Annotated in this window: 29 protein-coding genes, 1 tRNA gene, 1 rRNA gene and 2 pseudogenes (1 of these 33 running past the window's edge); 21 read left to right on the top strand and 12 right to left on the bottom strand. The window is 71.5% G+C overall.

Annotated elements, in window-relative coordinates:
- The first annotated feature begins 165 nt into the window (after nucleotides 1-165).
- The 3 genes from rrf (at nucleotide 166) to ACFYMP_RS03120 (ending at nucleotide 1229) form a co-directional block, all read left to right on the top strand.
- Nucleotides 166-282, top strand: a 5S ribosomal RNA gene (rrf, locus tag ACFYMP_RS03130).
- A gap of 99 nt (nucleotides 283-381) precedes the next feature.
- On the top strand, nucleotides 382-1062 hold the full coding sequence (locus ACFYMP_RS03125; RefSeq protein WP_388849477.1) for a DegT/DnrJ/EryC1/StrS family aminotransferase: 681 nt from the start codon (nucleotides 382-384) through the stop codon (nucleotides 1060-1062).
- 94 nt (nucleotides 1063-1156) lie between these two features.
- A tRNA-Thr gene (locus ACFYMP_RS03120) sits at nucleotides 1157-1229 on the top strand.
- Nucleotides 1230-1317: 88 nt separating this feature from the next.
- On the opposite strand, the gene ACFYMP_RS03115 is transcribed toward ACFYMP_RS03120, so the two are convergent.
- Complete coding sequence (locus tag ACFYMP_RS03115) at nucleotides 1318-3942, bottom strand: SpoIIE family protein phosphatase (protein WP_388849615.1); 2625 nt, start codon at nucleotides 3940-3942, stop codon at nucleotides 1318-1320.
- Between the two features lie 509 nt (nucleotides 3943-4451).
- Between ACFYMP_RS03115 and ACFYMP_RS03110 the strand changes: the two genes are divergently transcribed.
- The 9 genes and pseudogenes from ACFYMP_RS03110 to ACFYMP_RS03070 all read left to right on the top strand — a co-directional run bounded on the left by ACFYMP_RS03110 (nucleotide 4452) and on the right by ACFYMP_RS03070 (nucleotide 20073).
- Entirely contained in the window at nucleotides 4452-9848 is a 5397-nt protein-coding gene (locus ACFYMP_RS03110; protein WP_388849474.1) for a HAMP domain-containing protein, read from the top strand.
- A 628-nt stretch (nucleotides 9849-10476) separates the two neighbouring features.
- A complete protein-coding gene (locus tag ACFYMP_RS03105) occupies nucleotides 10477-11160 on the top strand; it encodes a two-component system response regulator (protein WP_388849471.1) in 684 nt (227 codons plus the stop codon).
- Between the two features lie 516 nt (nucleotides 11161-11676).
- Nucleotides 11677-14496, top strand: a complete 2820-nt coding sequence (locus tag ACFYMP_RS03100; RefSeq protein ID WP_388849468.1) for a DNA translocase FtsK — start codon at nucleotides 11677-11679, stop codon at nucleotides 14494-14496.
- A 271-nt stretch (nucleotides 14497-14767) separates the two neighbouring features.
- On the top strand, nucleotides 14768-15574 hold the full coding sequence (locus tag ACFYMP_RS03095; RefSeq protein ID WP_388849612.1) for a helix-turn-helix domain-containing protein: 807 nt from the start codon (nucleotides 14768-14770) through the stop codon (nucleotides 15572-15574).
- 59 nt (nucleotides 15575-15633) lie between these two features.
- Nucleotides 15634-17154 (top strand): 30S ribosomal protein S12 methylthiotransferase RimO, encoded by a 1521-nt coding sequence (gene rimO, locus ACFYMP_RS03090; protein WP_388849465.1) that lies wholly within the window; start codon nucleotides 15634-15636, stop codon nucleotides 17152-17154.
- Nucleotides 17151-17825, top strand: a pseudogene (pgsA, locus tag ACFYMP_RS03085) (CDP-diacylglycerol--glycerol-3-phosphate 3-phosphatidyltransferase); the annotation flags it as partial. The gene rimO and the pseudogene pgsA, both read left to right, overlap by 4 nt.
- 377 nt (nucleotides 17826-18202) lie before the next feature.
- Nucleotides 18203-18811 (top strand): CinA family protein, encoded by a 609-nt coding sequence (locus ACFYMP_RS03080; protein ID WP_388849462.1) that lies wholly within the window; start codon nucleotides 18203-18205, stop codon nucleotides 18809-18811.
- A 109-nt stretch (nucleotides 18812-18920) separates the two neighbouring features.
- On the top strand, nucleotides 18921-19295 hold the full coding sequence (locus tag ACFYMP_RS03075) for a helix-turn-helix domain-containing protein (RefSeq protein ID WP_388849459.1): 375 nt from the start codon (nucleotides 18921-18923) through the stop codon (nucleotides 19293-19295).
- A 304-nt stretch (nucleotides 19296-19599) separates the two neighbouring features.
- Entirely contained in the window at nucleotides 19600-20073 is a 474-nt protein-coding gene (locus tag ACFYMP_RS03070; protein ID WP_363146273.1) for a DNA starvation/stationary phase protection protein, read from the top strand.
- 174 nt (nucleotides 20074-20247) lie between these two features.
- Here the strand turns inward: ACFYMP_RS03070 and ACFYMP_RS03065 are convergent, their stop codons facing one another.
- Nucleotides 20248-21039 (bottom strand): Fpg/Nei family DNA glycosylase, encoded by a 792-nt coding sequence (locus tag ACFYMP_RS03065; RefSeq protein ID WP_388849456.1) that lies wholly within the window; start codon nucleotides 21037-21039, stop codon nucleotides 20248-20250.
- Nucleotides 21040-21217: 178 nt separating this feature from the next.
- Nucleotides 21218-25870 carry an ATP-dependent helicase gene (locus ACFYMP_RS03060; RefSeq protein ID WP_388849453.1) on the bottom strand — a complete coding sequence of 1551 codons (4653 nt, stop codon included), beginning with the start codon at nucleotides 25868-25870 and terminating at the stop codon, nucleotides 21218-21220.
- A 332-nt stretch (nucleotides 25871-26202) separates the two neighbouring features.
- On the opposite strand from ACFYMP_RS03060, the gene ACFYMP_RS03055 reads away from it, so the two are divergent.
- The 7 genes and pseudogenes from ACFYMP_RS03055 (at nucleotide 26203) to recX (ending at nucleotide 33000) form a co-directional block, all read left to right on the top strand.
- The gene (locus tag ACFYMP_RS03055) at nucleotides 26203-27063 is read left to right on the top strand and encodes an AraC family transcriptional regulator (RefSeq protein ID WP_388849450.1); all 861 of its coding nucleotides are present in this window, start codon (nucleotides 26203-26205) and stop codon (nucleotides 27061-27063) included.
- A 180-nt stretch (nucleotides 27064-27243) separates the two neighbouring features.
- Nucleotides 27244-28113 (top strand): annotated as a pseudogene (locus tag ACFYMP_RS03050) (AzlC family ABC transporter permease); the annotation flags it as partial.
- 353 nt (nucleotides 28114-28466) lie between these two features.
- Nucleotides 28467-28775 (top strand): AzlD domain-containing protein, encoded by a 309-nt coding sequence (locus tag ACFYMP_RS03045; protein WP_388849447.1) that lies wholly within the window; start codon nucleotides 28467-28469, stop codon nucleotides 28773-28775.
- Between the two features lie 281 nt (nucleotides 28776-29056).
- Nucleotides 29057-29251 carry a DUF3046 domain-containing protein gene (locus ACFYMP_RS03040; protein ID WP_388849444.1) on the top strand — a complete coding sequence of 65 codons (195 nt, stop codon included), beginning with the start codon at nucleotides 29057-29059 and terminating at the stop codon, nucleotides 29249-29251.
- Between the two features lie 278 nt (nucleotides 29252-29529).
- Nucleotides 29530-30828, top strand: coding sequence for an AI-2E family transporter (locus ACFYMP_RS03035; protein WP_388849441.1), 1299 nt, complete (start codon nucleotides 29530-29532; stop codon nucleotides 30826-30828).
- 402 nt (nucleotides 30829-31230) lie between these two features.
- The gene (gene recA, locus ACFYMP_RS03030; RefSeq protein WP_388849438.1) at nucleotides 31231-32376 is read left to right on the top strand and encodes a recombinase RecA; all 1146 of its coding nucleotides are present in this window, start codon (nucleotides 31231-31233) and stop codon (nucleotides 32374-32376) included.
- A gap of 3 nt (nucleotides 32377-32379) precedes the next feature.
- Nucleotides 32380-33000, top strand: coding sequence for a recombination regulator RecX (gene recX / locus ACFYMP_RS03025; RefSeq protein ID WP_388849435.1), 621 nt, complete (start codon nucleotides 32380-32382; stop codon nucleotides 32998-33000).
- 643 nt (nucleotides 33001-33643) lie between these two features.
- On the opposite strand, the gene ACFYMP_RS03020 is transcribed toward recX, so the two are convergent.
- The 8 genes from ACFYMP_RS03020 to ACFYMP_RS02985 all read right to left on the bottom strand — a co-directional run bounded on the left by ACFYMP_RS03020 (nucleotide 33644) and on the right by ACFYMP_RS02985 (nucleotide 40878).
- Entirely contained in the window at nucleotides 33644-34093 is a 450-nt protein-coding gene (locus ACFYMP_RS03020; protein ID WP_388849432.1) for a rhodanese-like domain-containing protein, read from the bottom strand.
- Entirely contained in the window at nucleotides 34090-34647 is a 558-nt protein-coding gene (locus tag ACFYMP_RS03015) for a cysteine dioxygenase (protein WP_388849429.1), read from the bottom strand. Before ACFYMP_RS03015 ends, ACFYMP_RS03020 begins: the two co-directional genes overlap by 4 nt.
- Before the next feature lie 96 nt (nucleotides 34648-34743).
- A complete protein-coding gene (locus ACFYMP_RS03010) occupies nucleotides 34744-34830 on the bottom strand; it encodes a putative leader peptide (protein ID WP_324603596.1) in 87 nt (28 codons plus the stop codon).
- A gap of 272 nt (nucleotides 34831-35102) precedes the next feature.
- A complete protein-coding gene (locus ACFYMP_RS03005) occupies nucleotides 35103-37043 on the bottom strand; it encodes an FAD-dependent monooxygenase (RefSeq protein ID WP_388849425.1) in 1941 nt (646 codons plus the stop codon).
- A 429-nt stretch (nucleotides 37044-37472) separates the two neighbouring features.
- Entirely contained in the window at nucleotides 37473-38360 is an 888-nt protein-coding gene (locus tag ACFYMP_RS03000) for an amino acid ABC transporter permease (protein WP_388849422.1), read from the bottom strand.
- Nucleotides 38357-39022: an amino acid ABC transporter permease gene (locus tag ACFYMP_RS02995; protein ID WP_388849419.1), complete on the bottom strand. Its 666-nt coding sequence runs from the start codon at nucleotides 39020-39022 to the stop codon at nucleotides 38357-38359. Before ACFYMP_RS02995 ends, ACFYMP_RS03000 begins: the two co-directional genes overlap by 4 nt.
- Before the next feature lie 144 nt (nucleotides 39023-39166).
- Nucleotides 39167-40015 (bottom strand): glutamate ABC transporter substrate-binding protein, encoded by an 849-nt coding sequence (locus tag ACFYMP_RS02990; RefSeq protein WP_388849417.1) that lies wholly within the window; start codon nucleotides 40013-40015, stop codon nucleotides 39167-39169.
- A gap of 86 nt (nucleotides 40016-40101) precedes the next feature.
- A complete protein-coding gene (locus tag ACFYMP_RS02985) occupies nucleotides 40102-40878 on the bottom strand; it encodes an amino acid ABC transporter ATP-binding protein (RefSeq protein ID WP_388849414.1) in 777 nt (258 codons plus the stop codon).
- A 354-nt stretch (nucleotides 40879-41232) separates the two neighbouring features.
- Here ACFYMP_RS02985 and ACFYMP_RS02980 point away from each other — a divergent pair, with 354 nt between their 5' ends.
- Nucleotides 41233-41925, top strand: coding sequence for a response regulator transcription factor (locus ACFYMP_RS02980; protein WP_388849412.1), 693 nt, complete (start codon nucleotides 41233-41235; stop codon nucleotides 41923-41925).
- Between the two features lie 9 nt (nucleotides 41926-41934).
- Complete coding sequence (locus tag ACFYMP_RS02975) at nucleotides 41935-43575, top strand: sensor histidine kinase (RefSeq protein WP_388849409.1); 1641 nt, start codon at nucleotides 41935-41937, stop codon at nucleotides 43573-43575.
- Nucleotides 43576-43644: 69 nt separating this feature from the next.
- Here ACFYMP_RS02975 and ACFYMP_RS02970 read toward each other — a convergent pair whose 3' ends face one another.
- Nucleotides 43645-44272, bottom strand: the 3' portion of a protein-coding gene (locus ACFYMP_RS02970; RefSeq protein WP_388849407.1) for a TAXI family TRAP transporter solute-binding subunit. Its footprint extends 368 nt past the window's final position; the window shows 628 of its 996 coding nt (coding positions 369-996); the start codon falls outside the window, past its right edge; its stop codon occupies nucleotides 43645-43647.

Genomic DNA, 44272 nt, shown 5'->3' with positions numbered 1-44272 from the left:
GTTGATAGGCCGGATATGGAAGCCCTGTGAGGGGTGGAGTTGACCGGTACTAATAGGCCGAGGGCTTGTCCTCAGTTGCTCGCGTCCACTGTGTTGGTTCTGAAACCACGAACAACCCCACCCGGTTTGGTCACGGGGTGGTGCGGTTGATGTGTTTCATAGTGTTTCGGTGGTTATAGCGCGTGGGAAACGCCCGGTTACATTCCGAACCCGGAAGCTAAGCCTCGTAGCGCCGATGGTACTGCAGGGGGGACCCTGTGGGAGAGTAGGACGCCGCCGAACAATTATTCAAAAAGGCTGGTCCCCGAGCTTAGGCTCGGGGACCAGCCTTTTTCTTTTGTGCGTCATCTTCCGTTCACGCGGCCCGGCCACCATGCAGGCATGAAGACAGCACTCATGCTGCGAGCCGCAGGGATCGGTGCCGGCGACGAGGTGGTCGTCCCCGCCTTCGGAAACGTCGAAGTAGCCCAGGCCGTCGCGGAACTCGGGGCCCGGCCCGTGTTCGCCGACATCGACCCCGCCACGTACTGTCTCGACCCGGCGTCCGTCGAATCCGTCCTGACCCCCGATTCGGCCGCCGTCGTCGTGGTCCACCGCTTCGGGCGGACCCCCCAGCTCGCCCCGCTGACGGAACTCGGTGCGCGCAGAGGGCTGCTCGTCCTCGAACACCAGGAGAGCGAGGGGCCGTCCGCCGCGGAGAGCCGGCGCGTCCAGTGCGCCCAGTACCTCGACAGCCGCCTCAAGGGAGTGGGCACGCCGGACGCGGGGACGCGGCACACCTACCAGCAGTACGTCGTCCGCGTACGGGGCAACGGCCGGCCCGACAGGGACGCGTTCGTGCGTGCCGCCCGCGGCAAGGGGATCGACTGCCGCGTGCCGGTACCGACCCCCGTGCACCGGCTGCCCCGGTTTCGCCGGGACGTCCGGCTCCCGGCCACCGAGCAGGCCGCGGAGGAGACGCTCTCCCTGCCGATAGGGGAGCGGTTGACCAAGCGCGAATTGCAGCGCACCGTGGCGGCCTGCAACGCGCTCGGCGGCATCCTGCACGCCGCCGTTCTCTGAGGGACGGGAACAGGCCGGCCGATGGTGCAAAGCGGCCCCAGGTTCGGGGTATGATTTCCTTCGTCGCAACGCGGGAAACCCCGTTGAAGGGCAGGCCCCAATAGCTCAGTCGGCAGAGCGTCTCCATGGTAAGGAGAAGGTCAACGGTTCGATTCCGTTTTGGGGCTCAGCGAATTCAGTTGGACCACACAGGGGAAAGGCCCCCGCCGATACGGCGGGGGCCTTTCCCCTGTGTGGTCCCGGGACCGTCAGGGCTCAGTCGGTCTGCGGACCCGGGAGGCGCATCGACAGGATCGCCATGTCGTCCGACGGAGCGTCCGCGGCGAAGCGCTCCACGGCGCGCATGATGCGGGCCGCCACGGCGCCCGCCGTCAGGCCCGTGCACGTCTTCAGGACATCGGCGAGGCCGTCGTCCCCGAGCATGCGCGTGCCCTCACGGCGCTCCGTGACTCCGTCCGTCACGCACAGCAGGACGTCGCCCGGGTCGAGCGTCACCGACTGCTCGTACAGCTCCAGGTCGTCCATGACGCCCAGCAGCGGCTGCGGGTCCGCCGCCGGCTCCACCGTGCCGTCCTGGCGCAGCCGCAAGGGCAGAGGATGGCCCGCGCACACGACCTTCAGCGCGGCGCTCCCGTCGCCCTGTGGCACCATCTCGCCGTACAGGAGCGTCAGGAAGCGGCTGCGGGCGCCCTCGTCGAGGATGGCCGCGTTCAGGCGCTCCAGGACCGCCGGGCCCGTGAACCCCTCCCTCGCGAGCAGGCGCAGCGCGTGCCGGGCCAGCCCCGTCACAGCCGCCGCCTCCGGCCCCGTACCGCACACGTCGCCGATGGCGAAGCCGTAGACGCCCTCGCGGATGGGGAAGAGATCGTAGAAGTCGCCTCCCACCTCGTTGCCCTCGCCGGCCGCTCGGTAGATGACCTCCACCTCGACGCCGGGGACCTTCGGCAGCTCCGGAGGCAGCAGGCTGCGCTGGAGGGACTGGCTGTTGGACACGCGCTCCGAGTAGAGGCGCGCGTTGTCCAGCGCGAGCGCGGCACGGCGCGACAGGTCCTCGGCCAGCTCCAGGTTCTCCTGGCGGAAGTGCTCGTCGGAGGGCTTGCCGAGGACGAGCATGCCGATGACACGGTTGCGGGCCACGAGCGGCAGGACGACGGTGTCGCCGCCGACCGCCGCGGCCGTCGCCAGCGTCGTCCCGATACCGGAGCCCACCAGCGTCGGCTCGCCGAGGCCCAGATTGCGCATGGAGGTGCGCAGCGCCGCCTGGTGCGCCGCCTCCGACGGGGCGGTCCACGCGCGTGCGCCCGGCGTCGTCACCGGCTCCGGCGGGGCGAGGCGGGACAGCAGCGCCTTGAGACCGTCGATGCGGTCCTCGTCCTCGTGCAGCACGTAGGAGAGGTAGGGGTCGGAAGCCTGGTCGCCGATCGTGTAGACCGCGCACCACGTCGCGAGGGTCGGCACCGTCATCTGTGCCATCAGGGCGAGCGTCTGGTCCCGGTCGAGCGTCCCGGCCAGCAGGTCCGAGGCTTCCACGAGGAAGGACAGGGAGCCACGGCGCAGCTTCTCCAGCTCGCCCAGGCGCGCCGACTCCACCGCCAGCGCGATACGGTCCGCGGCGAACTGGAGGCGCAGGGCCTCCTCGTTCGAATAACGCTCCGGGGCCTCCGCTGCGACGCCCAGCGAACCGGTCAGCCGGCCCTCGACCTTCAGCGGCACCGTCACCACCGAGCGCATCCCGGTCCCCGAGAGGAGCGGGACGGCGCCCGGCACGTCGGTGAGGTCCTCGTGCACGGCGGGCATCCGGGCCGAGCCGTAGCGCCCCGGACCGGCCTCGACCTGGACGCGGGCGAAACGCTGCCGCGCCGAGGGGAGCCCGGTGGAGGCGCGGACTTCGAGTTCCGTCTCGTCGTCGGTGGCCAGCAGGAGGAAGGCGGCGTCCCCGTCGAGCATGTCCCTGGCACGTTCCACGGTGCGCTGCAGGAGCCCGTCGAGGTCCTCGGGGGCCGGGGTGCCGATGAAGGTCTCGAAGGCGTCGAGGGGAGGCGTGTCACCGCCCAGGGCACCGGGTTCGGGGCCGGGGCCGCGCAGCGGCGTCTGCAGGACGGCGCGCTCCTCGTCGCGGACCAGGAGGCAGACGGTGGACGCCGCCCCGTCGCTGTCGCGTACGCGCAGGTGCGAGGCGTAGACGGGGACGACGTGGCCGTCGGCGGCGCGCAGTCCGTAGCTGCCCTCCCAGCGCGACAGCCGCAGCGCCTCGGCGACGCCCGTGCTCGTGCCCGGTGTGTGCGGCCAGGCCGCGAGGTCGGTGAGGAGCTTGCCCGTGACCTGGGAGGCGGTGTAGCCGAACACGGCTTCCGCGTCCTCGTTCCACGCGCTGATGGTGCCGCCCTCGTCGATCTGGACGACGGCGACCCGCACGCGGCCGTCGGTCAGCGGCAGCAGCGCGTCGGGCAGCAGCGGGCCGGCGCTGCGGGTGCCGACGGCGCGGTCGGGCAGGTCGAGCTGGAACCAGACCCGCTTCTGCCTCGGGGTGTACTCGACGCCCCAGCGGGAGGCGAGCGCCCCGCACAGCTGGAGGCCGCGACCGCCCTCCCGGTCCAGGTTGCCGAAGGAGGGCTCGCCGTTCTGGAGCGGCACCTCGCGCTCCGGGTACTGGTCGGCGACCTCGATGCGGACCCCGGACTCGGTGCGCAGGCAGTGGACCTCGGCGGCGGTGCCGGCGTGGACGACGGCGTTGGTGACGAGTTCGCTGGTCAGTACGGTGGCGTCGTCGATGATGTCCGAGAAGCCCCAGCCCTGGAGGGTGTCGCGGACGAAGGAACGGGCCGTCGCGACGGAACGCCCGACGGGCTCGAAGATGGCGGACGCCCGCGCGGTGATCACAGCACTCCCTGTCACGGTCTCGGCGGCCCGGGGCACGACGGGCGGGTTCGGCCGGTCCTGATGGTTCCCGGGCCCGGATTCCGGGGAGACGTCCCCGGCGAAACGCAGTCCCATATGTCGGCCGCCCCTTTGCCGCCCGCTCGATTCGTGCCACCGCCCGGGTCGGGCGGACCTGGACGGTGGGACAGCCGTAGGCCAGGTTACTTACCTTCGGGGACCCTATGGAGGCCGGTTGCGGGTGTTTCCGCCCTTGCGGGGGTCAGGGAGCGCCCGAGAGGGGTGCGGAGCGTGTACGAAGCCGCCGAACTGTTCTGACTGGTTCAGCCGGGGTGAAACACTGGGCAGGCTGTCAGAAGACAGTCGGGTGTCCGTATGTGATGTCCGGCACGAGGTCGAATCCCCGCGGGAGGGACACGGTGGAGTCTGGCGCAGCGACGCGAAGCACCGGCACGCGCGCGAAAGGCGGACAGCCGTCTCGGAACAGGTCCCGGGGCGGTGGTACGACCGAAGTGGACACAGCGGCCCTGAACCGGCTGCTGGGGGCCCTGGAGTCGATGCGGGACGGCAACTTCCGCAAACGGCTCACGGTCTCCGGCGACGGGGTCATGGCGGAGATCGCGGCCGTCTTCAACGAAGTCGCCGACCGCAACCTGCACCTCACCGGCGAGCTCTCCCGGGTGCGGCGCGTCGTGGGACGTGAGGGAAAACTCACGGAACGACTGGAGACCGGGGTACTGGAGGGCGCGTGGGCCTCGGCCATCACCGCCTCCAACGCGCTGGTCGACGATCTCGTACGCCCCGTCTCGGAAGTCGGGCGGGTGCTGTCGGCGGTCTCCGACGGGGATCTGGAACAGCGCATGGAGGTGCGGTCGCAGACCCCCGAGGGGGCCTGGTATCCGCTGCGCGGGGAGTTCCTCAAGGTCGGCCGGACGGTCAACAATCTGGTCGACATGCTCTCGACGTTCACCGACGAGGTGACGCGGGTGGCCAGCGAGGTCGGCACCGAGGGGAAGCTCGGCGGGCAGGCCAAGGTGCGCGGCATGTCGGGTTCGTGGAAGGACCTCACGGACTCCGTCAACACGATGGCGTACCGGCTGACCGCGCAAGTCAGGGACATCGCGCTGGTGACGACGGCGGTCGCGAAGGGCGATCTGTCGCGCAAGGTGACGGTGCACGTCGCCGGTGAGATGGCGGAGCTGAAGAACACCGTCAACACCATGGTCGACCAGCTGTCCTCGTTCTCCTCGGAGGTCACCCGGGTCGCCCGGGAGGTCGGCACCGAGGGCGAGCTGGGGGGCCAGGCCCAGGTGCCCGGTGTCGCGGGGGTCTGGAAGGACCTCACGGACTCCGTGAACCTCATGGCGGGCAACCTCACGGCCCAGGTGCGCGGGATCGCCACGGTCACGACGGCGGTGGCCAACGGTGACCTGTCGCAGAAAGTCCAGGTGAGCGCGCGCGGCGAGGTCGCCCAGCTCGCCGAGACGATCAACCAGATGACCGAGACGCTGCGGACCTTCGCGGACGAGGTCACGCGGGTGGCGCGCGAGGTCGGGTTCGAGGGGCAGCTCGGCGGCCAGGCCAACGTGCCGGGCGCGGCCGGCACGTGGAAGGACCTGACGGACTCGGTCAACACCGTGTTCCGCAACCTGACGACGCAGGTCCGCGACATCGCGACCGTGACGACGGCGGTGGCCAGTGGCGACCTGTCGCAGAAGGTCACGGTGGACGTCGCGGGCGAGATGCTCGAACTCAAGAACACCGTCAACACGATGGTGGACCAGCTCCAGGCCTTCGGCTCCGAGGTCACGCGCGTGGCCCGCGAGGTCGGGGTCGAGGGCGAACTCGGCGGACAGGCGGCCGTGCCCGGGGCGGCCGGGACGTGGAAGGACCTCACGGACTCCGTGAACACGGCCTTCCGCAACCTCACCGGCCAGGTGCGCAACATCGCGCAGGTGACGACGGCGGTCGCCAACGGCGACCTGTCGCAGAAGGTGACGGTCGACGTCTCCGGCGAGATGCTCGAACTGAAGAACACCGTGAACACCATGGTCGACCAGCTCTCCTCGTTCGCCGATCAGGTGACGCGGATGGCGCGCGACGTGGGCACCGAGGGCCGTCTCGGCGGTCAGGCGAAGGTGGACGGGGTCTCGGGCACCTGGCGGGAGCTGACCGACTCGGTCAACTTCATGGCCGGCAACCTGACCTCGCAGGTACGGCAGATCGCCCAGGTCACGACCGCGGTGGCCCGCGGTGACCTGTCGCAGAAGATCGACGTGGACGCGCGCGGCGAGATCCTGGAGCTCAAGAACACCATCAACACGATGGTGGACCAGCTCTCGGCCTTCGCCGATCAGGTGACGCGGGTCGCGCGCGAGGTCGGGACCGACGGACGGCTCGGCGGGCAGGCCCAGGTCCCCGGTGTCGCCGGGGTGTGGCGGGACCTGACCGACTCGGTGAACGGCATGGCCGGGAACCTGACGGCGCAGGTGCGTAACATCGCGCAGGTCGCCACGGCGGTCGCCCGGGGCGACCTGTCGCAGAAGATCGACGTGGACGCCCGGGGCGAGATCCTGGAGCTGAAGGACGTCCTCAACACGATGGTCGACCAGCTCTCCAGCTTCGCGGAGCAGGTCACCCGGGTCGCCCAGGAGGTCGGCACCGACGGGATGCTCGGCGGTCAGGCAGAGGTCCAGGGGGTGTCGGGCACCTGGAAGGACCTGACGCAGTCCGTCAACGGCATGGCCAACAACCTGACGCTCCAGGTCCGCAACATCGCCGAGGTCACGACGGCCGTCGCGCGCGGCGACCTGTCGAAGAAGATCACGGTGGACGCGAAGGGCGAGATCCTCGAACTCGTCACGACCGTCAACACGATGGTGGACCAGCTGTCCGCGTTCGCCGACGAGGTGACGCGGGTGGCGCGTGAGGTGGGCACCGAGGGCAACCTCGGCGGCCAGGCGCGGGTGCCGGGCGTGACGGGCATCTGGAAGGACCTCAGCGACAACGTCAACCTGATGGCCAACAACCTGACCTCGCAGGTGCGCAACATCTCGCAGGTCTCGGCGGCCGTCGCCAACGGGGACCTCACCAAGAAGGTCACCGTCGAGGCGCGCGGAGAGGTCGCTCAGCTCGCCGACACCGTCAACACGATGGTCACGACGCTGTCCGCCTTCGCGGAGCAGGTGACGCGGGTGGCCCGTGAGGTGGGCACCGACGGCATCCTCGGGGGCCAGGCGCGGGTGCCGGGCGTCTCGGGGACCTGGAAGGACCTCACCGAGTCGGTGAACTCGATGGCCTCGAACCTGACCGGCCAGGTCCGCAACATCGCGATGGTCACGACCGCCATCGCCAAGGGCGATCTGACCAAGAAGATCGACATCGACGCGCGAGGCGAGATCCTGGAGCTGAAGACGACCATCAACACGATGGTCGACCAGCTCTCCAGCTTCGCCGAGCAGGTCACCCGGGTCGCGCGCGAGGTCGGCACGGACGGCATTCTGGGCGGTCTTGCGCGGGTGCGCGACGTGGACGGCACCTGGCGCGAACTGACCGAGTCCGTCAACGAGATGGGGCAGAACCTCACGCGGCAGGTACGCGCGATGTCCTCCGTGGCCACCGCGGTGACCGCGGGCGACCTCAACGTCAAGGTCGACGTGGACGCGGCGGGCGAGATCCTCGCGCTCCAGGACAACATCAACACGATGATCGTCAACCTGCGCGACACCACGCTCGCCAACGAGGAGCAGGACTGGCTCAAGGGCAACCTCGCCCGGATCTCCGGCCTCATGCAGGGCCGTCGCGACCTCGCCGACGTCGCCTCGCTCATCATGAGCGAGCTGACCCCGGTCGTCGCGGCGCAGCACGGGGCCTTCTTCCTCGCCCAGCCGCTGGAGGACGGGGCCGAGGAGGGGGTGGAGCCGCAGGACGCGTACGAGCTGCGGATGACGGGGGGGTACGGCTATACGCGCGGTTCGATGCCGACCTCCTTCCGGCCCGGGGAGACCCTGGTGGGTACCGCGGCGAAGGAGAAGCGCACGATCCTCGTCGAGCAGGTCCCCGAGGGCTATCTCAAGATCTCCTCGGGGCTCGGGGAGGCGCGGCCGGCCCATGTGATCGTGCTGCCGCTCCTGTTCGAGGACACGGTGCTCGGCGTGATCGAGCTGGCCTCCTTCCAGAAGTTCACGCACATCCAGAAGGACTTCCTCGGGCAGATCGCGGAGATGATCGCGACCAGCGTCAACACGATCAGCGTGAACACCAAGACCGAGGTGCTGCTGGCCCAGTCGCAGGAGCTGACCGAGCAGTTGCGGGAGCGCTCGGCCGAACTGGAGCAGCGGCAGAAGGCGCTTCAGGAGTCCAACGCCGAACTGGAGGACAAGGCGGCCCTGCTGGCCCGGCAGAACCGCGACATCGAGGTCAAGAACACCGAGATCGAGGAGGCGCGGCAGGTCCTGGAGGAGAGGGCCGAGCAGCTCGCCGTCTCGATGCGCTACAAGTCGGAGTTCCTGGCGAACATGTCGCACGAGTTGCGCACCCCGCTCAACTCGCTGCTGATCCTCGCGAAGCTACTCGCGGACAACGCCGAGAGCAATCTGTCGCCCAAGCAGGTCGAGTTCGCCGAGACCATCCACGGGGCGGGCTCCGACCTGCTCCAGCTCATCAACGACATCCTCGACCTGTCCAAGGTCGAGGCGGGCAAGATGGACGTCTCGCCGACCAGGATCGCGCTGGTCCAGCTCGTCGACTACGTGGAGGCGACCTTCCGCCCGCTGACGGCGGAGAAGGGCCTGGACTTCTCGGTGCGGGTCTCGCCCGAGCTGCCCGCGACCCTGCACACGGACGAGCAGCGGCTGCTCCAGGTGCTGCGCAACCTCCTGTCGAACGCGGTGAAGTTCACCGACAGCGGCGCCGTGGAGCTGGTCATCCGGCCGGCCGGTGCCGACGTCCCGGACGCGATCCGCGAGCAGCTTCTCGAAGTGGGCTCGCTGCGCGAGGCGGACGGCGAGATGATCGCCTTCTCCGTCACGGACACCGGCATCGGGATCGCTGCCTCGAAGATGCGCGTCATCTTCGAGGCGTTCAAGCAGGCGGACGGGACGACGAGCCGCAAGTACGGCGGTACGGGGCTGGGCCTGTCCATCAGCCGCGAGATCGCCCGGCTGCTCGGCGGGGAGATCTACGCCGCGAGCGAGCCGGGGCGCGGATCGACGTTCACGCTGTACCTGCCGGTGCGCCCGCAGGACGTGCCGACGCAGGAGTACGCCGAACTGGCGCCGAGCATCGAGCCGGGGGACACGCTGGCCGAACTGCAACTGCCGCCCCTGGAGACGGCCGCCACGCCGCTGCGCGACACCCAAAACGGCCCGGCCGAACTGTTCCGCCGCCGCCGTAAGGACCAGCAGGCCGCCCAGCGGCGCACCGACACGGTGCCGGCTCCGCAGACGGAGCGGGCGGAGCCGGCGGAGCGGGCGGAGTCCGGGGACGCGGAGGGGCAGGAGGCGCCCCAGCAGCGGCGTACCTTCTCGTTCCGCAACGAGAAGGTGCTGATCGTCGACGACGACGTGCGCAACGTGTTCGCCCTCACCAGCGTGCTGGAGCAGAACGGCCTCGCGGTGCTCTACGCGGAGAACGGCCGGGAGGGCATCGAGGTGCTCGAACAGCACGACGACGTCCGGGTCGTGCTGATGGACATCATGATGCCCGAGATGGACGGCTACGCGACGACGACGGCGATCCGGCGGATGCCCCAGTTCGCGGGGCTGCCGATCGTCGCGCTGACCGCCAAGGCGATGAAGGGGGACCGGGAGAAGGCCATCGAGTCGGGCGCCTCCGACTACGTGACCAAACCGGTCGACCCGGACCACCTGCTCTCGGTGATGGAGGAGTGGATGCGGGGCGACAAATGATCCGGACGCCCCCGGGGCCTCGGCGCTGCCCCGGCGCCCGCTGACGCGTCCTTGTCGTCGTGCCCCTGTCGCCGTGCTCCGGCCCGGCGCCAGGGGCACGGGCATGCCGCGTCGGCATATTCGACGGTGCGGCGGGGCGGGACGGCGGCGTCGCGCGGACGGGGCGGCGACGGCGGCAGGAACAGGGCTCCGCGGCATGGCGACGGGGGGGAGGGGGCAGGCCGGCGACGGGGCGACGGTGGCGGCCGCGAGGTCCAGCGGTGCTGCGGTGGCGCAGGAGGAGCACGCGGCTGTGCGCCGTGGGACGTGCTGCGGTGCGCCCCGGGACGCGCCCCGTCGTACGCCGGGCGACGCCCGCGAGGCGACGAGGCCGGGTCCGCTGGTCGGCGGGTGCGGGCCGGGCGGGAAAGCGGTTCCGGCCGGCGGCGCGCCAGGGGTGTACGGAGCCGGATTCGGGGAACTTTCCGGTCTGCCCCTCCGTTTCCGCTGTGTGCGCCGTGACATGACGGTGACTGGGTGTGGCGACAGGTGGGGTGCGGCTACCATGACCGGCACAAGGACGGGCGGCGAGACAGGGCCGTCGTCCGGGGCGGCGCCCCGTGCAATGCCGGGGCGAGGAGGGCGGGCCATGGTGCAGAAGGCCAAGATCCTCCTGGTCGATGACCGGCCGGAGAATCTGCTGGCGCTGGAGGCCATCCTCTCTGCGCTCGATCAGACGCTGGTCAGGGCATCGTCAGGGGAGGAAGCGCTCAAAGCGCTGTTGACAGACGATTTCGCGGTCATCCTGCTGGACGTGCAGATGCCGGGGATGGACGGGTTCGAGACCGCCGCGCACATCAAGCGGCGTGAACGGACCCGCGACATCCCGATCATCTTCCTGACCGCGATCAACCACGGGCCGCACCACACCTTCCGCGGATACGCGGCGGGCGCGGTGGACTACATCTCGAAGCCCTTCGACCCGTGGGTGCTGCGGGCGAAGGTGTCCGTGTTCGTCGAGCTGTACATGAAGAACTGCCAGCTGAAGGAGCAGGCGGCGCTGCTGCGGCTCCAGCTGGAGGGCGACGGCGGACCGGACGGCCAGAAGGGCTCGGAGTCCACGGGTGTGGTGGCGGAGCTGTCCGCACGGCTCGCGGCCGTCGAGGAACAGGCCGAGGCGCTGTCCAAGCAGCTCGACGACGAGGCCGCCGACGCCGCCGCCGTGGCGACCGCGGCCCACCTGGAGCGGAAACTCACCGGACTGCGCCGGGCGCTGGACGCTCTGGAGCCCGGCACGGGCGCCGCGACGAGCAGCCTTCCCGCCCAGGGCTGAACCGCCGACGCCGCCCGGCCGCCGCGCGGGGCGCTCGGCCACCGGATTTGCTGGACGAAGGGGCCGGACGGTGGACGCCGTTCGGCCCCGTGGAACGCCTGACGGTGCGCCGTCCGAGGGGAACGGGGGGCGGATTCGGCCGCGTCCTTCCCGCTCGCGTGCGGTTTCCGCGGTCTCGACGGCTTTCATGGCGCGGGTGGCTTTCGTGGCCTGGATGGCATTAGCGGCCTCCCCAGCCCTCGTGGCCTCCACGGCTTCCGTGGGGTACGTGGTGCCCGTGGAGGGGCTTTCGGCGGTGGCCGGGCCGGGGCCGGGCGACAGGGACCACCAGGCTCGTCCTCGCGGACCGTCGTCATGTCTGTTCGGGTTCCGCGCTGACGGGGGATTGGCCGGCGCGGGTGTTTCGCCCGGCCCCCGATGAGGACGCGTCAATTCTGCTTGACCGCAGGCCCGACACGAACGGGTGAAGCGATGTCACGCGTGTCTACTGTGGCCAACCCCGGTAACCTCAAGCCCATGGCCTCTCGTACGTCCGGCAAGGGTTCCCCGAGCACACCGGGTCCCGCGCGACCGCGCGCCGGGGGCCAGGCCAAGAAGGCTCCCGCCAGGAAGGCCGCCGCGAGGCCGCCCGCCAAGAGGGGCCCGGCACCGAAGAAGGCCGCCGCCAAGGCCCCCGCCAAGAAGGCGGCCGCGAGGAAGGCGCCGCCCAGGACCGCTCCCAGCCCCACGGCCGGCGTCTACCGGATCGTGCGCGCCGTGTGGCTCGGTGTGGCGCACAGTGTCGGCGCCATACTCCGCGGCGTGGGGCGCGGGGCCAGAGGGCTCGACCCGGCCCATCGCAAGGACGGTCTCGCGCTGCTCCTGCTCGGGGTCGCGCTCGTCGTGGCGGCCGGCACTTGGTCGAACCTGAAGGGCCCGGTCGGCGACCTCGTCGAGATGCTCGTGACGGGCGCCTTCGGCAGGCTCGACCTGCTGGTGCCGATACTGCTCGCCGTCGTCGCCGTACGGCTCATCCGGCATCCCGAGCAGCCCGAGGCCAACGGACGCATCGTGATCGGGCTGTCCGCCCTCGTCGTCGGGGTGCTGGGGCAGGTGCACATCGCGTGCGGCGCCCCGCGGCGCAGCGCCGGAATGGAGCCGTTGCAGGACGCGGGCGGCCTCATCGGCTGGAGTGCCGCGAGCCCGCTGATCTTCACCATGGGCGAGGTGCTCGCCGTACCCCTGCTGCTCCTGCTCACCGTCTTCGGCCTGCTCGTGGTCACGGCGACACCGGTCAACGCGGTCCCGGAGCGGCTGCGGCAACTCGGCGTACGGCTGGGTGTCTTCCGTCCGCACGAGGCGGAGGAGTTCGCCGCGCCCCTGCCCGGCGGCCTGGACGAGGACGAGGCGCCCGCCCGGCCCGTGCGCCGGAGCCCCGGCGCACGGCGACGCGGGCAGGCACCGTACGACGTGGACGCGGAGGAGGCGGCGCTCGCCCGGCGGCGTGAGGGCCCACGCGCCTTCGAGGACCGCGATCTCGACCCGGTGGACGTGGCCGCCGCCGCGGCCGCCGCCCTGGACGGTGCCGTGCTGCACGGACTGCCGCCCTCCTCCCTCGTCGCGGACCTCACCCAGGGCGTCGGCCCGAAGCGGCAGGGCGCCGAGTCGACGACGCCGGTACCGACGCCGCGACCGGAGAACGGGGCCGAAGCGGACGGCGACGGGACGCAGGACGAGACGGTCGCCCCGCGGACGGGGCCGCCGCCCGGGGTGCGGCGCGACACGACGACCGGCGGGGTGCCCGACCTGACGAAGAAGGCGCCCGAGAAGCCGCGCGAACTACCGCCCCGTGCCGAACAGCTCCAGCTCGCCGGAGACATCACCTACTCCTTGCCGCGCCTGGACCTCCTGGAGCGCGGCGGCCCCGGCAAGGCGCGCAGCGCGGCCAACGACGCGGTGGTCGCCTCGCTCACGACGGTGTTCAGCGAGTTCAAGGTGGACGCGCGGGTCACCGGGTTCACGCGCGGGCCCACGGTCACGCGCTACGAGGTGGAGCTCGGCCCCGCCGTGAAGGTCGAGCGCATCACCGCGCTCACCAAGAACATCGCCTACGCGGTCGCCAGCCCCGACGTGCGCATCATCAGCCCCATCCCGGGCAAGTCGGCCGTGGGCATCGAGATCCCCAACACCGACCGCGAGATGGTCAACCTCGGCGACGTCCTGCGCCTCGCGGAGGCCGCCGAGGACGACGACCCGATGCTGGTCGCCTTCGGCAAGGACGTCGAGGGCGGCTACGTCATGCACAGCCTCGCCAAGATGCCGCACGTCCTGGTCGCCGGAGCCACCGGTTCCGGCAAGTCCTCGTGCATCAACTGCCTCATCACCTCGATCATGATGCGGGCGACGCCGGAGGACGTGCGGCTCGTGCTGGTCGACCCCAAGCGGGTCGAGCTGACCGCCTACGAGGGCATCCCGCACCTCATCACGCCCATCATCACCAACCCGAAGAAGGCCGCGGAGGCGCTCCAGTGGGTGGTCCGCGAGATGGACCTGCGCTACGACGACCTGGCCGCGTACGGCTACCGGCACATCGACGACTTCAACAAGGCGGTGCGCGCCGGCGAGGTCACCGCCCCGGAGGGCAGCGAACGGGACATCCAGCCCTACCCGTACCTCCTGGTCATCGTCGACGAGCTGGCCGACCTGATGATGGTCGCCCCGCGCGACGTCGAGGACGCCATCGTGCGCATCACGCAGCTCGCGCGGGCCGCCGGCATCCACCTCGTGCTCGCCACCCAGCGGCCCTCGGTGGACGTCGTGACCGGGCTGATCAAGGCGAACGTGCCCTCCCGGCTCGCCTTCGCCACCTCCTCGCTCGCCGACAGCCGCGTCATCCTCGACCAGGCCGGGGCGGAGAAGCTGATCGGCAAGGGCGACGGCCTGTTCCTGCCGATGGGCGACAACAAGCCCACGCGTATACAGGGGGCCTTCGTCACCGAGGCGGAGATCTCCGCCGTCGTACGCCACTGCAAGGAGCAGATGACGCCGGTCTTCCGCGACGACGTCGTGGTGGGCACGAAGCAGAAGAAGGAGATCGACGAGGAGATCGGCGACGACCTCGACCTGCTGTGCCAGGCCGTCGAACTGGTCGTCTCGACGCAGTTCGGCTCCACGTCCATGCTCCAGCGCAAACTGCGCGTCGGCTTCGCCAAGGCCGGCCGGCTCATGGACCTGATGGAGTCGCGCAGCATCGTCGGTCCCAGCGAGGGGTCCAAGGCCCGCGACGTCCTCGTGAAGCCGGACGAGCTGGACGGGGTGCTGGACATCATCCGGGGCGGCGAGCCGGACCAGTCCTGAGCGCCTCCGGGTGCCAGGCAGGCCCCCGAAGTCGAGCAACCCTTTTTCTTTCCCGTACGTCAAGGGGGGTAGAAGGGGACGCACGGGTCACGTGCGAGGCGCCGCGGCGCTCGCGGGCCCCGTACGTACTCCGCTGTGCGCGGCGTCGCCGCCAGGCGGGCGAGAGGCCATTCCGATGGCGTAAATCCTCGGCCGTCGGGTTGCCCGACCCTTTCGCAGCCCCCCTAGACTGAACCTCCAGCAGGTGGCTACACGCTCGAAAGGCACCCTCGTGTCCATCGGCAACTCCCCTGAAGACGAAAGCCCCTCCATCGGCCGGACTCTCCAGCAGGCCCGTACGCGGGCCGGGCTGAGCATCGACGACGTCAGTACCTCGACCCGGGTGCGCAGTCCGATCGTCCAGGCGATCGAACAGGACGACTTCTCGCGCTGCGGCGGCACCGTCTACGCGCGGGGCCACATTCGCGCCCTGGCGCGGGCGGCCGGAGTCGATCCCTCTCCTCTGCTCGAACAGTTCGACGCGGAGCACGGCGGTGCGCCCGCGCCCACGCCGGCCGCCCCGCTGTTCGAGGCCGAACGCATCCGGCCCGAGCGGCGCCGTCCGAACTGGACCGCGGCCATGGTCGCGGCCATCGTCGCCGTGGCCGGCTTCGTCGGCTTCACGCTGTTCACCGGCGGGGAACCGGAGGCGAGCGGAAAGCACCTCGCCGAGGGCGCGCCGGGTGAGCGCACGCCGAGCCCGGGTCCCAGCACCGGCAAGCCGACTCCGTCGGGGAAGACCGAGTCCTCCGAGAGCGCCGTCGCCGCGGCGCCCGCCGACAAGGTCACCGTGAAGATCAGCGCCCCGCAGGGCCGGTCCTGGATCTCGGTCAAGGACCACAGCGGGCGCAGCCTCTTCGACGGCGTGCTGGAGCGCGGCCAGGACAAGACGTTCACCGACAAGAAGCAGGTCGACCTCGTCCTCGGCGACGCGGGGGCCGTCCAGCTCTTCGTCAACGGCAAGGAGATCGAGGACCGCTTCAGGGCCGGCCAGGTCGAGCGGCTCTCTTACACCAAGGGCGATCCCGAGGCGGGCTGAGACGGGTCCCGCGCACCTGGGCGGAAGGCGGCGGGCGGGGACGAAGTAGTCTTGAGCCCATGCCCGAACGCCGCACCGTCGCCCTTGTCACCCTTGGCTGCGCCCGTAACGAGGTGGACTCGGAGGAGCTCGCAGGCCGCTTGGAGGCGGACGGCTGGCAACTCGTCGAGAACGCCGAGAACGCGGACGTCGCCGTGGTCAACACCTGTGGATTCGTCGAAGCCGCCAAGAAGGACTCCGTCGACGCCCTCCTTGAGGCCAACGACCTGAAGGACCACGGCCGGACCCAGGCGGTGGTCGCCGTCGGCTGCATGGCCGAGCGGTACGGCAAGGAACTCGCCGAGGCGCTGCCCGAGGCGGACGGGGTCCTCGGCTTCGACGACTACGCCGACATCTCCGACCGGCTCCAGACCATCCTCAGCGGCGGTATCCACGCCTCGCACACGCCGCGGGACCGGCGCAAGCTGCTCCCGGTCAGTCCGGCGCAGCGCCAGGCCGCCGACGTCGCGCTGCCGGGCCACGCGCAGGCGGCCGCGCCGCCGGCCCCGGCAGACGACGTAGAGGCCGCCGAGAGCGCCCCCGCCGATCTTCCTGAGGGTCTCGCGCCCGCCTCAGGGCCGCGTGCCCCGCTGCGCCGCAGACTGGGCAGCAGCCCCGTCGCCTCCGTCAAGCTCGCCTCCGGCTGCGACCGTCGCTGCTCCTTCTGCGCCATCCCCTCCTTCCGCGGCTCCTTCATCTCGCGCCGCCCCTCCGACGTGCTGGGCGAGGCGCGCTGGCTCGCCGACCAGGGCGTCAGCGAGGTCATGCTGGTCTCGGAGAACAACACCTCGTACGGCAAGGACCTCGGCGACATCCGGTTGCTGGAGACACTGCTCCCCGAGATCGCGGCGCTCGACGGCATCCGCCGCGTACGGGTGAGCTATCTACAGCCCGCGGAGATGCGCCCCGGACTGATCGACGTCCTGACCTCGACCCCGAACGTCGCCCCGTACTTCGACCTGTCCTTCCAGCACTCCGCGCCGGCCGTCCTGCGGGCCATGCGCCGCTTCGGCGACACGGACCGGTTCCTCGGGCTGCTGGAGCAGATCCGCGCCAAGGCACCGCAGGCGGGTGTGCGCTCGAACTTCATCGTCGGCTTCCCCGGTGAGACCGAGGAGGACGTCGCGGAGCTGGAGCGCTTCCTCACGCATGCCCGGCTCGACGCCATCGGCGTCTTCGGCTACTCGGACGAGGACGGCACCGAGGCCGCGACGTACGACACCAAGGTGGACGAGGAGGTCGTCGCCGAACGCCTCGCCCGGATCTCCCGGCTCGCCGAGGAACTGACCGCCCAACGTGCGGAGGAGCGGATCGGCGAGACCCTGGAGGTGCTGGTCGAATCGGCCGGCACCGACGGCGAACCGGCCACCGGCCGCGCCGCCCACCAGGCTCCCGAGACCGACGGCCACATCATCTTCACCCGCGACGCCTCGCTCCCGGACGGTGCGGCGCTCGCCGTCGGCCGTATGGTCGTGGCCAAGGTGGTCGGTACCGAAGGTGTCGATCTGGTGGCGGAGTGTCTTGAGGAGGCAGGCAGATGACGGGAGCCCCGGCACCCGCGGCGAGCGGCACCGGCGCCCCCGGCCCGCGTCCGCCCCGTGCGGGAGAGCAGGGAACGGCCCCCGAGAAGCCCCGTATCTGGAACATCGCGAACATCCTCACGATGATCCGTCTCGTCCTGGTGCCGGGCTTCGTCGCCCTCATGCTCGCGGACGGGGGGTACGACCCCGCCTGGCGCTCCTTCGCCTGGGCGGCCTTCGCCATCGCGATGATCACCGACCTCTTCGACGGTCATCTCGCGCGCGCCTACGATCTGGTGACCGACTTCGGGAAGATCGCCGACCCGATCGCCGACAAGGCGATCATGGGCGCGGCCCTCGTCTGTCTCTCGGCCCTCGGTGATCTTCCCTGGTGGGTCACGGGCGTCATCCTCGGCCGGGAGCTGGGCATCACGCTGCTGCGCTTCGTGGTGATCCGCTATGGCGTGATCCCGGCGAGCCGCGGCGGCAAACTCAAGACCCTCACCCAGGGCGTCGCCGTCGGCATGTACGTCCTGGCGCTGACCGGACCGCTCGCGTCGCTGCGGTTCTGGGTCATGGCGGCGGCGGTGGCGCTCACCGTCGTGACCGGGCTCGACTACGTCAAGCAGGCCGTCGTCCTGCGGCGCCAGGGCGTCGCCGCGCGCCGCGCCGTCGTCCTGGACGAGGCGGAGCACCTGGAGCCCGGCGACCGGGTCCAGGCCGCCGTACGGGGCGCCGTGCCGCAGTCCGCCGACACCGACAGGGCGCGGACGGAAGCGGAGAAGCCGGCCGCCGCCGCACAGCCGGTCTCCGTACGGTCCGTACGGGAGGAATCCGCCGACGGCGACGGCGACGGCGACGGCGACGGGGCGCCGACGTCGCAGGACTCCGGTGAGGCCCCCGACGCGGCGGGTTCCGGCGGCGACGGGGCGGTGGGAGCGTACGCCGACGGGGCGGGCGGTGCGACGGGTTCCGGCGCGGACGCGGCGCGTGCGAAACGTTCCTCCGCGGCGCGGACCGGCGGACGGGGCGGGGCCGGGCGCCCCGTGTCCGAGCAGGAGCGCGGAACGTGACGGCCGACACCCAACGGCACAGCGGCCCCGTCCGGGCCGAGACGGAAGAGGCGCTGCGGCTGCTGCGTGCCGCCGGTCAGACGGTGGCTGTCGCCGAATCGCTGACCGGTGGACTCGTCGCCGCCGAGATCACCGCCGTCTCGGGTGCCTCGCGTGCCTTCCGCGGCTCGGTCACGGCATACGCCACAGAACTCAAGCACCGGATTCTGGGAGTCGACGCGACGCTCCTGGACCGCAACGGGGCGGTGGACGCGCGGGTCGCCGCGCAGATGGCCGAGGGGGTGCGCCGCCTCCTCGGGGCGGACTGGGGACTCGCCACGACAGGAGTGGCCGGCCCCGAGCCCCAGGACGGCAAGGCCGTCGGTACGGTCTTCGTCGCCGTGGCCGGGTCTGTGGCGGCGAGGCGTCCCGGACCTCCCGATTCGGCCGATCTGCCCGACGAGGGTTTGTCCGGGCCGGTGACGGAGAGAACCCTCGCACTGAGGTTGAACGGTGACCGTGCGGAAATCCGTACAGAGAGCGTGCGGAGCGTCCTCGCTCTGCTCCGAGAAGAACTGGTCAGAAACGCGCGCGCACAGGATACGGAACAGAACGGGGGGACTTGATGTTTGCAGCCCTGAGTGAACACGTCTTCGCTCCCCGCACGGCCACGGCCCCAAGCGGTACGGTGGGGCGAGAAGGATGCGGCTACGCGGTCCGAGGAGGGAGCCACCGATGATTCTGCTCCGTCGCCTGCTGGGTGACGTGCTGCGTCGGCAGCGCCAGCGCCAGGGCCGTACTCTGCGCGAAGTCTCCTCGTCCGCCCGGGTCTCGCTCGGCTATCTCTCCGAGGTGGAGCGGGGGCAGAAGGAGGCATCATCCGAGCTGCTCTCCGCTATCTGCGACGCGCTAGACGTACGGATGTCCGAGCTGATGCACGAGGTCAGTGACGAACTGGCCCTTGCGGAACTGGCGGAGTCGGCGGCCGCGGACCCGGTGCCCGCACCGGTCCGGCGCCCCGTGCTCAACGCGGTGTCCGTCACCGGTGTCCCGCCCGAACGGGTCACCATCAAGGCACCGGCCGAGGCAGTCGACGTCGTCGCTGCCTGACCAGTACGTATGCCTGAGCCCCCTCCGGGTACCCGGAGGGGGCTCAGGCGTTTCCGTGCCCGTACGCCGCCCACATTTCGGGGCGGATACGGGCGACGGGGTTCGCCGCGGCCCAAAGGGGGCGCAGGCGGCTTGTCCGGGGGTGGCGCACGCGGGAGCGGCGCTTGGGGGAGTGGTTGCCCGAGCCCACGGGTGCGGGAGCCGGTGCGACAGAAGTCTTGTGTGACCCGATTCACTCGAATATGTCATGGTTGGAAGAGTGGATCGGGGGCACCTGAGTCATGAGTGAGATGGAGGAATTCGGATGTACGTGGTGAAGAGCCCCTTGGCCGAAGCTGACCTCAAGATCGTTTCTGACGCTCTGCAGGGCACTCTGGTGGACTTGGTCGACCTTTCCCTGGTGGCCAAGCAGATCCACTGGAACGTGATCGGCCCGCGGTTCCGTTCCGTGCACCTCCAGCTGGACGAGGTCGTGGATTCCGCCCGTACCCATATGGACACGGTGGCGGAGCGCCTCTCGACGCTGGGAGTGTCGCCGGACGGCCGCGCCGGGACGGTGGCCCAGTCCAGCGGGATCGGCAAGCTCAACGACGGCTGGATCAAGGACAACGACGCGGTGGGCTCCATGGTGGACGCGCTCGCCGCGGCCATCGGCCGGCTCCGTGAACGGGTCTCCGCGACGGAGACGCCGGACCCGGTCACGCAGGACCTGCTCATCGCCATCACGGCCGACCTGGAGAAGCACCACTGGATGTTCCAGGCCTCGAACAACGAGTGACGGCTCCCGCGCGGCCTTTCGGGCCGACGCCTGACGACTCTGCCCTCATGCCCGCGAAAGGCATGGGGGCACCGTTGTGTTCGGGCGGGCACCCCTCCGGGCGTGACGACACGGGGTGGCCGGGACAACCACGCGGTTGCGGTTGCCGCGACCGGCTGCCGCCTCGTCCGCGCGTCAGGACGGTGCGGGGCCGGTCTGGCATCGGGGGCACCAGTAGGTGGGACGGGCCCTGGTGCCGTCGCCCTGCTCGGCCACCCGGACAGACGTACCGCACCGTAGGCAGGGGCGGGGAGCACGGCCGTAGACGTACAGATCGTGGTCCCGGCGGCCCGTCGTGTTACGGCGGAAGCGGTCACGGTTGGCGTTCAGCAGACGGTGTGCGAGCAGGGTGATCCGCCCAGGGTTCGGCGTCTCACCGACGGCCGTCCAGGGCGTGACGCGCAGCAGGAAGCAGATCTCGCTCTTGTAGACGTTGCCGACGCCCGCCAGAACGCGCTGGTCGAGGAGCGCCTCGCCGATGGGGCGGGCGGGTTCCGCGAGCAGACGCCGCAGGGCGACGGCGTCGTCCCAGTCGGGACCCAGGAGATCGGGTCCCAAGTGGCCCACGGCGCGGTCCTCGTCACTGGACCGCAGCAGTTCCAAAACCGGGAGCCGGTAGCCGACCGCGGTGTGCTCCGTCGTACCGAGTACGGCGCGGATCTGGTGGCCGGGTCCACCGCGCCAGCGTTCCCCCGCGCGGTACACCCGCCAGGCCCCGTCCATCCGCAGATGCGAGTGGAGGGTCAGACCGCCCGAGATCCGCATCATCAGGTGCTTGCCGCGTGGAGTGACGTCCAGGACCTCGCGGCCCGTGAGGTCGGCCGTCGCGAACCTCGGCACCCGCAGGTCGGCCGCGGTGAGCCGATGCCCGGCCAGTACGTCGTCGAGGCGGTGCGCGGCGTGGTAGACCGTGTCGCCTTCAGGCACAGGGACCTCCTTGTGGTGCCGTGGCCGGGCGGTGGCTGTGTCAGCACTCCCGGGGGCGGGTCTGGTGGGTGACGGCCGCGCTGGTCGCGGTGAACATGATGGCCGCGACGGGGTGGTTGGTGGGCGCGATGAGGGCGTGGGCGGTGCGGACGAAGGCGTACCACCCGACCGGCCCAGGTCAGGGGCGCAGCCGGAGCCCCTTCGGTGTGGCGTGGAAGCCCGCGGTCTCCAGGAGCGGCCCCAGCGGGGATGTCAGCGCGGAGCCGCCGTTGACGCGCTCGACGGTGACGGTGCCCAGGGCCCCGGCCGTCGCCGCCCTCGCCAGGGCTTCGGTGGCGGCGGCGACGCGCTCGTCGTCCGGGCTCAGCTCCTCTTCCGGCCGGGACGGCCACACCAGGAGTGTCTTGCCGCCGCGCTCCATGTAGAGCACCAGCGTCCCCTCCACGAGGACGACCAGCGAGCCGGCCTTGCGCCCCGCCTTGTGCTGCGAGCCGGCGGGCGGCTCCGGCCACGGGAGCGCCGCGCCGTACGCGTTGGCCGGGTCCGCCGCCGCGAGGACCACCGCCCGGTGCGCCGACTCGCCCTCGGCGCGCTCCGCCGCGTTCGCCGTCGAGCGGAGCCGGTCCACCGCCCCGTCCATGGCGAACTGGGCCGCGCCGAGCCCCTCGACGACGTAGCCCCTGCGAGCCTGGCCGTTGTCCTCGAAGGCCGACAGGACGCGGTACACGGCGGAGAATCCTCCCTCCACCCCCTCGGCCGCCACCGCGCCGCGGGTGACCACCCCGTACCGGTCGAGGAGGCTGCGGGCCAGGGCGTGTGCCCGCACGGTCTGGTCCGGCTCCTGGCGGGGCAGCAGGGACCAGCGGCCCGCGACCGTCGGAGGCCCGGACCGGGAAGGGGTGCGCGCCGCCGCCGTCAGCGAGCCGTACCTGCCCCGTGGCACCGTGCGCCGGGCACGGTGCGCCGTGGAGCCCGCCGTGCGGCCGGACCCGAGCAGCGCCCGCAGCGGCGCCAGCGTGTCGTTGGTGAGCCGCCCCGACCAGGCGAGGTCCCACAGGACGTCGGCGAGTTGCGGGTCGGCGGCCTCCGGATGCGTCGTGGCGCGTACCTGCTCGGCGATCTGCCGGAAGAACAGGCCGTAGCCGCCGGACAGAACCGTCAGGACGGACTGGTGCAACGGCGAAAGCTCCAGCGGATGCGGCGGCGGGAGCAGCAGCGGGGCGGAGTCGGCCGGGTAGAGGCTGATCCAGCCGTCCTTGCCGGGCAGGGCCCCCGCACCCGCCCACAGGACCTCGCCGGCCGACGTCAGCTCGTCCAGCATCGCCGGGGAGTATCCCGTCATCCGGGACGGCAGGACCAGGCGCTCCAGCGCGGAGGCGGGCACCGAGGCCCCCTGGAGCTGTTCGACGGCGCGCAGCAACCCGTCGACGCCGCGCAGGCCGTGTCCGTCCAGGTGCTGCCACTGCGGCAGAAAGGCGGCGAACGCCGCCGGAGGGACTGGTTCCAGTTCCTGGCGCAGTGCGGCCAGCGAACGACGCCGCAGTCTGCGCAGCACCGTGGCGTCGCACCACTCCTGGCCCCGGCCCGCCGGATGGAACTCCCCCTGTACGACGCGGCCGCTCGCACCGAGTCGCTGCAGCGCGCCTTCCGTCACCGCCGTACCCAGTCCGAACCGGGCCGCCGCCGCCTGCGTCGTGAACGGGCCGTGGGTGCGGGCGTAACGCGCCAGGAGGTCGCCCAGGGGGTCCTTGACCGGCTCGGTGAACGCCTCGGGGACACCCACCGGCAGAGCGGTGCCCAGAGCGTCCCGCAGCCGCCCGGAGTCCTCCACGGCCGCCCAGTGCTCGACCCCGGCGATACGTACCCGCACGGCACGTCGCGCGGACTCCAGTTCCCGCGCCCACTCGGGCCGGGCTCCCCGTTCCACGAGTTCGGGGTCGGTCAGGGGGCCGAGGAGCCGCAACCGGTCCGCCACGCCCTCGACGTCCTTGATCCGGCGGTCCTCGGTGAGCCATCGCACCTCCCGCTCCAGCTCGGCGAGGACCTCGGGATCGAGGAGCTCCCGCAGCTCCGCGCGGCCCAGCAACTCCGCCAGGAGGTGTGAGTCGAGCGAGAGGGCGGCGGCTCGTCGCTCCGCCAGCGGTGAGTCGCCCTCGTACAGGAACTGCGCGACGTAGCCGAACAGCAGGGAGCGCGCGAAGGGGGACGCCTCCGGTGTGGTGACCTCCACGAGCCGCACCTTGCGTGACCCGATGTCCCCCATCAGCTCCTGGAGGCCGGGGACGTCGAACACGTCCTGCAGGCACTCGCGGACCGCTTCGAGGACGATCGGGAAGGAACCGAACTCGCTCGCCACCTGGAGCAACTGCGCCGCGCGCTGTCGCTGCTGCCACAGCGGCGTCCGCTTCCCCGGACTGCGGCGCGGGAGCAGCAGGGCGCGGGCCGCGCACTCCCGGAAGCGCGAGGCGAAGAGCGCGGAGCCGCCGACCTCGTCGGTGACGACGCGCTCGACCTCGCCCGCGTCGAAGACCGTGTCGGCCGCCCCGACCGGGGCCTGCTCACTGTCGTACTCGGTGCCCCGGTCCTTCGGCGGCGCGTCCATGTCGAGGAGATCGAGGCCCATGAGGTCCGCGTCGGGCAGCCGCAGCACGATCCCGTCGTCCGCGTGCATGACCTGTGCGTCCATGCCGTACCGCTCCGTCAGCCGCGCGCCGAGCGCCAGGGCCCACGGGGCGTGCACCTGCGCCCCGAACGGTGAGTGGATCACGACGCGCCAGTCGCCCAGCTCGTCGCGGAAGCGCTCCACGACGATGGTCCGGTCGTCGGGGACGTGGCCGCAGGCACGGCGCTGCTCGTCCAGGTACGTCAGAAGGTTGTCGGTGGCCCAGGCGTCCAGGCCGGCGGAGACGAGCCGCAGCCGCGCGTCCTCCTCCGGCAGGGAGCCCACCTCCCGCAGGAACGCGCCGAGTGCCCGCCCCAGCTCCAGGGGCCGGCCCAACTGGTCGCCCTTCCAGAAAGGCAGCCGCCCCGGCACCCCGGGGGCGGGGGAGACGAGCACCCGGTCCCGGGTGATGTCCTCGATGCGCCAGGAACTCGTGCCCAGAGTGAAGACGTCGCCCACCCGCGACTCGTAGACCATCTCCTCGTCCAGCTCACCGACCCGGCCACCGCCCTTCTTGGGGTCGGCGCCCGCGAGGAACACCCCGAACAGGCCGCGGTCCGGGATCGTGCCACCCGACGTGACGGCCAGACGCTGCGCCCCGGGACGCCCCGTGACCGTCCCCGCCACGCGGTCCCACACCACCCGGGGGCGCAGCTCCGCGAAGGCGTCCGAGGGATAGCGGCCCGCCAGCATGTCCAGTACCGCGGTGAACGCCGACTCGGGCAACGAGGCGAACGGGGCGGCACGGCGCACGAGGGTCAGCAGGTCGTCGAACTGCCACGTGTCCATGGACGTCATGGCGACCAGCTGCTGGGCGAGGACGTCGAGCGGGTTCGCCGGCACGCGCAGGGCCTCGATCCGGCCCGAACGCATGCGCTCCGTGACCACGGCGGCCTGGACCAGATCGCCCCGGTACTTCGGGAAGACCACGCCGGTGGACACCGCGCCGACCTGATGGCCGGCCCGGCCGACCCGCTGGAGACCGGAGGCGACGGACGGCGGGGACTCGACCTGGATGACGAGGTCGACGGCGCCCATGTCGATACCCAGCTCCAGGCTGGACGTCGCCACGACGGCGGGCAGCCGGCCCGCCTTCAGGTCCTCCTCGACCTGCGCGCGCTGCTCCTTCGACACCGAACCGTGGTGGGCACGGGCCAGCACCGGCGGCGCGCCCTTGGCGGGCCCCGCCCCGCCCATCAGTTCTGCGGCGGCGTGGTCCTCGGGAAGCTCCTCGCCGGTCGCCCGCTCGTACGCGATCTCGTTGAGCCGGTTGCACAGCCGCTCGGCCAGCCGCCGCGAGTTCGCGAAGACGATCGTCGAGCGGTGGGACTGGACGAGGTCCGTGATCCGCTCCTCGACCTGCGGCCACACGGAGGGCCTCTCCTGGGCCGCCCCGTCCCCGTCGGTCACGGGGGAACCTCCCAGTTCACCGAGGTCGGGCACCGGGACGACGACCGACAGGTCGAACTCCTTGCCCGACTCGGGCTGCACGACCTGCGCCTTGGCGCGCGGCGACAGGAAGCGCGCGACCTCGTCCACGGGTCGCACCGTGGCCGACAGGCCGATACGGCGGGCCGGACGGGGCAGCAGTTCGTCCAGCCGCTCCAAGGACAGGGCGAGGTGCGCTCCGCGCTTGGTGCCGGCGACCGCGTGCACCTCGTCCAGAATCACCGTCTCCACCCCGGCCAGCGCCTCCCGGGCGGCCGAGGTCAGCATCAGGAACAGCGACTCGGGGGTCGTGATGAGAATGTCCGGGGGCCGGGCGACCAGTGAGCGCCGCTCCGCGGCAGGGGTGTCCCCGGAGCGGATGCCGACCTTGATCTCCGGTTCCGGCAGTCCGCGTCGCACCGACTCCTGGCGAATGCCGGTGAGCGGACTGCGCAGGTTGCGCTCCACATCGACCGCGAGCGCCTTGAGGGGCGACACGTACAGCACCCGGCAGCGCTTCTTGGCATCGGCGGGAGGCGGCGAGGAGGCCAGACCGTCGAGCGCGGCGAGGAAGGCGGCCAGCGTCTTGCCCGAACCGGTCGGCGCCACGACCAGGACGTCCGACTCCTCCTGGATGGCGCGCCAGGCGCCCTCCTGCGCCGCGGTGGGCGCGGAGAAGGCCCCCGTGAACCAACCTCGGGTCGCGGAGGAGAAGCCGTCCAGGGCAGAGCTGCTGACCATGCCTCCCATCGTGCACCCCGGCACTGACAACGGCCGGTTTCCACGGCCTGGAGCGGCCGGACGGGGCAGGACGGGGCAGGAGGAGGGGCGATGGGCACTGGGTCGCGAGCGGAGAGGCCGGGCTGCCGGGAGAGGGGCCGCACCGGCGGTGTGCCGGGCCGGGGCATACAGGCCGGGCGGCGGACGAGCACGACGGGCGGGCGGGCACGACGGGCCGCGAGGGGGCGTCGGGCGGGGCGACGGTGCAGGCCGCTGATACGGGGGCGTCCGGTGCAGGGCTCGGCTCCGGTAGGCCGTGTCGTGCGGAGCGCGTGATGTCCCACAATGGCGGCATGGGAGGACCGAAGGGCGAGCGAGCGCGGCACTGGCGCTACGCGGAACTGCCGGGGGTCGACCTGCTCAGAGCCCACTACGTACGGCAGAACTTCGCCCGGCACACCCACGAGCACTACGTCATCGCCGCGGTCACGGACGGCGTGGAGGTCTTCCGGCACGGTGGAGCCGACCGGTACGCGGGACCGGGCTCTCTCGCCCTTGTGAACCCCGACACACCCCACACGGGGCGGGCGCTCGGGCCCGAGGGCTGGCGATACGGGGCGGTCTACCCGGCGCCCGACCTCGTCGAGGAGATAGCGCGCGAGACCACCACCGTCCGGGGAACGCCCGGCTTCGCGACTCCCGTACTCGACGACGCCTACGCCACCCGCCTCGTCCACCACGTGCTGCGCGCCACGGAGGAGGGCAACGCGCTCGCGGCGGACACCCTGCTGCGGGCCACCGTCACCCGCCTGCTCCGGCGCAACGGCGGGCCGCTCGCCCCGCGAACGGTGCGCAGCGCGGGCCGCGACGTCGCGGCGCGTGCCCGCACCGTCCTGCAGGGGCGGCTCGTCGCACCGCCCTCTCTGGAGCAGCTCGCCCGAGAGCTGCGGACGGGCCCCTACGCTCTGCTGCGGGCCTTCCGGGAGGCGTACGGCATGCCGCCGCACGCCTGGCTCACGGACGCCCGGGTACGCGAGGCGCGAAGGCTCCTGGACTCCGGCGTCGCTCCGGCGGAGGCCGCGCTGTCCGTCGGCTTCACCGATCAGCCGCACCTGAACCGGCACTTCACCCGGATCGTGGGCGTCCCGCCCGGCGCCTACCAGCGCGAGCGCACCCCGTCGCTGTCGCGGACGGGGCGGACACGGGGCGGGTGAGGAGTCCCGCCGGGCGCGCAAGAACGTACAAGACGGCACGCTGCCGGCCTGTCTAACGTCGTCCGCGTGGGAGACGTGGGAGAACCGACAAGGAATCAGGCGGCACGGGCGAAGCCACCGCCCGTGCCGGGAGCCGGAGACGGGGCAGGCACGGCCGCTCCGTCCTCCCGGGCGACGGGCATGACGACGGGGCCGTGGACGTCGCCGGACCCGGCCGACCGCGCACGGGGCGGAACGGGGCGGCGTACGCGGGGTGCGACGACGCACCCCTTGGCGAACGCGGCGACGGAAGCGGCGGTGCGGCCCGCGACGGATGCGGCGGTGCCGCCCGCGACGGAGACGAGCCGGGTCGCCGACGTCGCTGTCGTGCGGGACGCCCTGGGCGTAGGGGTGGCCGTAGGGCTTTCCGGTTTCGCCTTCGGGGTCACCTCGGCGGGGGCGGGGCTGAGCATCCTGCAAACCTGCGCGCTCAGCCTTCTGGTGTTCACCGGCGCCTCGCAGTTCGCGCTCGTCGGCGCGCTGGCGGGCGGCGGGAACCCGTACACCGCCGCGGCCGGAGCGTTTTTCCTGGGGGTGCGCAACGCCTTCTACGGGCTGCGGCTGTCGCAGTCGCTCGACCTGCCGCGTGCGATACGCCCGTTCGCGGCGCACTGGGTCATCGACGAGACCTCGGCGGTGGCCTTCGCGCAGTCGACGAGACGCGGTGTGCGCATCGGTTTCACCGTCACCGGGGCCACGCTCTACGTCCTGTGGAACCTCACCACGCTCGTCGGGGCCCTGGGAGCGGAGGCGCTCGGGGACACGGACGCCTGGGGGCTGGACGCCGCCGGCCCGGCGGTCTTCCTGGCCCTGCTCGCACCGATGCTGAAGAGCACGACGGAACGCGCCGTGGCGGGACTGGCGGTGCTCCTGGGACTGGGGCTGCTGCCCGTCCTGCCGGCCGGGGTGCCCGTACTCGTCGCGGCATTCGCCGCACCGGCGGTGCTGTGGGCACGGGGCAGGGCCCGCGATCGTGCACCGGGCGACGCCCCGGACGGCGCGGGCGATGACGCGCGGGCGGCCATGGCCGCCGAGGCCGCCGAGCGTGCCAGGGACACGGACGTCGCTGACGAGGTCGTGCCCGAGGAGGGCGGGCGCCGCGGCGCCGACGGCGTGCGCGACAGCCGAAGGACACGCCTGGAGCAGCGGACGCGGGAGGTGCGGGCGACGTCGCGCCGGCGCCCCGCGGTGTCACAGGAGGACGGCGAGGGCCCCGGGACGCCGCGGAAGGACGGAAGGGATGCCCCGACGTCGGGGACGGACGACGAAGGCCGCAGGACGCCGCGGAGGGACGGAAGGGATGCCCCGACGTCGCGGACGGACGGAGAAGGCCCCGGAACGGCGCAGCGGGACGGAGAGGAACGATGAACGTCTGGATCGCGGTCGGGGTGACCGCTGTCGGGTGCTACGCCGCCAAGTTGCTCGGGCTGCTCGTACCCGCCGCTGCGCTGGAACGGCCCGTCGTGCGCCGTCTGGCGGCCCTGTTGCCCGTGGCCCTGCTCGCCGCGCTCACCGCGCAGCAGACCTTCGCGGACGGGTCCGCCCTGGTCGTGGACGCCAGGGCGGCGGGCGTGGCCGCCGCAGCCGTGGCGCTGCTGCTCCGTGCCCCGTTCCTGGTGGTGATCGCGGCCGCGGTCGTGGTCACCGCAGGACTGCGGGCGGTGTTCGGCTGAGGACGGGGCGTCGCTGCTCGGCGGCTGCGTACGGGGCGGCGCGGTGCCTGACGGGGCGGGCGACGCAGCGGCCTCGCCCGCCGTGAACGCCGCCGTCCCTGGGCCCCGCAGGGGGTGAGAGCCACAGGTGTGCTCGCTTTGTTTCGTCGCCCCCCGTATGGGTGCGCTCGCTTCGGCCGTCGCCCCGGCTTCGTGGCTTCGGCTGACGCGCCCGCGCACGTGCGCCTTCGTCCGTCGGTGCTCGCGCGCCGGCGCTCACACGAGCGCGCGATACTGGAGGCATGCGGTTGACAGTCTTCTGGCAGAAGATGGCAGATCATTTCGGTCCCGGTTACGCCGGCTCCTTCGCCCACGACCACGTGATGTCCCAACTGGACGGTATGACGGTGGAACAGGCGCTGGACGCGGGCTGGGAGGCCAAGGACGTGTGGCGGGCGGTCTGCGAGGCCATGGACGTACCGGCGTCCCGGCGCTGACGTGTCACGGCGGGGCGCCCTGACAGCCCCGCTCTCTCACCCGTCGCCCCGTAGGGGGCGTGGCCCCGTGCCCCCGTCGACCGCGGGCCCGCCGCAGACCCGAGGGACCGACCGGGGAGGACTTCCCGCAGGTGCGGAGCGGTTGTCCGGATGTCGGTGGCGTGGGTGAGACTGTCTCCGTGGCAGCGACAGACGAGACCGCGCAAGACGCCGTTCCGCCGGGGGCGGACACCCCGCGACCGGCCGGGTCCGGAACCGGGGGCGGGCGGAACAGCCGTATGCCCCGCTGGTTGCCGCGCGCCATGGTGTCCGCTCTGCTGCTGATCGCCGCCTTCCAGTTGGCGACCTGGGCCTTTCACCAGCTGACCGGTCTTCTGATCAACGTCCTGATCGCCTTCTTCCTCGCTCTCGCCATCGAGCCGGCGGTGAGCTGGATGTCCGCCCATGGTCTGCGCCGGGGCGCGGCGACCGGGGTCGTCTTCCTGGGGGTGATCGTCGCCGCGGCCGGGTTCATCACCTTGCTCGGCTCGATGCTCGCGGGGCAGATCCAGACGATGGTCGAGGACTTCCCGAAGTACCTCGACTCGGTGATCAACTGGGTCAACGGCACCTTCCACACGGACCTGTCCCGGCTGGAGATCCAGGACAGCCTGGTGCACTCCGACTGGCTCCAGCGTTACGTGCAGAACAGCGCGACCGGCGTCCTGAGCATCTCGGCCCAGGTCCTGGGGGGCCTTTTCCAGTTGCTGACGCTGCTGCTGTTCTCGTTCTACTTCGCCGCGGACGGCCCCCGGCTGAGGCGGGCACTGTGCTCCGTGCTTCCCCCGACGCGGCAGGCCGAGGTGCTGCGCGCCTGGGAGATCGCGGTGGACAAGACGGGTGGCTACCTCTACTCGCGCGGGCTGATGGCGCTCATCTCGGGCGTCGCGCACTACATCCTGCTCCAGGCCCTCGGGGTGCCCTACGCTCCGGCTCTCGGCGTGTGGGTCGGGCTGGTGTCGCAGTTCATCCCCACCATCGGGACGTACCTGGCCGGGGCACTGCCCATGCTGATCGCCTTCACCGTCGACCCCTGGTACGCGGTCTGGGTGCTGATCTTCGTGGTCGTCTACCAGCAGTTCGAGAACTACCTGCTGCAGCCGAAACTGACCGCGCGCACCGTGGACATCCATCCCGCCGTCGCCTTCGGCTCGGTCATCGCGGGTACGGCGCTGCTGGGTGCGGTGGGAGCCCTGATCGCAATCCCGGCGGTGGCCACGCTGCAGGCTTTCCTCTCCGCCTACGTGAAGCGTTACGACGTCACGGACGATCCGCGGGTCATGGGCCGCAGATCCCACGAGGGCGTGCCGGCGCTCGCCCGGATGCGCGGTGCGCTGCACGGCCCCAACGAACCCCGTACCGCCCCGTCCGCCGATGCACCCGGAGCCACCGCGGCACCCGTCGAGGGAGGGATGCGTCCTCCGGCGCGGCAGGACGACGCGGCGGGAGGAGCCGCCGAGAGGGATGAGGGCTCTGGTGAGGACGGGGACTCTGGCGAGGACGGGGCGGGGGAGCGGGGGAATCAGCCGGGCGACTGAAGGCCGGGCGCGTCCGTGGACCGGACGTTGCCCGCAGAACCGTGTTCCGGCCTCCTGACGGGCCGCGGCGCCGCCTTGTACGGGCACGGAGTTCGCCGCTGTCGCGTGGTGGGCCGAGTCCGGACCGGTCGTACGGTGGTCCGGCCCGGCGGTGCGGTGGTCCGGTCGTGGCGGTGGCTGGTCGCCGCCGGACCGGCGGCCGCCGCGGTGGCCGGTGAGGGTGGTGTGTCGCGCTTGACACCAAAATCGAACATCTATTCTTATGGGGTATCCGGTGCGCGCGTTCCTTCTGGTGGACAAGGAGTTATCCACAGGTCGGGAGGGCGTCGGGGCGCATTGTCAGTGGCAGGCGTTAGCGTCTTTGACGTGAAGCGATCGACTCAAGCAAACCGGGTGGAACCCATGGCAGCAGGTACCGACCGCGAGAAGGCGTTGGACGCCGCACTCGCACAGATTGAACGGCAGTTCGGCAAAGGCGCGGTCATGCGCATGGGCGAGCGGCCGAACGAACCCATCGAGGTCATCCCGACCGGGTCGACCGCCCTCGACATCGCGCTCGGTGTCGGCGGCCTGCCACGTGGCCGTGTGGTGGAGGTCTACGGACCGGAGTCCTCGGGCAAGACGACCCTGACCCTGCACGCCGTGGCCAACGCGCAGAAGGCCGGCGGTTCGGTCGCGTTCATCGACGCGGAGCACGCGCTCGACCCCGAGTACGCCAAAAAGCTCGGCGTCGACATCGACAACCTCATCCTGTCCCAGCCGGACAACGGCGAGCAGGCGCTGGAGATCGTGGACATGCTGGTCCGCTCCGGTGCGCTCGACCTGATCGTCATCGACTCCGTGGCCGCCCTCGTGCCCCGCGCGGAGATCGAGGGCGAGATGGGCGACTCGCACGTGGGTCTCCAGGCCCGTCTGATGAGCCAGGCGCTGCGGAAGATCACCAGCGCGCTCAACCAGTCCAAGACGACGGCCATCTTCATCAACCAGCTCCGCGAGAAGATCGGCGTGATGTTCGGTTCGCCGGAGACCACGACCGGTGGCCGGGCGCTGAAGTTCTACGCCTCGGTGCGTATCGACATCCGTCGTATCGAGACCCTGAAGGACGGCACGGACGCGGTCGGCAACCGCACCCGCTGCAAGGTGGTGAAGAACAAGGTCGCGCCGCCGTTCAAGCAGGCCGAGTTCGACATCCTCTACGGCCAGGGCATCAGCCGTGAGGGCGGTCTGATCGACATGGGTGTCGAGCACGGGTTCGTGCGCAAGGCGGGCGCCTGGTACACGTACGAGGGCGACCAGCTCGGCCAGGGCAAGGAGAACGCGCGCAACTTCCTCAAGGACAACCCCGACCTCGCCGACGAGATCGAGCGGAAGATCAAGGAGAAGCTCGGCGTCGGAGTGAAGCCCGAGGTGACCGCGGAGACCACACCGGAGGCGGCGGGCGAAGGGGCAGCCGCGACCGCGGAGACCGGGCCGGCCACGAAGACCGTTCCCGCTCCCGCGGCGACCAAGGCGCCCCGGGGAGCCAAGGCCGCGGCGGCCAAGAGCTAGCCCGTGACCCGGCGAACGGACTGGCATGAGACACCGCCCGCTGCTCCCGCCGTACCGGCGTCCGAGCAGATGCCGGGGGGAGGAGTTCCCGACCCCTCTCCCCGGCGAAGGCGGGGCAAGGACAGTGAGCCGCAGGATCCGGTGGAGCGGGCGAGGGCGATCTGCCTCCGTCTTCTCACCGGGACCCCGCGCACCCGCAAGCAACTCGCCGACGCGCTGCGGAAGCGGGAGGTCCCGGATGAGGCCGCGGAGGAGGTGCTGTCCCGGTTCGAGGAGGTCGGACTGATCAACGACGGCGCTTTCGCCGAAGCCTGGGTGGAGTCACGGCACCACAGCAAGGGGCTGGCCCGTCGCGCTCTGGTGCAGGAACTCAGGACCAAGGGAGTCGGCGCCGAGTTGATCGACGAGGCGACGGGGCAACTGGACCCGGAGCAGGAGGAGGCGACCGCCCGGGAGTTGGTCGACCGCAAGCTCCGTAGCACTCGCGGCCTCGACCGGGACAAACGGCTACGCCGCCTCGCCGGGATGCTCGCACGCAAGGGCTACCCCCAGGGCATGGCGCTCAAGGTGGTCAGGCAGGCGCTGGAGGAGGAGGGGGAAATCCTGGAGGAGGACTTCGACTAGCACCGGCGGCCGGAGACCGACCGACAGCACCGGCTGACAGTAACGACCGACAGTAACGACCGACGGTGAAGAACGCGGGACCGCGGGACGCCGAACAGGGCAACGGGAGACGCCGGGGCAGGCGAGGGAAGGCGCCAAGAACAGGACGGCCAAGAACAGGACGTCCGAAGTCGCCGGGCCAGACGAGGACAGACGCCAAGAACAGGACGCCGGAAGCCGCCGGAACCAGGCGAGGTAACCGAACGCGGGGCCCAGGGGACAGGCCGCGAGTGAAGCCGGACAGCGGCTCGCGGTGCGGTGGCGGAAAGCAGCCGCGGACAGAAGCGGTGCGGTGGCGGGAAGCTGCCGCGGACAGAACCGGAAAGCTGCTGCGGACAGAACCGGAAAGCAGCCGCACGGCGGAGGCGGCGCACAGAAGCGGGAAACGGCCGAAACGGCCGCACGACGGAGGTCACCGAGGACCCCGTATTCTTATCCGCTGCCTCCCTGTTGACGAAAGCGCGGCGGCCCCGGGCAGTCGGCCCGGCCTTGGCCGCTCTGCTCGCAGCGCCGGCCCCGGCTGCCTCACCTCCCCTCGCCGCCCGCTTCCTCAGGGCCTGGACCCCGGTGGCTGCCTGCCCGCCTGGTCAGCGCCGGGGACTCGTCACTCGGCTGCTGTCGACGCGTCGTCGGTATCGGTACGGGGCACCCCGTGCTCTGTGACAGGGAGTCCGGCCGCTCGCCACGCCTGGAAGCCGCCTACGAGATCGGTGGCCTCGCGCAGGCCCAGGCGCTGAAGGGACTCCGCCGCGAGGCTGGACGCGTAGCCCTCGTTGCAGATGACCACGACCCGCAGTTCATGCCCGGTGGCCTGGGGCGCCCGGTGGCTGCCCTGTGGGTCGAGGCGCCACTCCAGTTCGTTGCGTTCGACCACGAGGGCGCCCGGTATCAGCCCGTCCCGGTCCCGCAGCGCGGCGTACCGGATGTCCACGAGGAGCGCGCCCTCACCCGCGGCGGCGTACGCCTGCTCCGGAGTGACCCGGTCCAGGCCGGCGCGTACGCGGTCCAGGAGTTCGTCGATGCCGGTCGGTGCGGCGGGGGAGTCCGTGCTCACTGCCAGTCCTCGGGGCGCTCGACCTGCTCCAGCCGCAGCACGGCGCCGCTGCGGCTGTAGCGGCGCATGAGGGGGAGCGGCGGGTAGTAGGCGTGGACGGAAACCGCGTGCTCCGTGGCGGACTCGTTGATCACTTGGTGGACGTGGTGGGGCCCGAAGGCCCGGCCCTGACCGTCGGTCAGGTCGCGTCGCCGGTCGACGTCGCCGTTCAGCTCCAGGGTCCGCCATCCCTCGGTGGGCAGCCGGACGGCGAGGGAGTCCTCTCGCAGCGTGCCCGCGGCCGTCGCGAAGGCGCCCTGCGAGCCTCCGTGGTCGTGCCAGCCGGTGCCGGCTCCGGGCGGCCAGCCGATGAGCCACGCCTCGCTTCCGCCGGGCCCCTCCAGACGTACCCAGGTCCGGCCCTCGGGATCGCGGGGCAGGGAGGCGATCAGCGCGGTGTCCGCCGCGCTGGTACGGACGAAGTCGAGCAGCTCTGCGGCTGTCGGAGGCCGCTGGGAGGTGGCGGAGGGGGAGGCCGGGGCGTCGGCGGGCGTGGAGGGCAGGGAGACAGACATGGAACCGTCCTGAACGTCGCTGAGTCGCGCGGGGAGCCACGACAGGCCCACACACACGCGGGGAAACCGGCGGACGAGCGCCGGAGGGGAGAGGGGTCAGCGAGAACGGCGACACACGCAGCCCGCGTAGCGGAGCAGGTCCATATGGACCCGTCGCCACAGGCGCACATCGGTGTCGGTCATGATCCGGAGTACACCACGCGAGCCCGGAGGCGTCAACAGGTGCTCCGTCAACGGACGGCGGGAGGGGAGCGTGACGTCCGGTGAGCACCTGACGGCGCCGCCGGGGCGTGCGCGCACTCACGTGCTCGGCCCGGTCGTCGGCGGTGGCGCGGCCGGCCGGCGGCGGGCAGGCGGGGGCGGGGAGAGAGGCGGGGGCGCACCTCGACGACCTCCTTACCGGCCCGGCCGGCTCGTGAAGACCCGTGAGGAGAAGCCGAGCCCCCGACCGCCGACTAGCCGTCGCCCCCCGGGCCCGAGCCCCCTCCGGGTGGGGTGGCGGTTCGTCCGGCGGTGCCGGTCGTGGCGTGCTCCACGGGGGGCAGCGCCCGCCTCGGGGGGCCGGACGCCTGCTGCGGGGTGCGAGCGGTACCCGCGGCCGGTGCCGGCGTGCCCGGGACGGTGGGGCGCGGGGGGCGGGGCGGTGTCCCGGGGGCCTTGCCGCGCGCCGCGTCGGCCGCACCGTACAACTCGGCGGGGCGTACCCCTCCGAGGGCTGTCACGAGGTGGCCGTCGGGACGGATCAGCAGGACGGTGTGGGCGGGCGCGCCGGGATAGCTCTCGGCCACGAGGAGTTCGGCGGGGCAGGGCAGAGCTCTCACCGCTGCCGCCAGACGGGGCATCACGCCCGCGGTCATCCAGTGCCGCCGCTCCCACACGCCGGTGCCCGGGGCGACGAGCACGACGAGGAAGGCGGTGCGGCCGAGACGCTCGTGCAGGTGGACGGACGCCCCGTCCTCGGCTGTGACCGGAACGTCCGCCACCAGTCGTCCCGGAGGGGTGCCGATGTCGATCGCTCCGTCGTCGGCCTGCGGGGAGAGGGGCGACCGGTGGTAGGACGGCGCGGCGCCCAGCGGTCCCGTACCGAGGTGGGCGTCGCTCAGCAGGACGTCGTGGCCGCGTGAGGTGCCGGGAACGAGCGAGCGCAGGCCGCCGCCTCCGCGCAGTATCGGCAGCGACTGGTCGGCGGCGCGCAGCCGCCCGGTGACCGCCGCCCGCCGTTCCGCCTGGTAGCTGTCGAGCAGCGTCTCGGACGCACCGTGGTGCCAGGCCGTGGCGAGTTTCCAGGCCAGGTTGTCGGCGTCCCGCAGCCCCTCGTCGACCCCCTGGGTACCGAGGGCGCCGAGCAGGTGGGCGGCGTCGCCCGCGAGGAACGCCCGTCCCGCGCGCCAGCGGCGGGCCACCCTGTGATGCACCGTGTACACGCCCGTGTCGAGGAGTTCGTAGGGGGGCGTGGCGCCCTCGCACCAGCCGGCCAGGGTGTCGCGTACCCGGGTCACCAGGGCGTCCGGGGTGACCAGTTCGGTCTGGGCGGGCACGAGCCAGTCCAGTCGCCAGACGTCGTGCGGAAGGGGGCGGGCGACGATCTCGGCGCCCGCACCGTGCCATGGCGGCGCCCGGTGCAGTACGGCCTCCCCGGGCCACGGCATTTCGGTGCGCAGAGCGGCGACGGCGTGCCGCTCCACGCCGGAACGCCCGGGGAAGCGGAGGTCGAGGAGTTTGCGCACGGTGGACCGCGGGCCGTCGCAGCCCACCAGATAGCTGCCGCGCCACCAGATCGTGCGTCCTTGAGTGTGCGCCCTGATCCCGGTGTCGTCCTGCTCCAGTTCGTCCAGCCGGCTGTTCGGGACGATCTTGACGAGGCGCTCCTGTGACAGTGCGCGCCTCAGCGCCTCGTCCAGACCGTGCTGCGGCAGGTGCAACGGGGCCGCCGGTGCCCCCGCCGCAGCCAGCGGAACCCCACGTTCCGCCTCGTCGCCGTACGGTGTGTCGCCCAGGTCCGGAGAAGCGTCGGAGCCGAGAGGCCCGGAGGGCGCGAACACAGTGTGGCGCTGGGTCTGCTTACGTCGCAGATGACGCCACCCGCGCAGACGGACGCCGGGGGGGTCCTGCCCCGTGGGGCCGCTCACGTCGCGGGTCGCGCCGGCCTCGACGGGGTCGCGGAAGGCGTGGGCGTCGTCCTCCTCCGGCCGTGACGGGGCGCGGGAGAGGGACGTACCGGTCAGACGTTCCACCAGCGCGGCCGTGTCGGACCGCAGGACGACGGTGCGGGCCAGACGCTGTGCCTCGGGGCCCGGTCCCTCGTCGAGGACCAGGCAGGGCACCCCGTGCCGGGCCAGTGCCAGTGCCAGAGTGAGCCCCACCGGGCCGGCACCGACGACGATCACCGGGTCCACGGCACAGCTCCCCTCGTGCCGACGGTCCGGCCGGACTCGGCAGAGCGTGCGAAACATACCCGGTACGTGATCACAGAACGTATGCAACCCACTGCTGGTGCCCGCGTCAAGCGACACCGGGCCTCACGTGCGGTTCCTGGTCCAGTGGTGGGCCGGGGAGGCCGGCGCGGGACGTAGACCCGGGGGGAGACGGAAGCACGGGAGGCGCCGCCCACGCGCGAGGACGCTCCCGCGCGCGGCACGTGCTCCCGCGCACACCCCCGCCGGGACCGTACCTCCCCCTTGGAGCTTCCGGCCCGGCGGCGAGCGGCCCACTGCTCCCGCGCACGCTGCCCCGGTGCCCCGCCCCACGCCGCGGCCCCGGTGCCCCGTGCGGGTAAGCACGGGGCACCGGGGCCACGGGTCGAGCGGTCAACAGGAGTGCAGCGCCTAAGCGGCGGGAGCGCCCGCGACGCCTCCGGCGTTCACGTCTTCGAGGTTCACGGTCGCGCCGGTCGACTTCTTGCCCCGGCGCAGGCGGCGTTCGAGCCACGAGGCGAAGCTCGTCAGCGAGAAGTTGACCGCGACGAACAGGAGCGCGACCACCGTGAAGCTCGCGATGGTGTTGGCCCCGTACGCCGCGCTGAGCGGGCGGACGGAGGCGAGGAGTTCGGAGAAGTTCAGCAGGGCGCCGCCGAGCGCGGTGTCCTTCACGATGACGACGAGCTGGCTGACGATCGCCGGGAGCATCGCGGTGACGGACTGCGGCAGCAGGATCGACCGCATCGTCTGCCCCTTGCGCAGACCGATGGCCTGCGCGGCCTCGGTCTGGCCCTTGGGCAGCGAGAGGATGCCGGCCCGTACCACCTCGGCGAGGACCGAGGCGTTGTAGAGCACGAGTCCCGTGATCACGGCGTACAGCGGCCGGTCGTCCGTGGAGATCGCCGTGGACTTCGAGTACAGCTCGTTCGCGATGAGCATCAGGATCAGCACGGGAATCGAGCGGAAGAACTCCACGACGACCGCGGACGGGACGCGCACCCAACGGTGGTCCGAGAGCCTCGCGATGCCGAACACCGCGCCGAGCGGCAGCGCGATCACCATGGAGATGGCCGCCGCGATCAGCGTGTTCTGCAGACCCGGCAGAAGATACGTCGTCCAGGACTGGGAGTCCGTGACGAACGGCTTCCACTTGACCCAGTCGAGCTGGCTCTTCTCGTTCAGCTTGCTGATCACCCACCACACGGCCGCCGCGAGCACCACGAGGAAGGCGACGGAGTAGAGGATGTTGCGCCGCTTGGCCCGGGGGCCCGGGGCGTCGTAGAGGACCGAGGTCATCGCTTCACCGCCACCTTCTTGCCGACCCAGCCGAGGATGAGGCCCATGGGGAGCGTCAGGCACACGAAGCCGAACGCGAACACGAGCCCGATCAGGAAGGTCTCAGCCTCGTTCTCGATCATCGTCTTCATCAGAGCGGCGGCCTCCGCGACACCGATGGCGGCCGCGACGGTCGTGTTCTTGGTGAGGGCGATGAGGACGTTCGCCAGCGGGCCGACCACGGCGCGGAAGGCCTGCGGGAGAACGATGAGGGTGAGTACCTGGCCGAAGTTCAGGCCGAGAGCGCGAGCCGCCTCCGCCTGCCCCATCGGCACGGTGTTGATCCCGGAGCGGACCGCCTCGCACACGAACGAGGCCGTGTACAGGGTCAGCCCGAGGACCGAGAGACGGAAGTTGGTGGTCACGATCTGGTCCGAGCCCAGAGCGAAACCCAGCGTCTGGTAGAGGCCCAGCGAGGTGAAGATGATGATGACGGTGAGCGGGATGTTGCGCACCACGTTGACGTACGCGGTACCGAAACCGCGCAGCAGGGGCACCGGACCGACGCGCATGCCGGCCAGCACGGTCCCCCATATCAGGGAGCCCACGGCGGAGAGTGCGGCGAGTTTCACCGTCACCCAGAACGCCGCGAGCAGGTCGTAACCTTCAAGAAAGTCGAACACGATCTCCCGTGCTTCCGCGTGTGGGGAGGGTGCGGCACGCCGCCGCGGGGGGCGGCGTGCCGGTCAGACCCTGCCTTGCCTCTGGTGCCGTCCCCCCGCCTGTGCGGAGCGCGGCGCGAACCTGCCCGAGTGCGCCGTGAGCGACTACTTGACGACGTCGCCGATCTTGGGGGCCTTCTCGTTCTTGTAGTTGGCCGGGCCGAAGTTGTCCTTCACGGCCTTGTCCCAGGAACCGTCGTCGACCATCTTCTTGAGGGCGTCGTTGATCTTCGCCTTCAGGTCGCTGCCCTTCTTGACGCCGATGCCGTAGTTCTCGTTGGTCATCTTGAAGCCGGCCAGCTTGAACTTGCCCTGGAAGTCCTTCTGCGCGGCGTAGCCGGCGAGGATGGAGTCATCCGTGGTCAGCGCGTCGACGGCCTTGTTCTCCAGGCCGGTGAGGCACTCCGAGTAGCCGCCGTACTCCAGCAGCTGCGCCTTGGGGGCGAGCTTGTCGTGGATGTTCTGCGCCGAGGTCGAACCCGTCACCGAACACAGCTTCTTGCTGTTGAGGTCCTTCGGGTCCTTGATCCCGGACTCGTCCGCGCGGACCAGGATGTCCTGGTGGGCGAGCAGGTACGGGCCCGCGAAGTCGACCTTCTGCTCACGCTCGTCGGTGATGGAGTACGAGGCGGCGATGAACTGGACGTCGCCACGCGCCAGCATCGTCTCGCGGTCGGCGCTCTTCGCTTCCTTCCACTGGATCTGGCCGGGCTCGTAACCGAGGGCCTTGGCGACGTAGGTGGCGACGTCGACGTCGAAACCGGCGTACTTGCCGCTCGGCAGCTTCTGGCCCAGACCCGGCTGATCGATCTTGATGCCGATGGCGATCTTCTTGCCGCCCCCGCTGCCGGAGCCGCCCTTGTCATTGCTGTCGTCGTCCGAGCCACAGGCGGTGGCGGCCAGCGAGAGTGCCAGTACGGCGGCGGCGGCCGCGGAGACCTTGCGGAGCTTCATGATGAACGTCCTTCGGGATCAGGAGAGAACGGTGACGGAAAAGGGCGGGACGGCGCGGGTGCCGGGACTAGTGAGGACCGGAGCCCTCAGTGGTGCAGGATCTTCGACAGGAAGTCCTTGGCCCGGTCGCTGCGCGGGTTGCTGAAGAACTTGTCCGGCACGGCCTCTTCGACGATCCGGCCGTCCGCCATGAAGACGACCCGGTTGGCCGCCGAGCGGGCGAAGCCCATCTCGTGCGTCACGACGATCATGGTCATGCCGTCGCGGGCGAGCTGCTGCATGACTTCCAGCACCTCGTTGATCATCTCGGGGTCCAGCGCGGAGGTCGGCTCGTCGAAGAGCATGACCTTCGGGTCCATCGCGAGGGCGCGGGCGATCGCCACGCGCTGTTGCTGTCCGCCGGACAACTGCGCCGGGTACTTGTCGGCCTGCGAACCGACCCCGACGCGGTCCAGCAGGGAGCGCGCCTTCTCCTCGGCCGCCTGCTTGTCCGCCTTGCGGACCTTGATCTGGCCGAGCATCACGTTCTGCAGCACCGTCTTGTGCGCGAAGAGATTGAACGACTGGAAGACCATGCCGACGTCGGCGCGCAGCCGGGCCAGTTCCTTGCCCTCCTGGGGCAGCGGCTTCCCGTCGATCGTGATGTCGCCGGAATCGATCGTCTCCAGGCGGTTGATGGTGCGGCAGAGCGTCGACTTGCCCGACCCGGAGGGGCCGATCACCACGACCACCTCGCCGCGGGTGATGGTCAGGTCGATGTCCTGAAGCACATGCAGCGCGCCGAAGTGCTTGTTGACGTTCTTCAGCACGACCAGATCCTCGGCCGCGGATACGGCGTCCTTGGACACCGACACATCGGTCATCTGCTTGTTGCTCCGTCCTCCTCGGTTGTGGAGGACAGTAGTGACGCGTTGCGATCAACGTCATTACATCTGAGCGGAAATTGAGCATAACGATCCGGCCTCAACCGGACACACCGCGTGAACGGGACGTCCGGACCGCGTACCGGGTGGGTAACGGAACCTGGACGTGACACGAACGGCCTTGACTGTCGCCCGGCCATCGGCGTTCATGCGAGGGCGGCTTCTCGCGCTGTTCCCGCGCGAGGTCCGCTGCCTCCCCTCAGGGCGGCACTCGACAGGCGGCCGTACGGGGCCGACGGGCCCGCGTCATGAAGCGCGGGCGCACATGACCGGTAAGCGAAGGAGGTGGCGGGGATGCGGCTGTTGCTCGTGGAGGACGATCAGCACGTGGCCGCGGCGCTCTCCGCCGTGCTCGGCCGGCACGGCCTGCGGGTCGTGCACGCGCGCAGCGGCGAGGAGGCCCTGCGGGCCCTGCTCCCCGACCATGTGGAGGCCGAGCCCTTCGCCGTCGTCCTCCTCGACCTGGGACTGCCCGACCAGGACGGCTACGAGGTGTGCGGGAAGATACGCAAGCGTTCCTCCGTCCCCGTCATCATGGTGACGGCGCGGGCCGACGTACGCTCGCGCATCCACGGGCTCAACCTCGGCGCGGACGACTACGTCGTGAAGCCCTACGACACCGGGGAACTCCTCGCCCGCATCCACGCCGTCGCCCGCCGCACCCCGCCCGCCGAACCCACCGCCGACGAGTCCCGCACCGCGCTCGGCCCCGTCTCCATCGCCCCGGCGACCCGCGAGGTCTGCGTGGAGGGGCGGCCCGTGCCGCTGACCCGCAAGGAGTTCGACCTGCTCGCGCTGCTCGCCCAGCGGCCCGGAGTGGTCTACCGCCGCGAGCAGATCATCAGCGAGGTCTGGCGCACCAGCTGGGAGGGGACCGGGCGGACCCTGGAGGTCCATGTGGCCTCGCTGCGCGCCAAGCTCGGACTGCCCGCACTCATCGAGACGGTCCGCGGCGTCGGCTACAAACTCGTCGTCCCGACCGCCTAGCGAGGACGGGTGCGCAGCCGGCTTCTTCCTCTTCTCATCATCCTGCTCGCCGGGGTGCTGCTCGCCCTCGGCTTCCCGCTCGCCGTCAGCGAGGCGGCGGCCGAGCAGCAGAAGGTCATCGTCGACCGCATCGACGACTCCGCGCGCTTCGCCTCCCTCGCCCAGTTCATCACCGAGGACGACGGGCGGCCCGGGGCCGACGACGGTGGCGAGCGCCTGAGCACCCTCCAGGCCGAACTGCGCCGCTACCACAGCCTCTACGGCATCCGGGCCGGTGTCTTCAGCCCCCTCGGAAGCTCCATGGCGGCCGCCCCCGGAGGCTGGCGGCTGCCCCCGGACCCCCGGGCCGCCGACGAGGCGCGTCCCGGGGGGAGGACGGGCTTCGCGGGGACGGCGAGCCCGGCGCGGGCGACCAGCCCGCGAACACGGGCCTCCATCGCCGCCTCCACCGCCTCCGCCACGGTCACGACCGGACCGACCGTGCTTGGGGCCTCTGGCCCGGAGGGGGCCGGAGCCTTTGGCCGCGAGGGCGCCCCCGCCCCCGTGGAGGTGGCGGGAGAGGAGGCGCGCGCCGCCTACGGTGAGGCGCTCAACGGGCGGCGCAGCCCCGACCCCCGGCAGATCTGGCCCTGGGAGCGGCGCCGCCTCGTCGTCGCCTCCCCGGTCATCCGCGACGGCGACGTCATCGCCGTGGTCGTCACCGACTCCCCCACGGGGCAGCTGCGCTCCGTGATCCTGCACCGCTGGCTCCTCGTGGCGGCCGGTGAGGGAGCGGCGATGCTCCTCGCCGTGGGCGCGGCCCTGCGGCTGACCGGCTGGGTGCTGCGCCCCGTCCGGGTCCTGGACGCGACGACCCACGACATCGCCACCGGCCGGCTCAAGTCCCGGGTGGCGGCGGCCGGCGGGCCCCCCGAACTGCGGCGTCTGGCCGACTCCTTCAACGAGATGGCCGACAACGTGGAGGACGTGCTGGAACAGCAGCGCGCCTTCGTCGCCGACGCCTCGCACCAGCTGCGCAACCCGCTGTCCGCGCTGCTCCTGCGCATCGAACTGCTGGCGCTCGAACTCCCCGAGGACAACGAGGAGATCGCCGCCGTCCGTACCGAGGGCAAACGTCTCGCCCGCGTGCTCGACGACCTCCTCGGCCTCGCGCTCGCCGAGCACACCGAAGCGGACCTGGCCCTGACCGACATCGGGGCCCTCGCCGAGGAACGCGTCGCCTCCTGGCGGCCGACCGCGGACGAGCAGGGGGTGCGTCTGAGCGGTGACTGCCCCGCGGTCACCGGGTGGGCCGATCCCGTGGCCCTCTCCAGCGCCCTGGACGCCGTGATCGACAACGCGCTGAAGTTCACGCCCCGGGGAGCGGGCGTCACCGTCCGCGTCGCCCGTCAGGGCGAACACGTCACGGTCACCGTGGCCGACGAGGGGCCGGGGCTGACCGAGGAGGAGCTGTCCCGCATCGGCGACCGCTTCTGGCGCAGCGGCCGGCACCAGAACGTACGGGGCTCCGGGCTCGGCCTGTCCATCAGCCGCGCGCTGCTCACCGCGGGCGGCGGCAGCATCGGCTACCGGCACCACAGCCCCCGGGGCCTGTGCGTGGACCTCACCGTGCCGCGTCAGTCACCACCCGCCGCCCCCGGCCCCCGCTGAGCCCGCGCACGCGGACCACGACGCCACCACGCGCGGTGAACGGCGCGCCCCGCTCCACGCCGCACCGGCCTACGGTTTGACCGACCGGTAGTACTCCCGCGCCCCCTTGTGCAGTTCCAGCGGATCGGTGTAGATCGCCGTCCGCAGGTCCACACGCTGGGCGGCGTGCACCTTGCGCCCTATCCCGTCCCTGCTGGCTATCACGGTCCTCGTCAGCCCCTCGGTCAGCCCGGTGTCCACCGTGTCCCGGGTCACCAGCAGGTTCGCCACCGCGAGGGTCGTCACCGGGAGAGCCGGCCCGGCGGCCGGATACGCGGCGACCGGCATCACCGCCGTGCGGTAGTAGTGGCCCACCCCGCCCGCGCGATGGAGCTTGTCGACGAGGTCGCCCAGGGGCACCAGCCGTATGCCGAACCGCTGGGAGAGGCCCTTCACGGAGGACGTCGGTACGCCGCCCGACCAGAAGAACGCGTCTATCTCGCCGCTCTCCAGCATCTTGTCCATCGTGTCGATGCCGATCGAGACCGGAACGATGTCCCGCTGCGGGTCCAGGCCCGCCGTCGTCAGCAGCCGGTTCGCTATGAGCCGCACGCCCGAGCCGACCTGCCCCACCGCGACCCGCTGACCGCGCAGGTCCGCCACTTTGCGTACCTTCGAGTCCCGTGCCACCACGAGCTGCAGGTAGTCGTCGTACAGG

Origin of the sequence: Streptomyces sp. NPDC007088 (assembly GCF_042869355.1) — a bacterium.
Taxonomy (GTDB): Bacteria; Actinomycetota; Actinomycetes; order Streptomycetales; family Streptomycetaceae; genus Streptomyces.
This window is presented reverse-complemented; position numbering and strand designations above follow the sequence as displayed.

What these genes read in the sequence shown, in the direction of transcription:
- ACFYMP_RS03125 (WP_388849477.1), top strand. Translation starts at nt 382, where the DNA reads ATGAAGACAGCACTCATGCTGCGAGCCGCAGGGATCGGTGCCGGCGAC.
- ACFYMP_RS03105 (WP_388849471.1), top strand. Translation starts at nt 10,477, where the DNA reads ATGGTGCAGAAGGCCAAGATCCTCCTGGTCGATGACCGGCCGGAGAAT.
- ACFYMP_RS03100 (WP_388849468.1), top strand. Translation starts at nt 11,677, where the DNA reads ATGGCCTCTCGTACGTCCGGCAAGGGTTCCCCGAGCACACCGGGTCCC.
- rimO (WP_388849465.1), top strand. Translation starts at nt 15,634, where the DNA reads ATGCCCGAACGCCGCACCGTCGCCCTTGTCACCCTTGGCTGCGCCCGT.
- ACFYMP_RS03075 (WP_388849459.1), top strand. Translation starts at nt 18,921, where the DNA reads ATGATTCTGCTCCGTCGCCTGCTGGGTGACGTGCTGCGTCGGCAGCGC.
- ACFYMP_RS03070 (WP_363146273.1), top strand. Translation starts at nt 19,600, where the DNA reads ATGTACGTGGTGAAGAGCCCCTTGGCCGAAGCTGACCTCAAGATCGTT.
- ACFYMP_RS03060 (WP_388849453.1), bottom strand. Translation starts at nt 25,870, where the DNA reads ATGGTCAGCAGCTCTGCCCTGGACGGCTTCTCCTCCGCGACCCGAGGT.
- ACFYMP_RS03055 (WP_388849450.1), top strand. Translation starts at nt 26,203, where the DNA reads ATGGGAGGACCGAAGGGCGAGCGAGCGCGGCACTGGCGCTACGCGGAA.
- ACFYMP_RS03045 (WP_388849447.1), top strand. Translation starts at nt 28,467, where the DNA reads ATGAACGTCTGGATCGCGGTCGGGGTGACCGCTGTCGGGTGCTACGCC.
- ACFYMP_RS03040 (WP_388849444.1), top strand. Translation starts at nt 29,057, where the DNA reads ATGCGGTTGACAGTCTTCTGGCAGAAGATGGCAGATCATTTCGGTCCC.
- ACFYMP_RS03035 (WP_388849441.1), top strand. Translation starts at nt 29,530, where the DNA reads ATGCCCCGCTGGTTGCCGCGCGCCATGGTGTCCGCTCTGCTGCTGATC.
- recA (WP_388849438.1), top strand. Translation starts at nt 31,231, where the DNA reads ATGGCAGCAGGTACCGACCGCGAGAAGGCGTTGGACGCCGCACTCGCA.
- ACFYMP_RS03015 (WP_388849429.1), bottom strand. Translation starts at nt 34,647, where the DNA reads ATGTCTGTCTCCCTGCCCTCCACGCCCGCCGACGCCCCGGCCTCCCCC.
- ACFYMP_RS03010 (WP_324603596.1), bottom strand. Translation starts at nt 34,830, where the DNA reads ATGACCGACACCGATGTGCGCCTGTGGCGACGGGTCCATATGGACCTG.
- ACFYMP_RS03000 (WP_388849422.1), bottom strand. Translation starts at nt 38,360, where the DNA reads ATGACCTCGGTCCTCTACGACGCCCCGGGCCCCCGGGCCAAGCGGCGC.
- ACFYMP_RS02990 (WP_388849417.1), bottom strand. Translation starts at nt 40,015, where the DNA reads ATGAAGCTCCGCAAGGTCTCCGCGGCCGCCGCCGCCGTACTGGCACTC.
- ACFYMP_RS02985 (WP_388849414.1), bottom strand. Translation starts at nt 40,878, where the DNA reads ATGACCGATGTGTCGGTGTCCAAGGACGCCGTATCCGCGGCCGAGGAT.
- ACFYMP_RS02980 (WP_388849412.1), top strand. Translation starts at nt 41,233, where the DNA reads ATGCGGCTGTTGCTCGTGGAGGACGATCAGCACGTGGCCGCGGCGCTC.